This window comes from Cupriavidus sp. 05L310 (assembly GCF_056398185.1).
On record NZ_JBFTOX010000014.1, the window covers coordinates 1 to 54782 of the forward strand.

At 67.0% G+C, this 54782-nt stretch carries 56 protein-coding genes (1 of these 56 running past the window's edge); 28 read left to right on the forward strand and 28 right to left on the reverse strand.

Going from position 1 to position 54782, the window contains the following annotated elements; translation table 11 throughout:
• Positions 1–298: 298 nt before the first annotated feature.
• Both AC1DS6_RS12245 and AC1DS6_RS12250 read right to left on the reverse strand, forming a co-directional pair.
• Complete coding sequence (locus AC1DS6_RS12245; protein WP_441628463.1) at positions 299–1741, reverse strand: heavy metal sensor histidine kinase; 1443 nt, start codon at positions 1739–1741, stop codon at positions 299–301.
• 25 nt (positions 1742–1766) lie between these two features.
• Positions 1767–2441 (reverse strand): heavy metal response regulator transcription factor, encoded by a 675-nt coding sequence (locus AC1DS6_RS12250; RefSeq protein ID WP_035862957.1) that lies wholly within the window; start codon positions 2439–2441, stop codon positions 1767–1769.
• 177 nt (positions 2442–2618) lie between these two features.
• Here AC1DS6_RS12250 and AC1DS6_RS12255 point away from each other — a divergent pair, with 177 nt between their 5' ends.
• From AC1DS6_RS12255 to AC1DS6_RS12280, 6 genes are all read left to right on the forward strand, one after another.
• Positions 2619–3107: a hypothetical protein gene (locus AC1DS6_RS12255; RefSeq protein ID WP_477102538.1), complete on the forward strand. Its 489-nt coding sequence runs from the start codon at positions 2619–2621 to the stop codon at positions 3105–3107.
• A gap of 87 nt (positions 3108–3194) precedes the next feature.
• On the forward strand, positions 3195–3500 hold the full coding sequence (locus AC1DS6_RS12260; RefSeq protein ID WP_441628469.1) for a hypothetical protein: 306 nt from the start codon (positions 3195–3197) through the stop codon (positions 3498–3500).
• 9 nt (positions 3501–3509) lie between these two features.
• Positions 3510–4964, forward strand: a complete 1455-nt coding sequence (locus tag AC1DS6_RS12265; RefSeq protein WP_441628471.1) for a TolC family protein — start codon at positions 3510–3512, stop codon at positions 4962–4964.
• A gap of 2 nt (positions 4965–4966) precedes the next feature.
• Entirely contained in the window at positions 4967–6280 is a 1314-nt protein-coding gene (locus tag AC1DS6_RS12270; protein ID WP_441628473.1) for a multicopper oxidase family protein, read from the forward strand.
• 29 nt (positions 6281–6309) lie between these two features.
• Positions 6310–6795 (forward strand): cupredoxin domain-containing protein, encoded by a 486-nt coding sequence (locus AC1DS6_RS12275; RefSeq protein WP_441628475.1) that lies wholly within the window; start codon positions 6310–6312, stop codon positions 6793–6795.
• Between the two features lie 42 nt (positions 6796–6837).
• Positions 6838–7224, forward strand: a complete 387-nt coding sequence (locus AC1DS6_RS12280; protein ID WP_441628477.1) for a copper-binding protein — start codon at positions 6838–6840, stop codon at positions 7222–7224.
• Positions 7225–7267: 43 nt separating this feature from the next.
• On the opposite strand, the gene AC1DS6_RS12285 is transcribed toward AC1DS6_RS12280, so the two are convergent.
• The 12 genes from AC1DS6_RS12285 to AC1DS6_RS12340 form a co-directional block, all read right to left on the reverse strand.
• Positions 7268–7585 carry an H-NS family nucleoid-associated regulatory protein gene (locus AC1DS6_RS12285; RefSeq protein WP_441628479.1) on the reverse strand — a complete coding sequence of 106 codons (318 nt, stop codon included), beginning with the start codon at positions 7583–7585 and terminating at the stop codon, positions 7268–7270.
• Between the two features lie 162 nt (positions 7586–7747).
• Positions 7748–8146 carry a DUF350 domain-containing protein gene (locus AC1DS6_RS12290; RefSeq protein ID WP_045241058.1) on the reverse strand — a complete coding sequence of 133 codons (399 nt, stop codon included), beginning with the start codon at positions 8144–8146 and terminating at the stop codon, positions 7748–7750.
• 104 nt (positions 8147–8250) lie between these two features.
• On the reverse strand, positions 8251–9015 hold the full coding sequence (locus AC1DS6_RS12295) for a hypothetical protein (protein WP_441628481.1): 765 nt from the start codon (positions 9013–9015) through the stop codon (positions 8251–8253).
• Between the two features lie 20 nt (positions 9016–9035).
• Positions 9036–10208: a glutathionylspermidine synthase family protein gene (locus tag AC1DS6_RS12300; protein WP_441628483.1), complete on the reverse strand. Its 1173-nt coding sequence runs from the start codon at positions 10206–10208 to the stop codon at positions 9036–9038.
• The gene (locus AC1DS6_RS12305) at positions 10205–11611 is read right to left on the reverse strand and encodes a saccharopine dehydrogenase C-terminal domain-containing protein (RefSeq protein ID WP_441628485.1); all 1407 of its coding nucleotides are present in this window, start codon (positions 11609–11611) and stop codon (positions 10205–10207) included. The genes AC1DS6_RS12300 and AC1DS6_RS12305 overlap by 4 nt, the downstream gene beginning before the upstream one ends.
• A 147-nt stretch (positions 11612–11758) precedes the next feature.
• Positions 11759–12721 (reverse strand): phosphatidate cytidylyltransferase, encoded by a 963-nt coding sequence (locus tag AC1DS6_RS12310; RefSeq protein WP_441628487.1) that lies wholly within the window; start codon positions 12719–12721, stop codon positions 11759–11761.
• A gap of 6 nt (positions 12722–12727) precedes the next feature.
• Positions 12728–13354, reverse strand: a complete 627-nt coding sequence (locus AC1DS6_RS12315; protein ID WP_477102539.1) for a lysophospholipid acyltransferase family protein — start codon at positions 13352–13354, stop codon at positions 12728–12730.
• Positions 13355–13360: 6 nt separating this feature from the next.
• Positions 13361–13831, reverse strand: coding sequence for a hypothetical protein (locus AC1DS6_RS12320; protein WP_441628491.1), 471 nt, complete (start codon positions 13829–13831; stop codon positions 13361–13363).
• The gene (locus tag AC1DS6_RS12325) at positions 13812–15227 is read right to left on the reverse strand and encodes a phosphatase PAP2/dual specificity phosphatase family protein (RefSeq protein WP_477102582.1); all 1416 of its coding nucleotides are present in this window, start codon (positions 15225–15227) and stop codon (positions 13812–13814) included. The genes AC1DS6_RS12320 and AC1DS6_RS12325 overlap by 20 nt, the downstream gene beginning before the upstream one ends.
• Entirely contained in the window at positions 15227–17008 is a 1782-nt protein-coding gene (locus AC1DS6_RS12330; RefSeq protein ID WP_441628493.1) for a bifunctional alpha/beta hydrolase/class I SAM-dependent methyltransferase, read from the reverse strand. Before AC1DS6_RS12330 ends, AC1DS6_RS12325 begins: the two co-directional genes overlap by 1 nt.
• Positions 17009–17038: 30 nt before the next feature.
• A complete protein-coding gene (locus AC1DS6_RS12335; protein WP_441628495.1) occupies positions 17039–17680 on the reverse strand; it encodes a CDP-alcohol phosphatidyltransferase family protein in 642 nt (213 codons plus the stop codon).
• Positions 17681–17863: 183 nt separating this feature from the next.
• Entirely contained in the window at positions 17864–18097 is a 234-nt protein-coding gene (locus AC1DS6_RS12340; RefSeq protein WP_441628497.1) for a hypothetical protein, read from the reverse strand.
• A 109-nt stretch (positions 18098–18206) separates the two neighbouring features.
• On the opposite strand from AC1DS6_RS12340, the gene AC1DS6_RS12345 reads away from it, so the two are divergent.
• Positions 18207–18473: a hypothetical protein gene (locus AC1DS6_RS12345; protein ID WP_035862830.1), complete on the forward strand. Its 267-nt coding sequence runs from the start codon at positions 18207–18209 to the stop codon at positions 18471–18473.
• Between the two features lie 23 nt (positions 18474–18496).
• On the opposite strand, the gene AC1DS6_RS12350 is transcribed toward AC1DS6_RS12345, so the two are convergent.
• On the reverse strand, positions 18497–19339 hold the full coding sequence (locus tag AC1DS6_RS12350) for a beta-keto acid cleavage family enzyme (RefSeq protein WP_441628499.1): 843 nt from the start codon (positions 19337–19339) through the stop codon (positions 18497–18499).
• Between the two features lie 62 nt (positions 19340–19401).
• Entirely contained in the window at positions 19402–20376 is a 975-nt protein-coding gene (locus AC1DS6_RS12355) for a 3-hydroxyacyl-CoA dehydrogenase family protein (protein ID WP_441628501.1), read from the reverse strand.
• Positions 20377–20575: 199 nt separating this feature from the next.
• Between AC1DS6_RS12355 and AC1DS6_RS12360 the strand changes: the two genes are divergently transcribed.
• Complete coding sequence (locus tag AC1DS6_RS12360) at positions 20576–21502, forward strand: LysR family transcriptional regulator (protein WP_477102540.1); 927 nt, start codon at positions 20576–20578, stop codon at positions 21500–21502.
• 55 nt (positions 21503–21557) lie between these two features.
• Here AC1DS6_RS12360 and AC1DS6_RS12365 read toward each other — a convergent pair whose 3' ends face one another.
• Together AC1DS6_RS12365 and AC1DS6_RS12370 are read right to left on the reverse strand one after the other, a co-directional pair.
• A complete protein-coding gene (locus AC1DS6_RS12365; RefSeq protein ID WP_477102541.1) occupies positions 21558–22283 on the reverse strand; it encodes a GntR family transcriptional regulator in 726 nt (241 codons plus the stop codon).
• 10 nt (positions 22284–22293) lie between these two features.
• Entirely contained in the window at positions 22294–24084 is a 1791-nt protein-coding gene (locus tag AC1DS6_RS12370) for an IlvD/Edd family dehydratase (RefSeq protein WP_477102542.1), read from the reverse strand.
• A 242-nt stretch (positions 24085–24326) separates the two neighbouring features.
• Here AC1DS6_RS12370 and AC1DS6_RS12375 point away from each other — a divergent pair, with 242 nt between their 5' ends.
• Entirely contained in the window at positions 24327–25361 is a 1035-nt protein-coding gene (locus tag AC1DS6_RS12375) for a Bug family tripartite tricarboxylate transporter substrate binding protein (protein ID WP_441628509.1), read from the forward strand.
• 235 nt (positions 25362–25596) lie between these two features.
• Positions 25597–26136: a hypothetical protein gene (locus AC1DS6_RS12380; RefSeq protein ID WP_441628511.1), complete on the forward strand. Its 540-nt coding sequence runs from the start codon at positions 25597–25599 to the stop codon at positions 26134–26136.
• A gap of 25 nt (positions 26137–26161) precedes the next feature.
• Here the strand turns inward: AC1DS6_RS12380 and AC1DS6_RS12385 are convergent, their stop codons facing one another.
• The 3 genes from AC1DS6_RS12385 to AC1DS6_RS12395 form a co-directional block, all read right to left on the reverse strand.
• Positions 26162–26545 (reverse strand): cupin domain-containing protein, encoded by a 384-nt coding sequence (locus AC1DS6_RS12385; protein WP_035862823.1) that lies wholly within the window; start codon positions 26543–26545, stop codon positions 26162–26164.
• 87 nt (positions 26546–26632) lie between these two features.
• Positions 26633–27109, reverse strand: a complete 477-nt coding sequence (locus tag AC1DS6_RS12390; protein WP_441628513.1) for a hypothetical protein — start codon at positions 27107–27109, stop codon at positions 26633–26635.
• 362 nt (positions 27110–27471) lie between these two features.
• The gene (locus AC1DS6_RS12395) at positions 27472–27927 is read right to left on the reverse strand and encodes a YccF domain-containing protein (protein WP_045241077.1); all 456 of its coding nucleotides are present in this window, start codon (positions 27925–27927) and stop codon (positions 27472–27474) included.
• Between the two features lie 159 nt (positions 27928–28086).
• Here AC1DS6_RS12395 and AC1DS6_RS12400 point away from each other — a divergent pair, with 159 nt between their 5' ends.
• Entirely contained in the window at positions 28087–28494 is a 408-nt protein-coding gene (locus AC1DS6_RS12400) for a GGDEF domain-containing protein (protein ID WP_441628515.1), read from the forward strand.
• Between the two features lie 72 nt (positions 28495–28566).
• Positions 28567–29319 carry a head GIN domain-containing protein gene (locus AC1DS6_RS12405; RefSeq protein WP_477102543.1) on the forward strand — a complete coding sequence of 251 codons (753 nt, stop codon included), beginning with the start codon at positions 28567–28569 and terminating at the stop codon, positions 29317–29319.
• Positions 29320–29334: 15 nt separating this feature from the next.
• Here AC1DS6_RS12405 and AC1DS6_RS12410 read toward each other — a convergent pair whose 3' ends face one another.
• Both AC1DS6_RS12410 and AC1DS6_RS12415 read right to left on the reverse strand, forming a co-directional pair.
• The gene (locus tag AC1DS6_RS12410) at positions 29335–30456 is read right to left on the reverse strand and encodes a M14 family metallopeptidase (RefSeq protein WP_477102583.1); all 1122 of its coding nucleotides are present in this window, start codon (positions 30454–30456) and stop codon (positions 29335–29337) included.
• Positions 30453–31301, reverse strand: a complete 849-nt coding sequence (locus AC1DS6_RS12415) for a VOC family protein (protein ID WP_441628519.1) — start codon at positions 31299–31301, stop codon at positions 30453–30455. Before AC1DS6_RS12415 ends, AC1DS6_RS12410 begins: the two co-directional genes overlap by 4 nt.
• Before the next feature lie 287 nt (positions 31302–31588).
• Here AC1DS6_RS12415 and AC1DS6_RS12420 point away from each other — a divergent pair, with 287 nt between their 5' ends.
• From AC1DS6_RS12420 to AC1DS6_RS12460, 9 genes are all read left to right on the forward strand, one after another.
• On the forward strand, positions 31589–33190 hold the full coding sequence (locus AC1DS6_RS12420) for an ABC transporter substrate-binding protein (protein ID WP_441628521.1): 1602 nt from the start codon (positions 31589–31591) through the stop codon (positions 33188–33190).
• A 7-nt stretch (positions 33191–33197) separates the two neighbouring features.
• Positions 33198–34181 (forward strand): ABC transporter permease, encoded by a 984-nt coding sequence (locus tag AC1DS6_RS12425; protein ID WP_045241082.1) that lies wholly within the window; start codon positions 33198–33200, stop codon positions 34179–34181.
• Positions 34178–35008, forward strand: coding sequence for an ABC transporter permease (locus AC1DS6_RS12430; RefSeq protein WP_441628525.1), 831 nt, complete (start codon positions 34178–34180; stop codon positions 35006–35008). Before AC1DS6_RS12425 ends, AC1DS6_RS12430 begins: the two co-directional genes overlap by 4 nt.
• Complete coding sequence (locus tag AC1DS6_RS12435; protein WP_477102544.1) at positions 35005–36687, forward strand: ABC transporter ATP-binding protein; 1683 nt, start codon at positions 35005–35007, stop codon at positions 36685–36687. Before AC1DS6_RS12430 ends, AC1DS6_RS12435 begins: the two co-directional genes overlap by 4 nt.
• 172 nt (positions 36688–36859) lie before the next feature.
• Complete coding sequence (locus AC1DS6_RS12440) at positions 36860–37888, forward strand: NAD(P)-dependent oxidoreductase (RefSeq protein ID WP_477102545.1); 1029 nt, start codon at positions 36860–36862, stop codon at positions 37886–37888.
• Between the two features lie 120 nt (positions 37889–38008).
• Positions 38009–38320 (forward strand): hypothetical protein, encoded by a 312-nt coding sequence (locus tag AC1DS6_RS12445; protein ID WP_045241085.1) that lies wholly within the window; start codon positions 38009–38011, stop codon positions 38318–38320.
• 98 nt (positions 38321–38418) lie between these two features.
• Positions 38419–39279 (forward strand): NAD(P)-dependent oxidoreductase, encoded by an 861-nt coding sequence (locus tag AC1DS6_RS12450; RefSeq protein ID WP_035862799.1) that lies wholly within the window; start codon positions 38419–38421, stop codon positions 39277–39279.
• A gap of 201 nt (positions 39280–39480) precedes the next feature.
• Entirely contained in the window at positions 39481–39663 is a 183-nt protein-coding gene (locus AC1DS6_RS12455; protein ID WP_441628532.1) for a glycine zipper 2TM domain-containing protein, read from the forward strand.
• Positions 39664–39772: 109 nt separating this feature from the next.
• On the forward strand, positions 39773–39931 hold the full coding sequence (locus tag AC1DS6_RS12460; RefSeq protein WP_441628533.1) for a DUF3309 family protein: 159 nt from the start codon (positions 39773–39775) through the stop codon (positions 39929–39931).
• Positions 39932–40064: 133 nt separating this feature from the next.
• Here AC1DS6_RS12460 and AC1DS6_RS12465 read toward each other — a convergent pair whose 3' ends face one another.
• The 4 genes from AC1DS6_RS12465 to AC1DS6_RS12480 form a co-directional block, all read right to left on the reverse strand.
• Positions 40065–41237 (reverse strand): acyl-CoA dehydrogenase family protein, encoded by a 1173-nt coding sequence (locus AC1DS6_RS12465; protein WP_441628535.1) that lies wholly within the window; start codon positions 41235–41237, stop codon positions 40065–40067.
• Positions 41238–41244: 7 nt separating this feature from the next.
• Positions 41245–42219, reverse strand: a complete 975-nt coding sequence (locus tag AC1DS6_RS12470; protein ID WP_441628537.1) for a Bug family tripartite tricarboxylate transporter substrate binding protein — start codon at positions 42217–42219, stop codon at positions 41245–41247.
• Between the two features lie 113 nt (positions 42220–42332).
• Positions 42333–43310 (reverse strand): Bug family tripartite tricarboxylate transporter substrate binding protein, encoded by a 978-nt coding sequence (locus tag AC1DS6_RS12475; RefSeq protein WP_477102546.1) that lies wholly within the window; start codon positions 43308–43310, stop codon positions 42333–42335.
• 69 nt (positions 43311–43379) lie between these two features.
• Entirely contained in the window at positions 43380–43778 is a 399-nt protein-coding gene (locus AC1DS6_RS12480; RefSeq protein ID WP_441628538.1) for a cupin domain-containing protein, read from the reverse strand.
• Positions 43779–44211: 433 nt separating this feature from the next.
• Here AC1DS6_RS12480 and AC1DS6_RS12485 point away from each other — a divergent pair, with 433 nt between their 5' ends.
• A complete protein-coding gene (locus AC1DS6_RS12485) occupies positions 44212–44676 on the forward strand; it encodes a ProQ/FinO family protein (RefSeq protein ID WP_477102547.1) in 465 nt (154 codons plus the stop codon).
• A 73-nt stretch (positions 44677–44749) separates the two neighbouring features.
• On the opposite strand, the gene AC1DS6_RS12490 is transcribed toward AC1DS6_RS12485, so the two are convergent.
• On the reverse strand, positions 44750–46162 hold the full coding sequence (locus AC1DS6_RS12490) for a DUF2252 domain-containing protein (protein WP_477102548.1): 1413 nt from the start codon (positions 46160–46162) through the stop codon (positions 44750–44752).
• A gap of 381 nt (positions 46163–46543) precedes the next feature.
• On the opposite strand from AC1DS6_RS12490, the gene AC1DS6_RS12495 reads away from it, so the two are divergent.
• From AC1DS6_RS12495 to AC1DS6_RS12520, 6 genes are all read left to right on the forward strand, one after another.
• Complete coding sequence (locus tag AC1DS6_RS12495) at positions 46544–49024, forward strand: heavy metal translocating P-type ATPase (protein WP_441628543.1); 2481 nt, start codon at positions 46544–46546, stop codon at positions 49022–49024.
• Positions 49025–49676: 652 nt separating this feature from the next.
• On the forward strand, positions 49677–49973 hold the full coding sequence (locus AC1DS6_RS12500; protein WP_477102549.1) for a DUF3649 domain-containing protein: 297 nt from the start codon (positions 49677–49679) through the stop codon (positions 49971–49973).
• Positions 49970–51598 carry a PepSY-associated TM helix domain-containing protein gene (locus tag AC1DS6_RS12505; protein ID WP_441628547.1) on the forward strand — a complete coding sequence of 543 codons (1629 nt, stop codon included), beginning with the start codon at positions 49970–49972 and terminating at the stop codon, positions 51596–51598. Before AC1DS6_RS12500 ends, AC1DS6_RS12505 begins: the two co-directional genes overlap by 4 nt.
• The gene (locus tag AC1DS6_RS12510) at positions 51595–51957 is read left to right on the forward strand and encodes a DUF3325 domain-containing protein (protein ID WP_477102550.1); all 363 of its coding nucleotides are present in this window, start codon (positions 51595–51597) and stop codon (positions 51955–51957) included. The genes AC1DS6_RS12505 and AC1DS6_RS12510 overlap by 4 nt, the downstream gene beginning before the upstream one ends.
• Before the next feature lie 94 nt (positions 51958–52051).
• Entirely contained in the window at positions 52052–53233 is a 1182-nt protein-coding gene (locus tag AC1DS6_RS12515) for an efflux RND transporter periplasmic adaptor subunit (protein WP_441628551.1), read from the forward strand.
• Positions 53230–54782 carry the 5' portion of a MacB family efflux pump subunit gene (locus AC1DS6_RS12520; protein ID WP_477102551.1) on the forward strand. The gene runs 457 nt beyond the window's last position, so 1553 of the gene's 2010 nt are visible here — the first part of the coding sequence; it begins with the start codon at positions 53230–53232; the stop codon falls past the right edge of the window. Before AC1DS6_RS12515 ends, AC1DS6_RS12520 begins: the two co-directional genes overlap by 4 nt.

The window sequence follows — 54782 nt, forward strand, 5'->3', positions numbered from 1 at the left end:
TTGTTCGCTAACAGCATCCGTCCAGCGCGAACCCGCTTTCTGGTCGCTTCGTCCATCTTCCCAGCCATGCAATCGACTCCCGATCAACGCCTTGGTCAGATAACGCGTCAGACTCAAATCGGTTGTCATGATTTATACAAGTCTCAATAAGACCTGGGGAAGTTCACGCGGGCCCCTTCAAACGGGCCTGCGTGGACGAGGTCCGATGACCCCGCCTTGGGCGCGGCCTGGCCTGCCAGGGAAGAGCCGTCGACATGGCTCCGCACAATCGGCTCCCCTGCGCTTCGTCCCTTAACCTTCAAACCTTGGCCGGCCGCGCGCCGGTCGCCTGAGGCATCAGCGGAAACGTCAGCTCCGCCACCGTCTCGCCAGGCAAGCTGCGCAGGCTGACGCTGCCGCCATGCAGGCGCATGATGGTGTCGACGATGGCCAGCCCGAGCCCGGTGGAGGCCGCCGAATTGCTGCGCGCAGGATCTCCCCGGTAGAAGCGCCCGAATACATGCGGCAGCGCCTCCGGTGCGATCCCGCCACCGCCGTTGCCCACCCGGATCCTGGTGGCATGGGCGTCCGCCACCACCCGGATGTCCACGGCGCTGCCGGCGGGCGCATGGCGCAGGGCGTTGTCGACGAGGTTGGTCACCGCGCGGCGCAGCAAGGTCTGGTCGGCATGCACGCTGCCCTGCCCCGCCAGCTGCACCTTGATATCGCGGTCCGCGGCAACGGCCTCGTAATACTCTGCCACCTTGTCCAGCTCCGCCCTCGCGTCCAGCTCGCGCACCTTCATGGCCACCTGCGCATGGTCGGCACGCGCGAGAAACAGCATGTTCTCGATCATGCGGGCCAGGCGCTCGTATTCCTCCAGGTTGGACTCCAGCAGGTTTTCGTACTCCTGCACCGGCCGGCTCTGGCCGAGCGTGACCTGGGTCTGGCCGATCAGGTTGCTGATGGGGGTGCGGAAATCATGCGCGAGGTCGGCCGAGAATTCGGAGAGCCGGCGAAAGCCATCCTCCAGGCGCGCCAGCATGTCGTTAAGCGCAGCCACCAGCGCGCGCAGTTCGGTGGGCGCCTGCCCGGCATCGAGGCGCGTGGCAAGCCGGCTCATGGTGACGGCCGAGGCATCCTCGGCCATGCGCCTGAGCGGACGCAAGCCGCGCCTGGCCAACAGATAGCCCAACCCGGCCGCCACCGCCGCGCCGCACAGCGTGGCCCAGAGCATCTGGGTCTGGTATGCCTTCATCAGCGCGACGCGGTACCCTGCGTCGCGCAGCACCACGATCTCGACCGCGCGATCGGAATCTCCCAGTTGCCCAAGCGCGGAGATGCCGCGTGAAGCAACGCCGTTGCGCGGGTACCAGGTGTGCAGCCGCGATTTATCGGGGTGCGTCTCGGCAGGCAGCACGGGCAACACCGGCACCGGTTCATGGCGCGGATTGAGGCTCACCAGCGGCGCGCCCTCGCTGCCGCGTACCAGCAGGATCAGGCCTTCATGGCCCAGCGCGAGATCGGCAAAGCGATGTGTGTCGGCCCGGATCTCCTCCTCCGAACTGACTTCGCGCAGCAGGTGCCGCACCAGCAGGACTTCGCTGACCAGTTCGCTCTCGTCGCGATCCTGCAGCTGGGCGGCAAGCGCGCTCGCCAGGTAAGTGCCTACGGCCACCAGGATGGCCACGGTGGCGGCGCCATAGGCCAACGCAAGCCGTGCCGTGAGCGATGCCGGCAGACGCAGTACGGCGCGGATCAAGAGGCGGCCCCTGACATCGCCCGGCTCACAGGGCCTCCTCTTCCAGTACGTAGCCCATGCCCCTGCGGGTGTGGATCAGCTTGCGGGGGAAGGGATCGTCCACCTTGGCGCGCAGCCGGCGGATGGAAACATCGACCACATTGGTATTGCTGTCGAAATTCATGTCCCATACGTGCGAGGCGATCAGCGAACGCGACAGCACTTCGCCGCTGCGGCGCGCCAGCAGTTGCAGCAGCGCGAACTCCTTGGAGGTCAGCTCGAGCTTCTGCCCGTCGCGGGTGACACGCCGCTTGACTGTGTCGATCTGCAGGTCCGCCACTTCGATCAGCTCGCTTTCACGCAAGGGGCCGCGCCGCAAGATGGTACGGATGCGCATGACCAGTTCGGCAAAAGCGAAGGGCTTGACCATATAGTCGTCAGCGCCCAGCTCCAGGCCCTTGAGCCGGTCCGAGAGCTCGTCGCGCGCGGTCAGGAACAAGACCGGCGTATCGCGCTCGCGCCGCAGTTCCTGGAGCACCTGCCAGCCATCCATGCCCGGCAACATCACATCCAGCACGATCAGGTCGTACTCCTGGCCGCGCGCATGGGCAAGCCCGTCCACGCCGTCGCGTGCCAGGTCCACCACGAAACCGGATTCAGTCAGGCCCTTGCGCAGGTAGTCGCCTGCCTTGGGTTCGTCTTCAACAATCAATATGCGCATTTCCATTCACTCCGAGCCATCTGCCGGCCATCCGCCGGTTATTGCGCGGCCCGGCAAGACCGACACGCTATACGAGGAAAACCCCCCGCGGCAAAAGATGACAGGTTTGTCATGTTCGCGTCACGCTTCCGCACCTTTCAATGCAGGTACAATGACGGCTGCCATTCTCCTGCCCCGATGAAACGTTTCCTGAGCTCCTTCCTGCTATGTCTCGCCATGATCGCGCTGCCCGCACAGGGTGTCGCGGCGGCAGTCATGATGGTCTGCAGCGCGGCGCAGTCGGTGCAGGGATCCCACGGGCTGCCGACCGATTCGCCTGCCATGACATCGATGATGTTACGTCATGCGGCAATGAAATCGCAGGCGGAGGATGCGCTTGGCGGCCATGCCAGCGCGCACTGCCATGACGCCGCGGACCCGGCGCATGACCAGGCCGACGTGACAGACATCGCCGACCAATCCAGCCTGCAGGATCACCACGCCAGCCATGGCGCCGGTGGTGCCTGCAGCGCCTGTGCCGCCTGTGCGCTCGGGGCGGTCATGCCCACGATCCTGCCTGAACTCGCCCTGGCCAGCCACGGCCATGCCGCACCGGCAGCCGCCCTGGCCGCCTATACCGGTTTCCTTCCCTCGCCCTCGTACCGCCCGCCCGCCGCACGCTGCTGACACCCGAGGTGCGCCCAGCGCACGCTCATCCCCCGTTCGTTTTGCCCCGCGCCGCTAACCGCGCCACCCACGAACACTGAGGTTGTCATGCATTTCGTCCGCATTTTCGCGGCGGCTTGCCTGCTGCTCGGACCGGCCTTGTCGCCGGCCCAGTCCAGCGCACCTGCCGCCAATCCGCTCGACCCCGGCGCATCCGTGCCGCCCTTGCCGGCACTGAACGTGCTCGCCGGCTACGTGCCGTTCCAGGCCCAGCCGATCGCCCCATGGCGGGAGTCCAATGCCCAGGTCGCGCCCCCGGCAAGCAAGGACGCGCCGAGCGCCGGCGCGCCGATACCCGCTTGCAAGCCTGCCACGCCTGGGCAGGCGAGCGCCAGCCACGGCCACCACCACTAAGGGCGCCGCATGTCTCTCCGATTGCCATTCCGGCCCGGGCTGGCGGCAGCGGCTTGCGCCCTGCTGCTGGCCGGCTGCGCCGGATTTTCCCCTGATGGCGGCTTCGGCACCGCGGCCACCGCCGCGCGCGAACGCCTCGGCAAGGACGCCCTCTGGGTGCGCTCCGATGAGGATCGCGCCGCCGTCTTCGAGCGCACCCAGGCCTTGCTGGCGCAGCCGCTCGATGCCGACAGCGCGGTACAGATCGCGCTACTCAACAACGCCGGCTTGCAGGCGGCCTTTGCCGAACTCGGTATCTCCGAGGCCGAATACGTGCAGGCCACGCGCCTGCCCAACCCTGGTTTTTCCTTCAGCCGCAAGCGCCAGGGCGACGACCTGAAGATCGACCGCGCCATCTCGGTCGGCCTGATGAACCTGCTGGTGCTGCCGCTGGCGGCCCGCATCGAACAGGACCGCTTTGCCCAAACCCGGCTGGCCGTGGCCGACACCTTGCTGCGGCAAGCGCTGGAGACGCGCAAAGCCTTCGTCAATGCGGTCGCCGCGGAACAATCGGCACGCTATGCCGAGCAGGTGAAGAATGCCGCCGAGACGGGCGCGCTGTTCGCTCGCGACCTCGCGCGGGCGGGTAACGTCAGCGCGCTGGATCACGCGCGCGAGCAAGCCTTCTATGCCGACGCCGCCACCCAACTCGCGCGTGCGCGCCAGCAGGCCCTGGCAGCGCGCGAGCAGCTGACGCGCCGCCTCGGCCTGTGGGGTACCGGCGCGCAATACCGGCTTCCCGAGCGCTTGCCCGACCTGCCTAAAGCCAGGCCCGCGCTGGCCGACCTGGAGGGCTATGCCATTGCCAGCCGGCTTGACCTGCAAGCCGGCCGGTTGCAGCTGGACAGCCTGGCACGCTCGCTAGGCCTGACCAGGGCGACGCGCTTTATCAGCGTGCTCGATGTGAGCTACCTGAGCAACTCGGAGACCGCCAAGCCGCGCGAAACGGGTTACAGCATCGATATCGAGATCCCGCTGTTCGACTGGGGCGGCGCCCGCGTGGCCCGCGCCGAAGCGGTCTATATGCAAGCCGCCAGCCGGCTGGCGGAGAGCGCCATCAATGCCCGCTCGGAAGTCCGCGAGAGCTATGCCGGCTACCAGGCGCGCTACGACATCGCGCGGCACTACCGCGACGAAGTGGTGCCGCTGCGCAAGCGCATCTCCGACGAGGGCTTGCTGCGCTACAACGGCATGCTGGTCAGCGTATTCGAACTGCTGGCCGATGCACGCGAGCAGGTGGGCGCGGTGAATGGCTATCTCGACGCGCTGCGCGAGTACTGGGTGGCCGAAACCGAGCTCCAGGGCGCGCTCGGCGGACGGCTGCCGGAAGCCGGCGTCTCGCCGCCGCCCGCATCGCCCTCTTCCTCCAATGCGCCCCCGGCCCCCGCAAGCCCGGCATTTCCGGCCTCGCCCAAAGGACAATGACCATGGTTACCCGTAGACAATTCCTGCATGGCTCCGGCGCCACCATGCTCGGCGCGGCGCTGGTGACGCGCGCCGGCGCCGCGGTGCTGCCCGAAGCCGCGCTGCAAGCCAGCGCCGCCACCCAGCCGCCGCTGGCGCCCGCCACCGGCCGTCCGTACAACCCGGTGGCCACGCTCAATGGCTGGACCCTGCCGTGGCGGATGCGCCAAGGCTGGAAAGAGTTCCACCTGGTAGCGGAACCCGTCGAGCGCGAATTCGCGCCCGGCATGAAAGCCCACCTGTGGGGCTACAACGGCCAGAGCCCCGGCCCCACCATCGAGTGCGTCGAAGGCGACAAGGTGCGCATCTTCGTCACCAACAAGCTGCCTGAACACACGACCGTGCACTGGCACGGGATCATCCTGCCCGCCGGCATGGACGGCGTGGGCGGCTTGTCTCAGCCGCATATCCCACCCGGCAAGACCTTTGTCTACGAGTTCGAGATGAAGCACGCCGGCACCTTCATGTACCACCCGCATTCGGATGAAATGGTGCAGATGGCGATGGGCATGATGGGCTTCCTGGTGGTGCACCCGAAGGATCCCGCGCAGATGCGGGTCGACCGGGACTTCGTCTTCCTGATCTCGGCCTACGACATCGATCCCGGATCCTATACACCGCGCGTGGCCGAGATGACGGACTTCAATATGTGGACCTGGAACAGCCGCGTGTTCCCCGGCATCGACAGCCTGCCGGTGCGCCTGGGCGATCGCGTGCGCATCCGCTTTGGCAATCTCACCATGACCAACCACCCGATCCACCTGCACGGGCACCGCTTCGAGGTGAGCGGCACCGACGGCGGCTGGGTGCCGCCGTCCGCGCGCTGGCCGGAAGTCACCACCGACGTGGCGGTGGGGCAGATGCGCGCGATCGAGTTCGTCGCCGACAACCCGGGCGACTGGGCATTCCACTGCCACAAGTCGCACCACACCATGAACGCCATGGGCCACCAGATGCCGACCATGATCGGCGTCAAGCAGAAGGACCTGGCCAAGCGCATGAATGCGCTGGTGCCCGACTACATGGCGATGGGCGAGGCCGGCATGGCGGATATGGGCGGCATGGAAATGCCGCTGCCCGACAACACGCTGCCGATGATGACCGGGCAGGGACCATTCGGGCCGATCGAGATGGGCGGCATGTTCAGCGTGCTCAAGGTGCGCGCCGGCCTTGGCCGCAACGACTACCGGGACCCCGGCTGGTACCGCCACCCGAAAGGCACGGTTGCCTTCGAGTACGCCGGCACGCCCGGCGCAAGCCATTCATCGCACCAATGAGCATGTCAACACGATCAAGGAAAGAAAAGATGCGCAAAATGCAATCCCGTGCCGCGGCCGCCGCCAGCGCCCTGTCCCTCGCGCTTGTGTGCGCCAGCGCCCTCGCCGCGGGCAACCACGGCAGCCATCATGGCGATGGCCCCAGCGCCATCGGCGAGCCTGGCGATCCGGCCAGCGTGAGCCGCACCATCAAGGTCGACATGACCGACAACATGCGCTTCAGCCCGTCGGACATCACCGTGCAGGCCGGCGAAACCATCCGCTTCGTCGTCCGCAACGCCGGCAAGCTACGGCACGAGATGGTGCTCGGCAGCGAGGCCGACCTGCAAGCCCACTATGCCGACATGCTGAAAATGCCCGGGATGGAACACGCCGACCCCAATGCCGTCACGCTGGAAGCCGGACAGAGCGGAGAAATGCTGTGGCGTTTCACGCGCGGCGGCCACGTCGCCTTTGGCTGCCTGCTGCCCGGCCACTATGACGCCGGCATGCGGGGACAGGTCAGCGTGCGCTAAACATCCATGTATCGAATACCAAGCAATGAGGAAGGCATCCCCATGAAAATCCGCAAGATCCTGCTTGCGCTGCTGCCCCTGCTGGCGGCGGCCACCATCCTGCCGGCCCGCGCCGCCGCCGACACTGGCAATAGCGTCAATCCCGCGGACACCGGGAATGCCGCCGGGGCGCCCGGCGCGGTCCAGGCGGAGGCAGCGCCCATGACCGATGGCGAAATCCGCAAGGTGGATGCCGCTGCCGGCAAGCTCACCATCCGGCATGGCCCTATCGCCAACCTGGATATGGGCGCCATGACCATGATCTTCCGTGTGCAAGACCCCGCCCTGCTGGAGCAGGTCAAGGAAGGCGACCGGGTGAAGTTCATCGTGGTCCGCGCCAACGGCGTGCTGACGATAACGACGCTTGCGGTGCAGCCTCCGGCGCAGTGAGGCGCACCCGGCGGGCTTGGCGCCCGGGGGATGCCCGGAAGTGTTATCCGACGCGGAAAAAGTCGATCGTCTGTCCGGCATTGACCGCGCGCTGCAGCCATTCCGGGCGCTCGCCGGTTCCGTCCCAGCTCTGCCCCATGGCATTGCGGTACAGCGGCCGCGCGGGTTTTTCCGCCTCTGCTGCCGGCGCGGGAGCCGGTGCGGGAACGGCAAGTGTCGCCGCCGGCATCACCGGGGCAGGCGCCGGGGGTGCAGCAAAACAGCCCGCTTCAAGTAAATCGTCGAGCGTGAGGCCGTGGAGGTCCATCTGCTCACGGACCCACGTCGCCGCGGCTATTTTGGCTTCATCAGACTCTGACATGACTTTCGTAATTGACTTTCCCGGCGGCGGATGGCCAGCAAAGCGGAGGAAGGGGGATCGCCAGGCGGATCGAGCCGCCTGTATAGGGCACGATTTTACAGGGTCTTGCGCCCATGCTGGCACAGACATTTCCCAAGCGGTATCCCCATCGCCGCCATGCGCCTATGCCAGGCAGGCGGCATTGACGATGCCCGCGGAAAGCGACACTACGCCCATCAGCGCGCCCATGCCGCGGTTGTCCGCAGTAATTTGTTCGCTGACGCCGTGCAGCGCCCGCGCCACAAGCACATAGGCCAGCACCTGCACCACGAAGGCACCGAACCCCCAAAGCACAAACATCGAGAAGGCGGCATTGTGCTGGATGCTGGCCGACAACGTCAGAGAAAACCCCAATACCGCGCCGCCCAGCGATAAGGCGGCCGCCACATTCCCCTGGCGGATCAACTCGAACTCACGGTGCGGCGTAATGCGCGTATACACCAACAGGAATAATCCCAGCATGGCGAAACTGGCGAGAATATAAATCAGGTAGGCGTAAACCGGCTGCAGCGGGAATGTCATTTGGACTCCTGGTTATTTCGTACCGGCCGCCTGGATCGGATACAGCATGCCGGATAGGTCAAATCGTGTGCCAAGCAAGAAATGGAATCGCGCGGTGCGCCGCCTCAACCGCCACCTGAGCGGCCGGACCCGCCAAAGCGGCTGGTAAAGCCGCCGCGCGAGGATACCGGCGCCCGGCTGACCGCGGCCGATCGCATCGAGATACCGCCGGTCACACCGCGCCCGAGGCTGCTCCGGCGCAGCGTGGCCTCCTCCACCATGGTCGCATGCGGCGTGCCAGGCGCCTCGGCGATACGGGAGAGGCTGCCGTTACTGTCGTACACGCCCATCGGACGCGCGGCGCCGCCCGACATATCGCGCCGGGTCTGCGTGCCGTCGGGATGGTAGACCGTACCCGACTGGGTGTAGTACGGCCCGTACCAGCGGGCCACGGTGCCGCCGTAATACCCACCATGATAGCCACCGCCATGGCCGCCGCCGCTGCTCCCGCTGCCATTGCCACTGCCGGCATTGCTGCCGGCTGTATCCGCGAGGCTGGAGGCGTAGATATCGTCAACCGGCACGCTCTCGCAATCCTCGGGTGCATTCCAGTCGGCTTCGCAGTCGGCCTGCGATGCGTAGCTGGCGCGCCGCACGGTCACGGCTTCATCGTCCCCGTCGTCGCTGCATGAGCCGATGGCCGCGACGCCGGCAGCCAGCGCGCAGGCGCCGATCAGCCACAGGGCCGGCGAGCGGGATTTGCGCTGGCCGCGCGGGACGGACGCAGCCTGGCCGGGCCATGCCGACCGGCTGGAGCCGCTTGCCCGCGGCTGGTACGGGCTGCCGTATTTTGACGGCTGGCCGCCCTTCTTGCCTTTCTTCCTGGCCATTGCTCTGTCTTTCTCCGGGCTTACGATTGCTGAAAATAATGCGGGACGAAGAAGCTGGTGTTCTTCGCGATCGGACCCAGTTCCTCACGCACGCACAGGCCGGCGGGCACGTCATCCACAAGCCATACGCCGAGCGTGGTGAACCGTTCGTCAAAGCGCTGCGCGGGCGCGTAGGCCTGGTAGATGAAGCCTTCCTCGCCGTACTCGCCGGGATTCTCGAAGCGGCCCTGCGGCGTCACCAGCGACACGCTTTCGCCCTCACGCGACAGGAAGGGCTTCCTCGCGTATGAGCGCCCCGCAAAGGTGCCCTCGCTGAACGAAGCCTCCAGCAAATTGGGATGGCCGGGGAACAAGTCCCACAGGATCGGCAGGATGGCCTTGTTGGACAGCACGGCCTTCCATGGCGGCTCGACCCAGCGCACCGCGCTGCCCGCCAGTTCGGCACGGTAATCGGAAGTGGCCATCCATTCCCACGGATAAAGCTTGAACACCAGTTCCATCGGCCGGTCGTCGCCGTCGAAGAACCCGCCGCGTCCATCGGAGCCAACCTCCGCCAGTTCGGTCATCTTGACCGACCAGCCCGCCTGCAGCGCCGTATCCATCAGGTACTCCACATTGCAGACATCTTCCTGGCTGTCATACATGCAGGCGAAGTGCAATACCGTGGCGTCGCGGTAATGGCGGCGCAGCCATTGCCAGCGCGACACGAGCGCTTCGTGCAGGCTGTTGAACTGGTCGGCATCCGGCCGCACGGCCTCCTTCCAGAACCACTGCGCCAGGCTCGACTCGATCAGCGAGGTGGGCGTATCGGCGTTGAACTCGTACATCTTGGGCACGCCAAGCGCATCCATGGTCATGTCGAAGCGGCCAAACAGCGTCGGCTCGTCGCGATCCCAGGAGGTGCGGATCAGCTCCGCGAAATCCGGGGCAATGGCGAGCCGCGCAAACAGGTCGTGGTCGATCACGTGCTGCACGGCCTCCAGGCAGCGCTGGTTCAGGTCCAGCGCCGCGGCATACAGCGCCTCGATCTCCTGTGCCTCAAACTCATAGGCAACATCCTCGCGCCAGTAGAAGAAGGTATTGCGGTCTACCTGGCGCGGCAGGTTCTGTTCGTCGAGCGAGTGGAAATGAAAGCCGATGCGCTCAAGCTGCTGCGGCCAGTCGGCGCGCGGGGTCTGTGGAACACGTTTCATGGCAGGGCAATTTCCGCGGCCAGGGGCGCGGGAGCGGCAAGGAGGAATTCGTCGAAGGCCAGCGTGCGGCGGCCCGGCATGGGCGTCCAGTCGGTAAAGCGGGTAACCAGCGGCGCCCACCACCCGGCGGCGTGCTCAAGCACCGCCTGGTGATCCATGGCATCGGACTCGGTGACACCACGCGCCGGATTGGCCTGCGCCCAGCGCATCGCGGCGACGATGCTGGAAGCCACCTGCAGGCTGGTGGCGGAGTTGTGCGGCGCCAGTGCGCGAGCCCGCTGTATGTCGAGTTGCGAACCGTGCCACACCGCGCCGTAACGTCCGCTCATCAGCAGCACGCCGAGTTCGTCCACGCCATCCGTGATCTCTGCCTTGAGGATACGGTGGCTGGCAATACGGCCTGCGTCGCGCTCGCCCAGCCACTGCATCGAAGCCAGCGTGGCCCGGGTGGGCCGATAGGCGTAGTAGGCGGTGGGCCGGTACGGCGGCTGCCCATGCGCGGTACAACTGAGGTACTCGGCAATCGAGATCGACTCGTTGTGCGTGATCAGGTAGGCATCGAACGGCCCATGCAGCGCGGACCAGGAACGCACGCGCGTGCGATGGCCGGGCCGGTCCAGCACGATGGCCGCGCCGCTGCCGTAGCTGTGGCGCCTGCCCTCCGGGGGCAGCGCCGGCTCATGGCTGCCCCACCCGAGTTCGGCGTCCTGCAGGCATTCGGTGATGAAGCCGTCGGCCGACCAGGTGTTGGCGAACTCGCCGTGCGCGGGATAGCCCGGCGCGGACTGGCTGTCGTACTCGGCCACCTGGATCACGCGCACATCGAGCCGGCGCGCGAGCGCGGCCCAGCCGGCCCGATCCGCTGGCTGCGCGTCGGGCAAGCCGGGGATGCCCGCGTGCCGCGCCAGTTTCAGCAAGGCGGCCTTGACCAGCAGGGAAACCAGGCCGGGGTTGGCGCCGTGCGCGACCAGCGCGGTGGACATCCGCTCGCGGCCGTGGGCAAACGCCAGCATTTCGCTGCGCAAGGCGTAATTGCCGAGCGGGGAAGCGTCCGCAGCGTCCTCGTAGTCCCAGGGCTCGATGCCGCTATCGAGGTAAAGCGACTGGTGCGCCTGCGCGAGCGCGATCAGGTCGCGGCTGCATACTGCAGGCGCCAGGTTGAGCAGGAAGGTTTGCGGCCCGAGCAACGGGCCCAGCAGCCGGGTGTGGCTCCCGGGTGTGACGGTGGCATGCACTGGCGCCGCGCGGTATTGCGACGCGAGTGACAGCCGGTGCGCGTCCATCGCCCGGTCCACCACCGTGACGGCGGCCTCCGGGTAGGCATGGGCCAGCAATGGCAGGATGGCCTGGCCGATGCAGCCGAACCCGACAATAACGATTTGCTCGATGCGCTTGCTTGACATGGTGATATGGCTGCCGGCCGGGCACCTCGGGTGCCGTACCGGTAAAGAGTCCGTACGCCTTCAAGACGACTCAAGGTGACAGACTGAATGGCGAAGTGAATGGATGAGACCAATGGGCGAGAACGGGGCGGCGCGCGGACGCTCCGCTCAGGGCACCCACCAGTAACGGGTGATGTGGAAGAAGATCGGCGCGGCGAACACTACGGAATCCAGCCGGTCCAGCATGCCGCCGTGGCCCTGGATCATGTGGCCCCAGTCCTTGATGTTGCGGTCGCGCTTGATGGCCGACATCACCAGTCCGCCAAGGAAACCCATCAAGGCAATCACCAGCGCGATCAGGCCCGCTTTCCAGGGAGAGCCGTAGGGCGTGATCCACCACAGCGAGGCACCCAGCGCGGTGGCGCTGGCCACGCCGCCGATAAAGCCTTCCACCGTCTTCGACGGCGACAGCAGCGGCGCGATCTTGGTCTTGCCGAGCAGCTTGCCCCACACGTACTGCAACACGTCGCTGCCCTGCACCACGATCACCAGGAAGGCGATCAGCAACAGGTTGCGATCCTCGAAGCCGGGAATCGGCAAGGTCAGCAACGCAGGCACGTGCGAGATGCAGAACACGCAGATCATCACTGCCCACTGCACTCCCGCGCAGCGTTCGAGGAAGCGCGTGGTCTCCGCCGACAGCGCCGAGAGGATGGGCAGGATCAGGAAGGCGTAGACCGGGATAAAAATCGAAAACAGCCCATACCAGCCGATATGCACCAGCACATACTGCAGCGGCAGGAAGACGAAGAAGGCGGCGACGATGGCGCGGTGATCGCCGCGCCGGGTGGTGGTGATGGTGATGAACTCGCGCAAGGCGAAGAACGACAACAGATAAAACAGCACGACAATGGCGGTCCGCCCCGCGGCGAACGCCACCCCGAGCACGCCGATCATCCACCACCACGCCGATACCCGCGCGGCCAGATTATCGATCACCGCATGCGGGCCGCCCCGGGCAATGCGCCAGCGCAGCAGCGCGGTCACGATGGAGGCCAGCACAAGCACGCCCAGCACCCCGCCGAACAGCAGCCAGGTCTCGTGCATCATGGTCAGGTGAGGAAGGTTCATAGGTTCTCAGTCCAGCGCAGGCGCCAGCGACAACAGGCCTGCGCGGCAGCGCGCCAGGAAATCGTCCTTGGCTTCTTCCGCGCCAAGGGTCAGCGGCTTGCCGAAGGTAACGGTGCACAGCAGCGGCACCGGCACGAACTCGCCCTTGGGCATCACGCGGTTGAGGTTATCGATCCACACGGGGACGAACTCCACGTCCCGGCAAACGCACGCCAGGTGGTAGATGCCGCTCTTGAAGGGCAGGAGCCGCTCGTCGGTGGTATTGCGCGTGCCTTCGGGAAACAGGATCAGCGAGTCGCCGCGGCGCACGGCATGCTCCATCAGTGCCACCGGGTCGCTGCCCGGGTCGCTGCGTGTGCGGTCGATCAGCAGCGCGTTGAACACATCCTTGCCGATGAAACGGCGCAAGCCCGATTTGTTCCAGTAGTCCGCGCCCGCCACCGGCCGCGTCAGCGGCCGCAGGTCCGGCGGCAGGCAGCCCCAGATCAGCACGAAATCGCCGTGGCTGCTGTGGTTGGCAAAGTAGATGCGCTGCACCGCGGCGGGCAGGCAGCCGTTCCAGCGGGCCTGCATGCCGGTCAGCAGGCGCGCGAACAGGATGATGGCGCGTGCCACCAGTTTGGAAAGCCACATCTTCCGTTATCTCAGCAGCAGTAGCAGCAAGGCCACCAGTAATTGGAGGGCAGCCAGCGCCCCCGCCCAGTGAAGGAAGCGCAATGCGCCGCGAGCGCGTTGCGCCAGGGAGCGCCCGCCGGACCCGGGCCTGGCCCAGCCCAGCCGCACGAGCGCCTGGTCCAGCGAGCCCAGCATCTCGTCCGTGCCGGCGCTTTGCGAAATATCGGCAAGCGCCGCGAACAGCCGGTGATCGATTGCCACCCGCGCCAGCAGCCACAACTGCACGGCGCCGGACAGGGCCGCCACGATGCCCAGCACCAGGTAGACCTGGCCCGCCGGCGACAAGGTGCCGGCCAGCAGCAGGTTGATCAGCGCCAGCACCAGCCCGGCCCAGAGCAGCCGTGCCGCGCCGTCGAGGCCACCCACCGCGGCGTGCGCCACCCAGCGCTGCGCGGCAACGCCGAGGGGCTCGTCATCATGCATCGGGACCGACATAGCCTGCTCCCCCTGAAGACTGTGCAGCCGCCTGCCGGCGGCCGACGAATTGCGACAGCGCGTCCACGCTGTCCGGGCCCAGCACCACGGCCGGCCGGCCCTTGCGCAGCAGCGCCAGCGCCTGTCCGGCATCGTGCGCGCCGGCACGGCCTGCCAGCCAGGCGGCTGCCACCAGCGCGCTGCGCGAGTAGCCAAGCGCGCAGCATACAAGCACTTTGCGGCCGTCGCGATGCCATGTGTCGAGCACGGCCACCGCTTCATCCAGTTGCGCCTGCGTCGGCACGGTCAGGTCCAGCACCGGCACGCAACGATACAGCGTAGCGCTTGCCAGCCGCGGCAGCTCGGCGGTCAGGTCCAGCACGGCATCCGCCCCGAGCCGGCGCAGTTCGCCGCCGCCGGGAAAACGGCCGACCCAAAGCCCGGGCACGATCTCGCTGGCGCCGGACTGGCTGCGGGTCCACCAGCGCGAATTGGCGAGCGCCCCTAGCAGATAAGGCGCCAGCACCCAGTGCGCGGCCATCGGCATCGTGCCGTCGTGTCCCTTCTGGAACAGGCCAGGCACGCCTTGCCGGTATATCGCCGCGACACAAGCCAGGGACAGGGCCAGCCAGCCCAGCAGCAGCGCCGCGAGCGCCGACACCGGCAACAGCGCCAAGGCAACCGCGCCTACGGCCACGGCACCGGCGGCGTAGCGCCCGGCAAGCTGCCGCGTGCGGGCGCGGGCAGCGGGCCCGCCAATCCACCGCCCCTGCCCGAAGGGAAACAGGAAGACGCAGAACCAGCCCACCAGCCAGCCGGTAGGCACGTCGATGGCATGGTGCTGGTATGTGGTCAGCACCGACACGCCAATCAGGACGAACCAGCCGTGCAGCAGCCAGCGCCATCCGCCTCGCGCGTGGATGGCGTAAGCCACCCACAGGATCACCAGCAAGCTGATATGCAGCGAGGGCGCCTGGTTGAACGGCTTGTCGAAGCCACCCAGCAACGTGAACAGGTGACCGGGCAAGCCGTCAGCCTGCGGGCGGTCGAAGGCAAAGCGCAAGGGGAAGGCGATGAAACACGCCACCGAGATCACTTGCGCCGCCAGCAGGCGCCTGGCGTGCACGAGCAGTTCGGCACGCGTGCGCCACAGGAAGAACGACAAGCCGTAGAGCAGGTCGATCGACCAGTACGGCACGATGCTCCAGGGCACGAAGGGTATGCGCCGCTCCCATTCAAAGTAAAAGAACGGGACTTCGGCGCGCTGGCTCGCCAGCCAGTTGGCCAGACCATACGAGGAAAAGAACAAGGCCCCAATGCCGGCCAGCAGGACCAGCGCCAGGCCCCATGGACGAGCCTCGGCGGGCGCCACGGCAGCTCCCCTTCCCGCCCTGTCCTCGCCCTGCTCGCGCAGCATCATGCCGTCCTGCGCGCCAGGCTGACCGTGAAGATGCCCCACGGATCGATACGCTGCGCAACCTTCTCGAAACCAGCCTGCCGGACCAGTTCGTCCATCTCCGCCTGCGAGCGGCGCCGCATCACCCACGCCGAGCCGGCACGGTGGCTGGTGAGCGCGCGCGCGATGAATTCCAGCTGCGGGTGCCAGGGCTGGCCGGTATAGACCAGATAGCCGCCGGGGGGCACCGCGCGCGACAGTCCGCCCAGCGAACGCGCCACCATGGCGTTGTCGCCGAACAGTTCATAGAGGCCGGAGACAATGGCCAGCGTGGGAGCCGGGTCGAGCGCCGCGAGATCGTCGCCGTCGAAGGCGTCGCCCTTCTCGAAGCGGGCGATATCGGAAAGCCCCTTGCTGCGGATCAGCGCGCGCCCCTGCATGACGTTGATATCGCTGTAGTCGCGCAGCAGAATGCTTTGCACCTGTTGCGCGGCAGTGCCATTGAAGCCCTTGGCGGCCAGCGCCTCCAGGACGTAGCGGCCGTGGCCCGCGGCGATATCGACGATGCGCACCGGCGCGCCGGCAGCGCGCAGGCTGCCGATGGCCATGCCCAGCAGTTCCTCGATATTCACCTTGCGCTGGCGAATCCCCCGCCAGCCGATGGCGTCCAGGTAGTTGCGGTCGACCACCGGACCGACGCCAAACCGCCCTTGCGCCTGATTACAGTAAACGTAATCCAACGTGGAGCCCGAATCGAATCCGGTCTGGTGCCCGAGCCGCACGCCGTCGGACAGCAGGCCGCCGAATTTCAGGCCAGCCCGCGTCAAGGCCCAGTAGATGCCGGCCGGGCTGGCCGCGGACAGCGGACGCGCCAGCCGGTCTGACTCTTCCTTGAAAGCGCCGCTGCGGTCGGCGTCGAGCAGCGTGACAGGCGGCGATGGCGATTCGAACTCGCGCACGATAAAGCGCCGCGCCGCCGCCACAGCCTGCGCCCGATCGCGCTCGCCGAGGGTGTCGTGGTAGAAGCCGTCCAGCACGATGCGCTCCTTGACGCTGGAACCCAGGCGCTCGTAAAACGCGTCCTGCGGCGCGCGGTGCACCACCCAGTCGGCGCCAGAGATCAGCAATTGCGTGGGCACAGTGATGGCGGCCGCATCGGCCACGATGCGATCGGCCGTCTCGTAGAGATCCAGCAGGATATTGACCGCGATCGGACGCGTAATCAGCGGATCTTGCTGATAACTGGCAATGCGTTCCAGGTCGTGCGTCAGGAACTTCGCCTTGACGTAGCTGTCGACGAAGAACTTGCCACGCAGCTTGTGCATGAGCTTCAGGCCTGGCCGCGCGAACGGCACGTAAAGCTTGACCTTGAACGCTGGCGAGGCAAGCACCAGGCAGCGAATCCGCGGTGCATAGTCATGCACCCAGGTGGAAGCCAGTACCGCGCCCACGCTCTGGGCTACCACCGCGATGCGTTCCACCGGGATGCCATGGACCGCCGCGATATGGTCGACAAAGGTCTGGATATCGCGCACGGACGTGGCCAGGCTGGGGCTATAGCCGCGCTCGCCGGGCGAACGTCCATGGCCGCGCGCGTCCCAGGCGAAGAATGCGTGGCCGGGCAAGCCCAGTTCGTCCACCAGGTGGGCGATACGGCCCGAGTGCTCATGCCCGCGGTGGAACAGCACGACGGCGCCCTGCGGTGCGTTGTCCGCGGTTGGCCAATGCCGGTAGAACAGCGACTGGCCATCGTGGGTTTCGAACTGCGCCTCGACGGGGGTACGGCTGGTTTGACTATCCACGTAGTATCACTCCACGGGTTGGGAAGAGGATCAGGCGCGCGGTGCCGCCTGTGCACGTGCCTGGCGTAGCTGTTCCGCCTCGGCCACGCCGCGGCGCACCCGGTTGGCGATGGTAAGCAGCGACAGCAGCGACAACAGTACCCACAACCAGTGCGCGGCATATGCGAGGCTCAGGCCGAGCCCGACCCACAAGCCCAGCGCGCCCAGCACCAGGGCCCGGTCGCTCTTGCCAAGCGGGCCGTCATAGCGCCGGCTGGCGCCGGCCAGCGGCCCGATCAGGCCGGCGCACTCGACGATCACGGCCAGGACGGCGAAGACCATGACCTCCCCCGCGCCGAAAGGCGAAACCAGGGCAAATGGCAGGATCAGCGCAAGATCGGAGACGATGTCGCCCAGTTCGTTGAGATAGGCGCCCAGCACGCTTTGCTGGCCATGTTCGCGCGCCAGCATGCCGTCGACGGCGTTAAGGGCCATGCGCATGAACAGCCAGACTGGCATCAGCAGGAAGACTGCGGGCAGCCAGGCCAGCGCGGCCACCAGGGCGCCAATGACCAATGAGCCCGCGGCGGCGGCGAGCGTCACCTGGTTGGCGGTCACGCCGCGCGCGGCGAGGTGCTTCACCAACGGTCGCAGAAGTGCCTGGAATTTCGGTTTGATCTGGTAAAGCGTCATGTTCCATGGCCGTTGAGGCCTTATGTTATTGGCGGCCATGGTGCCTGTACGCACGGCAACCGGCCATGTCAGTTCCCTGCCCCGGCCTCCCGGCCGCCTCCTTGGCGCCCGTCCGGTGTGCTGCGTTCCCGACAATCGGCAAGCATAGCCGGATATTGCACGCTTACGTCATTTTTTAAGAATTTATGAGATTTTCGACACATTCAAGACACGTTTGACAGGCTGCGGCAGCGCGCTGCGTTGCTTTACATGATTGGAGATGCGGCGCGATTTCGCAATATTTTGGATGTCCTGACGGGCATTGCGCGAAATTGCAAGAATTTGGAGAAATCGAAAGGCCGGGCCAGCAACCGCACGGCATAGCGCGGGCAGTGGTTGAGTACCTGGCTGCCCGGCCTGGCGGTCGGGGACATGCATGACAGCATTGTCATGTGCCAGTCATGTTGCCGTGGGCGCGTGCTTTTTAGACTGTCAGCACGGTCGATCCATGCCGGTCGCCGCCCCCTTGAATCCTCGGAGAAAAAGAATGCGTACTCTCAAGCAAGCCCTGCTGGCCACTGCCATTGCCACCACGCTGGCCGGTGCCGCCGGCCTCGCCAGCGCCGCCTCGCGCAGTGTCGACCCGTACCTTGACGGTGCCGCCACCGGCCAGGCCCGGGATATCTATACGCAGGGCGCCAGCAAGCTCGGTGCGCGCGACCCGTTCACCGATGGCGCGCACAACGGCGCGCGCGACCCCTTCACCGACGGCGCCCGCAACGGCACGCGCGACAAGTTCAGCGACGGCGCATGAGCCTCCTCGCTGATCGCCGGGATTCAGCGGATCTCGCTGTAGATATGCCTGGCCTGCTCGGCCGTGGCTAGCGGGCGGCCCAGCGTCCGCGCTCCCTCCGCCGCCTGCCCGACAAGCGCCGCGTTGCCTGGCGCGGTGCTGCCATCGCGCAGCTTCAGGTTGTTCTCGAAGCCCACCCGCACATGCCCGCCAAAGGCGGCGGCCGTGGTCACGCAGGCATTCTCCTCGCGCCCGAAGGCGCAGATCGCCCACGGCAGCGTGCCGTCGAAGGCCTGCAGGAACGGCAGCAGGTCGCGTGGTGACGAAACCTGCCCCGCCGAATACCGGCCCAGCACAAACAGCACCGACCATGCCCCCGGCGGCACCAGGCCGCGCGCGCGCAGCGCTTGCCAGCGCGCTACATCGGCCGCGTCGTACAGGATCATCTGCGCCATCACCCGCTCCCGCGCCAGCCAGCCCAGGAAATCGCCCAGTTCCGCCTCGGGGATATCCGGCACCGCGATTTCGCGCAAGCCGATGGAAACCGCCTCGGGACGGAGTTCGCGCACCATCGCGATCTGTTCCGCGGCGCGGTAGATGCCGGCGGCTTCGCTGGTCACCTGCACCAGCAGTTGATCGCCGACCTCCCGCTTCACGGCGGCAAGCGCTTCGCGATAGATCTGCGCATCCAGGGAGTGGCGCCCGTCGGGCTGGCGCACGTGCATGTGCATCATGGCCGCGCCGGCTTCGAGGCAAGCCCGCGCCTCGGCCGCCAGCGCCGCCGCGGTCGTCGGCACGGCCTGGTGGTCGGCGGCGGTCTTGTAGGCGCCATTGGGCGCCACGGTAATGATCAGCGGCGAATCCGCCAGCAAAATTTGTTCACTCATATTGCACTCGGTGTCGGTGTGGCCGGGGTCGCCCGGCAGGCCTCAGTCGGATACTGAAAGGTTCAGGGTTGGATCTTGGGCAGCTCCGGCGCGATCAGGTCTAGCCCCGCGCGCAGCAAGCGATCGTAACGCTCACGTTCGGCCGCGATGGTCTCGGGCGTCCACTGGTAAAACCCTTCGCCGCTCTTCATGCCGTGGCGGCCGTCCGCCGCGCGCTCGGTCAGGCACCGGGCCGGCACCGCCGAGTTGTTGAAGGTGGGATACATGGTAGCGCCGGCCGCCGCGTGCACGTCGATGCCGGCATGGTCGCGCTGCATGACCGGCCCTGCGGCCAGGAAGCGGAAGCCAAAGCCGAAGCGCACCGCCGCGTCCACATCCTCGGGCGAAGCGATGCCGCGGTCGATCAGATCGAAAGCTTCGCGCGACAAGGCGTGCTGCAGGCGATTGGCGAGGAAACCGGGCAAGTCTTTCTTCACCTTGACCGGCACCATGCCGCAACGGCGCATGAAGGCGATCAGGGCGTCCGCGCCAGCCTCGGCACTGCCCTCTCCCAACACCACCTCCACCAGCGGAACCAGGTGCGCAGGCATGAAGAAATGCAAGCCGAACATGCGCTCGCGGGTGGGCAGGCCTTCGCCGATGGCGCTGATCGGAAAGCTGGAACTATTGCTGGCAAGCATGGCGTCGGGGCGCGCGCGCTGCACCAGGTCGGCGAACAGGGCGCGCTTGATGTCGAGCCGCTCGGGAATGCATTCGATCACCAGGTCCACGGTGCTCCAGTCGACGGCTTCGAGCGATGGGGCCACGGTCAGCCCGGCCAGGCCGGCTTCGGCTGCCGGCCCGATCGCCGCAAGATTGGCGGCGACCTTTGCCGCCACCGCGGCGGCGCGCTGCGCCTCGGTCTCCACCACCGTGGTGCGGCAGTGCGCGCGGGCGAGCACCACGGCCACGTCGGCGCCCATGGTGCCGCCGCCCACCACCACGGCATGGGTGGCGCCGGGAGCGGCTAGAGAAAAGGTTACGGGGGCTTCGGCCATGGTGTTCCTTTGTACTGTCTGTCGGGCGTTGTCGTTGGGGCAGCGTGACCACGCTTGCCATGCAAATATGGCTAACGCAGCGCTTTGCCATTGGTCATGGCGCCCCGGTCTGGCGGGATCGAGCGCCAGTGTAGACAAGCCGCTTTGATTGATGAATCAGATTTTTTGGATAAAATGATCGGCAGATGAGATCAATCCCATGAAAATCAACCTGTCGATGCGCGATGTCGAGACCACGTTGGTGCTTGGCCGGACCCTTAACTTCCGCCAGGCCGCGGGGCAGTTGCACTTGTCGCAGTCGGCGCTTTCGACCCAGATCCTGCGCATCGAGGATTCCCTGGGCGTGCGGCTGTTCGACCGCACCACGCGCACGGTGCGGCTGACCGCGGCGGGCGAGGTCTTCATGCAGCAGGCGGCGATCCTGCAGGCGGCCTTCCGCGATGCCATCGATGCGGTCAGCGGCATTGCCAGCGCCGAACGCGGCCAGGTTGCCGTGGCCGCCCTGCCGTCGCTGGCCGCCCGTTTGCTGCCGCGCGTGCTGATGGCCTATCGCCGGGACCACCCCAAGGTTACGCTGAAGGTCTACGACACGCTCTCCGGCCCCGCTTTCGACCTGGTGCGCGCCGGCGAGGTGGATTTCGCGCTGACAGCAGCCGACCCGCAGCAGGCCGACCTGCACTATGACCCCATGATGTCGGACCGCTTCGTGCTGCTGATTCCCGGCGAGCACCCGCTGGCGCAGGGCAAGGGGCCGCTGCGGTGGGCCGACACTGTCAGCGCCGAACACGTTTCGATGACGCACCCCAGCAGCGTGCGCCAGTATGCCGAATGGGCTTTCCTGCAGAACCGGATCCGCTTCCAGCCGGTGTTCGAGGCCGAGCACCTTGCCACCATCGCGGCGATGGTGGAATGCGGCTTCGGCGTTGCCGCGCTGCCGGAGATCGCGGCCGGCACCGTGCGCCAGTCCGGCATCGTCGAGCGCCTGCTCACCGCGCCGGTGACGGAGCGCTCCATCGGGCTGGTGACAGCGCGCAACCGCAGCCTGTCGCCGGCGGCGGCGGCTCTGGTCGGCGTGTTGCGCGCCCACCTGGCCCAGGCCGGCGGCGGCGTGCCCGCAGCCGTATGAGAGGCGTGACGGCCACCTCGCCCGGCGCGCCGGCCTGGTGGCACGCGAATCAATACTATGCCGGCCCGCCGGCGCGTTCACGCTCCGCCGCAAGGTAAGCATCGCGCGAAGGCAGCAGGTGATTGCGGCACAGCGCAATCAATGCCTCGCGCCGCCCTTCGCGCAATGCTTCGATCATGGCCCAGTGCTCCTGCCTGGCGCGTTCGCGATAGCCCGCCGCCGCCAGCGAGCCAAAGCGGATCGGATGGGCGCGCCGCGCGTATTCCTCGATGGCTTGCCGCAGCACCGCGTTATCGACCAGCGCGAACAGCTCGCGATGAAAGCGCTGGTTGATGCGGAACACGGCGCGCGCATCGCCGGCGGCTACGGCGACGTCGTGTTCCTGCTGCACCGACACCAGCGCCTGCAGGCGCACCGGCGGCACCGGCAGCGCGATCAGGCTGGCGGCGTGCGCTTCCAGCACCTCCCGCAAGGCATACAGCTCCATCACCTCGCGCGCCGGAAAGGCCCGCACCACGGCACCGACATTGCGCTTGCGCTCGACCACGCCCATGCCTTCCAGCGTGACAAGCAACTGGCGCACCACATGGCGCTTCAGGCCAAAGCGCGCCATCAGGTCGTCCTCGACCAGCCGCTCGCGCGGACTCAGCAAGCCGAAGACGATGTCTTCCTCGAGGATGGCGGCGGCGGCCAGCAGCGCATCCGCACCGCTGCCGGGCGCATCGTCCTGGTTGCCCTGCGCCGCCTGCGCATGCGTACCTGCACGGGTTGGTCGATCCATGACAAGGCCCTCAGGACTGGCGCGGCACGGTTTCGTTGGTCTGCGCGGCGCGGAGGAAATCGAAGTCCACGCCCTGGTCGGCCTGCGTCACCGTGGCCAGGAACAGCTTGCGATAGCCGCGCTCGGCGGTGGGCCGCACCACCTCATGCTCGGCCGCACGGCGCGCCAGTTCGGCGTCGTCGACCAGCAGGGATATCTCGCGCCGGGCTACCGACAAGCGGATGCGGTCACCGCTGCGCACGTGGGCAAGCGGGCCGCCGATGGCGGCTTCCGGCGTAACGTGCAGCACGATGGTGCCGGCCGCGGTTCCGCTCATGCGGCCGTCCGAGATGCGCACCATGTCCTTGACGCCGGCGCGTGCAAGCTTCCTGGGAATCGGCATATAGCCGGCCTCGGGCATGCCGGGGGCGCCGGTTGGCCCGATGCGCTTGAGCACCAGGATGTCGTTGGCCCTCACGTCGAGAGTCTCGTCGTCGATGCGCAGGGCCATGTCCTCGGCATTCTCGAACACCACCGCGCGCCCTTCATGCTCCATCAGCACCGGATCGGCGGCGGACTGCTTGATGATGGCGCCACCCGGAGCGAGGTTGCCGCGCAGCACGGCAAGGCCCCCCACCGGGTAGATCGGCGCATCGAAGGGACGGATCACATCCTGCGCGAACGGCGCGGGCGCGGCGTCCAGTTCCTCGCCCAGCGTGCGGCCGGATACGGTGAGCGTGTCGAGATGCAGCAGCGGGCGCAGCTCGCGCAGCAGCGCCGGCATGCCGCCCGCCGCGTGGAAGTCTTCCATGTAGTGCTGGCCGGAGGGTTTCAGGTCAACCAGTACCGGCGTCTCGCGGCTCATGCGGTCCAGCCCCGCCAGGTCGATGTCGATGCCCAGCCGGCCGGCGATGGCGGTCAGGTGCACGATGCCGTTGGTGGACCCGCCGATGGCCAGCAGCACGCGGATGGCGTTCTCGATGGCCTTGCCGGTAAGGATACGGTCCGGCGTCAGGCCGGAGCGGGCCATGGCCACGGCGGTGGTGCCGGTGCGCTCGGCCACCCGCACGCGGTCGGCTGTGACCGCTGGCGCCGAGGCGCCGCCCGCCACCATCATGCCGAGCGCCTCGGTCAGGCAGGCCATGGTGCTGGCCGTGCCCATCACCGAGCAGGTGCCCACGCTGGCAACGAGCTGGTTGTTCACGTCGGCAATCTCGGCCGCGTCGATCTCCTCGGCGCGGTAGCGGCCCCAATAGCGGCGGCAGTCCGTGCAGGCACCCACGCGCTCGCCGCGATGCGAGCCGGTCAGCATCGAACCCGTGACCAGCTGGATCGCCGGCACGCCGGCCGAGGCCGCGCCCATCAGTTGCGCGGGCACCGTCTTGTCGCAACCGCCGATCAGTACCACCGCATCCATCGGCTGGGCGCGGATCATTTCCTCGGTGTCCATCGACATGAGGTTGCGCAGGTACATGCTGGTCGGCGCGGAGAAGCTCTCATGCACCGAGATGGTGGGAAAGTCCACCGGCAGCCCGCCCGCCAGCATGACGCCGCGCTTCACGGCTTCCACCAGCTGCGGTGCGTTGCCATGGCAAGGGTTGTAGCTGCTGTTGGTGTTGACGATGCCGATCACCGGGCGCGAAAGCGCGTCGTCGGTATAGCCCGCGCCCTTGATGAAGGCCTTGCGCAGAAACAGCGAAAAGCCCTTGTCACCGTAGTTGGTCAGCCCCTTGCCCAGCCCGCTCTCGGCGTCATGCGCGGGCTCGAAGGGGTCCTGCGCCGCAGTAGAGGGGTTCTTGGGGGAGTCTTGGGAGCCGGCCATTCTTATCTCCAATAATATTATTGATAATCCAGGAGGGCATGATAGCTGGCACGGCAATACCGACGCAATGGGAAATTGGATCCGCTGGCTTTAATTGAAAATTCAGATCAGTCGATAGAAAACTTCTGATTCTTCAATCAAGAGACGCCCCCTACACTCTGCCGTAGCGACGAGCCGGGCGTCCCGCGCTGCACTGCAGCGCAAGTTTTCCCATTCATACCAACCCGGCGCAGGAGATCCTCATGACCGGCATTCGACGCCCCGCTCGCCACAGCGTTTCCGCGCCCCGGCGCCAACTGTTGCTTTCCGTCCTGGCCACTGCCGGCGCGTTGCTGGCAGGCGCCATCGCCTTCCCCGGCCTGGCCGCCGCGGCCGACTATCCTTCCAAGCCGATCCGGCTGGTTGTGCCCTATCCCCCTGGTGGCGCCACCGACGTCATTGGCCGCACGCTGGCCCAGCACCTGTCCAGCGCGCTAGGCCAACAGGTCGTGGTCGACAACCGTGCCGGCGCCGCCGGCAATATCGGCGCGGAACTGGTGGCCAAGGCTCCGGCCGACGGCTACACCTTGCTGATGGGCGCGCTGACCAGCCATGCGATCAACGCTGCGCTGTACAAGAGCCGCGTTTCCTATGACATCGAGAAAAGCTTTGCCCCGGTGGCAATCGTCGGCACCGTGCCGCTGGTGTTCGTGGTCAATCCCAGCGTCAAGGCCAGCAGCCTGCCGCAACTGATCGCGCTGGCCAAATCCACCCCCGGCACGATTACCTTCGCCTCCGCCGGCAACGGTTCGCCGCAGCACCTGGCCGGCGAGATGTTCAAGCGCATGGCGGGCGTGGACATGCTGCACGTGCCGTACAAAGGCAGCGGCCCCGCCATGACCGATCTGATCGGCGGCCAGGTGCTCAGCATGGTCGAGACCGTGCCGGCGGCGCAGGCCTACGTCAAAGGCGGCAAGATCCGCGCGCTGGCCGTCACCACCAGCGAGCGCGTGACGGCGCTGCCTGATGTCCCGACCGCCAGCGAAGCGGGCCTGAAGGACTTCGAGGTCAACTCCATGTTCGGCATCGTGGCGCCGGCCGGCACCCCGGCCCCAGTGGTGGACCGGCTCAACGCGGAACTGAAGAAGATCCTCGCCGAACCCGACGTGAAGGCCTCGCTGCTCAAGCAAGGTGCCATCGCCACCTGGACCACGCCGGCGCAAACGCAGGCCCGCATCAAGTCCGAGCTGGCGAAATGGACGGCGGTGATCCGGGAAGCCGGTGTCAAGCCTGAGTAAACGCGGCGGAACTAAGCGCGGCGGAACGCCCGAGGGCTGGCCATGCGAGCCCTCGCATCCGGCATGGCGTTGCCCGCCCCGTCGCGCAAGTGACGCGGCGGGCGCAGTTCGCTCCGGCTCTTGACACCCCGATGATTGCGCCTATCATGACAAGCGCAATGCTGCGCCGCAGCAAGCAATGATTGCCACCGGCGAAATCCCTTCGCACGCGTTGCATCGTCCATCGGAGACGCTTATGGCCACCCCCTCTCACTCCGAAGTCATCGAAGTGCCCGCGCCCTATCCGGGCATGGCTTTTGGCCTGGTTGGCGCGTGGGCGCAAGTGGCCCAGAAGATCGGCGCGCTGAACCTGGAAACCGCCAGGGCCGCGGTCGCCGAGAGCAGCGAGTACTTTCGCGAAGCGGTAACGCAGCCGCTGGGCTTCGCCTTGTTCCGGCCGGAACTGGCCGACGTGATTACCGAGCACTTTGCCGCGTATGCCAACAGCCTGCAAGAAATCCTGTTCGGCGCGAACGGGGAATTTACCGGCGAACTGCAACGCCAGCTCGCCGCGATGACCGGTCAGGATCCGTTTCAGTGGTGCCTGATGGGACGGGATTTCCTGCCGGACTATGGCAGCACCCTGCCCAACATGAGCGTGGCGATGACGGGGTGGGTCGCGGCCTGCCTGCCGGGCGCCAAGCCGCTGCCTGTAGCAACAGCCGAACCCGCGCAGCGCAAAACGCCGCTGCTGGCAGCACCGGCCGACGCCAGGCCGGGCGCGGCAGCGGAATAAGCCGGAGCGCGGTTGCCCAGGTCAACTAGACCTCGACCACCAGCATGGAGGCCGCCGCATTGCCCGTCACCCGGCTCAGATGGCCCTTGCCGGTAACGTCTTCCAGCAGCAATGCGCTTCCCGCGCCGAGGGACCGGCGCTGCCCGTCCGAAGCTTCGAACTCCATCTCACTACTGAGCAGGACAATCCACATGCGGATTGGGGAAGGATGGAGTTCGCCGCGCCACCCGCAAGGCAGCAGCAGGAAACCGTAGCGGGATGCCTGCCCGAACGCCGAAACGTTGAACGCCGGCGCGGGCGGAGCGAACTGGCGGGGGACGGTCTCGATCGCAACCGGCCCGAAGTGGGATTCTCCGGCTGCGTCGGCATGGATTCGCTCATAGGCTAGTACCGGCGTCAGCGATGCCATCTCAACCCTCCCGTACACACGAAAAGCGCTGATCAGGAAAGTCCGTATCAGCGCTCGCCAGGCCGCCCCGCTTTCCGGCATGGGCCGTCACTGGCAGGCGGTACCGGGCACAGGCTTGCCCGAGTGGGTCACGCCCTGGCACGCGTCGCCGACATTGGTATCGGCATCGAAGGCCGCGCTGTTGTACGGCTTGAGCCGGCCGGCTACCGTGCAGCAAAAACGCGGCTCCGACGGGGCCTGCGCAGCCGGAGCAGCCGACGTGGGCGGCGGCGGCGGCGGGGGCGGCGCGTTCTTCACCATGCGGGCGGAGGTGGGCGCTTGCGCCGGGCTTGCGGTGGGCGCCGGAGCGGGGGCGGGGGCAGGAGCGGGAGCAGCGCGAGAAGCTGGCTGCCTGGAGGCCTGGGCGGCGGCATCCTGCTCATCGTCATCGGGGGAAACGCACTGGCCCTTCTGGCAGATTCGCTCCCCTTTGCACTGCATGTCATATTGGCAACCCGCTGCATTCGCATGCAGCGGTAGCGCTATCGCCATCGACGTGGCGAACAGCAAGCCCAGCGTTCTCATATGCCCTCCTACGCGACCGCCATCGATAAACGCTCACGCAGCGTCCCCACTCAGCGCTAGCGCCATCTTCAGCCTCCGGCATCTGCGGCCCGGCGGCCCTGGCCTCCTGGCTGAACACCGGGTTGGCCGGAGCGTTCAACCACCATCTTTAGAATAGCCAGCGATAGGGCACATCGGAGCACCGCGCGGAAAATTTTGTGAGCGCCGCCCCACCAACGATCGCGGTGGCTTGCAAAGCGGCATCCGGTTTCCAGCGCGGTCCCGACCAACCATGCCGTGACAGCGCGGGCGCCGAAACTTGCCGCGACGCGCCCTTGCACAAAGCGAACTTCCTGTTCAGCGCACCAGGAGCACTCGCAGCGTCAACGGCGCAGCCCGTCCACGTGCGCGCGTGCCTGGTCCCGCCGCGCGGCCTCGGCGACTTCGTTTGTCACCACCGTCTGGCCGATCGGCGCCAGCGCGATGCCGGCCAGCTTGAGATGCTGGATGGCAAAAGGAATGCCGATGATGGTGACAAAACAGGCAATGGCGGATGCCACATGGCCAAGCGCGAGCCAGACGCCGGCGAAGACGAACCAGATCACGTTACCGGCCAGGCCAAGGGCACCGGTGCCGATGTCATCCCGCTGGTGCAGTTCGCGGCGGCTGATAGCCTGCTTGCCGAACGGGAAGAAGGTGAATTTACCGATCACGAAGCAGGCCTTGCCCCATGGGATCCCGACGATGGAAACGAAGGCGAGCAGCCCGGCCAGCCACCAGGCCAGGCCCATGAATACACCGCCGAGGATGAACCAGAGAAAATTTAAGATGGCACGCATGAATCTCCCTCAGACAATTGAAGTCACGGCAGATGATACGCGAAGGTAACTTGCTTGCCCGCGGGCACAAGGCATGGCGTGCGCCAGACAGGATCGAGACCTTGTAAGATCATCGTCGAACGCCATCCCGGAACGCTTCCCCGCACACGAAAAGGCAGGGTGATCGACGACTTCAAGAAGGTCAACGACCGCTATGGCCACGATATCGGCGACGACGTGCTCAAGCGCGTTGCCGCGGAGATCAGGGAGGTGATGGCCGGTTGCCAGTTCGCGCGCCTGGGCGGCGAGGAGTTCGGCATCTACCTGAGCGAGATGTCGCGCGCCGAGGCGGAGGTACGTATCGACCTGCTGTGCCGCAGCGTCCGGGATCTGCCTTCGGCCCATCCGGTAACCATCAGCATTGGCGTCGCCCACCTGGACGGTGACACGCTCACCAAAGCCCTCATCAAAGCCGACGAGGCGCTCTATGATTCAAAGAGGACCGGCAAGGATAAATACACGTTCCACCGGGAAGCCAGTGCGCCGGGCGCCAAAGCCGGCCTGACCGGCCAGAACGCTGTTGGCTAGGGCGTTACTGGCGGGCCCGCTGGCCGGGCATCTCCCGGAACATCCGGCGCCACCCGGCGCAAGAGGATCGCCATGACCCGCTTCAGCACGCTACGCGCCACCTGGCTGGCATCCGCCTGCCTGACCGGCGCGGCACTGGCCCAGCAAAGCACCGTTGTCATCAACCAAAGCGGCGTCTCGGCCTCGGGAGCCTCCGGCAGCAGTGTCGTCGTCATCAATGGCCAGGTGCAGTCTTCCGTCGACGCCACCAAGGGAACGGGTCCCGAAAGGACCGAACGGCGCACGGTCGGGGCGTTTTCAAGCGTGCAGCTCAATGCCCCTGTCGAAGCGGTATTTTCGGCGTCGCCCACCGCGTCCGTTTCCATCACTGGCCCCGCGGACATCCTGCCGCTGATCGTGACCACCGTTGCAGACGGCAAGCTGTCGATCGGTCTCACGGCGCCGGTCGTGCTGGCCGCGCCGCTCAGGGTAGCCATTACCGGGCCATCGCTCCAGGCGGTCAGCATTCCCGGCGCCGGCACCTTGCGGGCGTCCGGGCTGCATGAGGCTTCCATCGACCTGCGCTTGTCCGGTTCCGGTTCGATCGTGGCCGAGGGGCAGGTCGGCAGCGTGCGCGCCGCCATCTCCGGCTCGGGCGAGGTGGACGCCAGCGCGCTGCGCGCGCAAAGGCTGGATGCGCAACTGAGCGGCTCGGGACGTATCCTCGGATACGCTTCGGATGCCGCCAGCGTGGCACTGACGGGATCGGGCGATATCGTGGTCGCCGGCAGGCCGCCCCAGCGCGCGGTCAGCCGGACCGGCTCGGGCCAGGTGTATTTCGAGTAGCCGCGCGCCGGATTGCTACCATGCGGCCAGCCCGTCCACGGCCTGTTGGGTGATGGCGACGCCATGCCGCACCGTGGCATCGCGCCAAGGCTGGGCCACCGGGATGAAGGCATCGAGCATGTCCGCCCGCAACTGCGCATAACGCCCGGTGCCGCGCTCCGCCCTGAAGCGCAGCCATTGGTCCAGACGCAGTGCATGCCCCATATTGCTGCCCCGCGTACCAAACTCGACCACCGCGCCCACCAGCGGCCGCTCCCCGAGGAAACGTTCGACGCCATGGAATACCAGCCCGCTATAGGCCGGCCGTGCCAGGCCGTGCGGGCGGACACCGAGCACGCGCTGCTCACCCCACCAGCTGGCGGCACGCGCCTGCTGGCCGCTGCCATCCGGGTTGAAGCACAGGAAGAAGGGTTCGCCGTACTCGCCGATGCCGGTATGCCAGTCGATCAGGCCGACCCGCCCGGCATGCGCCAGGTGCTCCCGCACGATGGTCTCCAGCGTCAGGTTTGACCACTCCCGGTGGTGGCCGCCGAACACCAGACCATCGGGGTGGCTGTACTGGCCGCGGGCGCGCGTGTCGAACAGGGCGTCGGCGCCATGCCTGGCCCCGTAGGCTTGCGCCGCGGCTTCCGCGTCGGCAACGCTGTCCCAGCTCCACTCCGCCGGAATCAGGCTGGCATGCAGTTCCGCATAGCCGGGATTGGCGGGAACCGGCTGCGCCGCGTCGAAGAGATGCGCGGCGAAGTTGCGATTCAGGTCGACATTGTTTTCGGTGGTGCGGGTGCCGTGCGCGAAGCCATAGGGATTGAGGCCGTGCACCAGCAGCACGCCCAGCCCCGCGGGCAATTGCCGGGCCGGCGCGCTGCGCAGCCATGCGACCTGCGCGGCCGAGCCGGCGTAGCCTTCCTGGCCATGGGTGCCACTGATCAGGACCAGCTGGCGCGGCGCGCGCGCGTCGCCGAGATGCGCCACGTCGATGGCCAGCGGCTCGCCGGCCGGCCCGCTGGCGTGCGGATGCGGGTAGACGCTGAGCGCCGCGCCGGCCGCATCGGCAGCCGCGCGGAACTTGTTGCGGGCGCCGGTGTAGTCCGGCGCGTAGAAGTCCGTGAAATCCATCGGGATATCGTCCGCGCTTATTCGGTGAAGGCGACGGTGACACCCGCCGCTTCGGCCGGCGGCACCACCAACAGGCCGTCGATTTCCGCGATACCGCGCACCTCGCCCGCCGCCAGTGCGGCACGCGCCGTTTCCAGCGCCGTCGTGCGCAGTACCAGCGCGACCATGCGGTCGCGCCCGTCGATCAGCGGCGGCACGCTGGCGCCAAAGCGGCGCACTGCCGCTTCCGGGCTTAGCACCACCACGGAGGCGCCCCCGGCGCGCAGCCGTTGCCCGTGCTGCCCCTGGCTCACGTGCTCGCTGCCAAACAGCCGCGCCAGCAGGCCAATGGTGCGCGCCGGGTCGGCTGCCGCGATCACGTATTCCGCGACGCCGGTCACGCCATTGGGATGCGCCTGCCAGTGGCCGCGCCAGACCAGCTCGGGCGTGAAGTGGTGGCAGAAGTAGATGCGGCCGTTGGGCACCTGGTGGGCCGCCAGCCGCACCGTGCGAAAGCGCGCGTCGGCGGTGGCGCCGGGCAGCTCAACCGGGCGCGTGAACTCGCGCGGGGGCCCTTCCACCTCCAGCCCGCGCGCCAGTATCTCGCGGTGCAGCCCGGTCGAGTCGGCGCTCTTGAAGACCAGCCCGGTCAGGCCCGGGGGCTCGGCCAGCAGGTCGCCGCGGCCCGTGGTGGCCTTGCCGGCTTCGAAGCCCAGCAACTCCAGGTAGTCCGTGTCGAAGATCGCCAGGTGGTTGCTCGACCCGAGGGAATGGTGGCCGCGCGGCGTGAGCTGGAAGCCAAGCCTGCGATAGCGGCTGGCCGCGTCATCCAGGCGTTCGTGGACATTGACGACCACGTGGTCGAGCAGCGGGATCAGGTTCGGCATTTCAGGGTTCCGTTTGAACGGGCGCGGGCTGGGATGGGATGGGAAGGCTATGTCCGCGGCCGGAGCGCATGGAGATTACGTGAGCCTGGCCCGTTACCCAACTGCGCGTTTCGTCTTTGCTTATGCGTGCCGATGCCATGCCGGGGCGGCAGCGCAGCGAGCGCCGCCACCAGCCAACTACCGTCTTTGCTTAGACGAAAAGCGCGTTTCCCTCGCGCGGCGGCGCCCCCTACACTCGCTGGCTGTCCAGCCTTAGTGCTTTTCTCGATCCTTGTGGAACCCCAGCCATGTCCCTGACCCGACGCGACTTCCTGATCCAATCCGGCGCCCTTGCCGCTGGCGCCGCCCTGCCCGGCACGCTGCTGGCACAGTCCGCCGAAGCGCCGCGCAAGGGCGGCGTGCTGACGGTCCTGCTGGGCGGCGAGCAGCGCATCCTCAACCCTGCGCTGCGCGCATCCACCGGCGTCTACGTGGTCTCCAGCAAGATCATCGAATCGCTGGTGGACCTGGACGCCAGCGGCAGGCCGGCACCCGTGCTAGCCACCAGCTGGAGCAGCTCGCCGGACGGCAAGACCATTACCTTCAAGCTGCGCGAGGGTGTCACCTGGCATGACGGCAAGCCCTTCACCTCGGCCGACGTGCAGTACAACGCGCTGGAACTGTGGAAGAAGCACCTGAACTACGGCACCGCGCTGCACCTGTACCTGGAAGCCGTCGACACGCCCAATGCGCAGACCGCGGTGTTCCGCTATTCCCGCCCGATGCCGATCGAGCTGCTGCTGCGCGCGCTGTGCGACCTGGGCTACGTGGTGCCACGCCATAAGTTCGAAGGCACCAGCGTATTGGAAAATCCGGCCAATACCGCGCCCATCGGCACGGGTCCCTTCCGCTTCGTCCAGTATGAGCGCGGTCAGTTCGTGATCGCCGAGCGCAATGCCGCTTACTGGCGCAAGAACACGCCTTACCTGGACCGCGTGGTGTGGCGCATCGTCACCGACAAATCCGCCGCTGCCGCCGCGATCGAAACCGGCGAGGCACAGCTGACCACCTATTCGCACGTGGGGCTGGCCGACCTCGAGCGCTTCAAGAAGGACGGTCGCTTCAAGGTGTCCACCAAGGGCCTGGAGGCAAATTCGTACAACAACACGCTGGAGTTCAACGTGCGCCGCAAGGAGCTGTCGGACGTGCGGGTGCGCCGCGCCATCGCGCACGCCATTGACGTGGAGTTCTTCATCAAGAATTTCCTGTACGGCACCGCCAAGCCGGCCACCGGCCCGATCCCCTCGACGTCGTCCTTCTATCCGGGTGGCAAGCAGCCCTACCCGTTCGACCGCAAGCGCGCCGAGGCCCTGCTCGACGAAGCCGGCTTCAAGCGCGGCGCCGACGGCAACCGCTTCACGCTCAAGCTGGTGCCGATCCAGAACGGCGAGGACGTGCCGCTGTTCGCCACCTTCGTGCAGCAGTCGCTGGCCCAGGTGGGCATCAAGGTCACGGTGCAGCAGCTCGACATCGCCGGCGCGCTGTCGACCGTCTACCGCGACTGGAATTTCGACCTGGCCACGGGCTGGCACCAGTACCGCGGCGATCCGGCGGTCTCGACCACCGTCTGGTACCGCTCCGGCAGCCCCAAGGGCGCGCCCTGGACCAACCAGTACGGCTGGCAATCGGCCAAGGTCGACAAGCTGATCGACGATGCCGCTTCGGAAATCAACCCGGCCAGGCGCAAGGCGCTCTATGCCGAATGGGTCAAGGAGGTCAACGACGAGCTGCCGGTCTGGATGGTGACGGAGCGCGAGTTCTACTCGATCACCAGCAAGCGCGTGCACAACGACCACAACACGCCGCGCTGGCCCTCCAGCAGCTGGTATGACACCTGGCTTTCGGCCTGAGCCGGCCATGCGTGTGTTGTTGCTCGCGCTGCGCAGGCTGGCCGCCAGCCTGCCGTCCCTGCTGCTGATCCTGTGCGGCCTGTTCCTGCTGCTGCAATTCGCCCCCGGCGACACCGTCGACGCGCTGGTGGCGGAGATGGGTGGCGCCGATGCGGCGGTCATTGGCCAGTTGCGGCAGTTCTACGGACTGGACGCCTCCACCACGGTGCAGCTCGGCCGCTACCTGTGGCGTCTCGTGCATCTGGACCTGGGCTACTCCGCCATCTATGGCAAGCCGGTGGCAGCGGTGATCCTGGAGCGCCTGCCAGTCACGCTGCTGCTGATGGGCTGTGCCCAGGTGCTGGCCGCCGTGTGCGGCGTCGCGCTTGGCGTCGCCGCGGCGCGCCGGGCCGGCCGCTGGCCGGATACGCTGGTGTCCATGCTCGGCCTGGTGTTCTATGCCACGCCGTCGTTCTGGTTCGGCCTGATGGGCATCGTGGTGTTCGCCATCCACCTCGGGTGGCTGCCGCCGGGCGGCTACCTGGATGTGGCCGCAGGATACAAGGGGCTGGAGCGCATCGCCGACATCGCGTGGCACCTGGTACTGCCCACCGTGACGCTGGCGCTGATCTACCTGGCCATCTACCTGCGCATCATGCGCGCGTCGATGCTCGAAGTGCTGAGCCTGGATTTCGTGCGCAGCGCACGTGCCAAGGGGCTGGCGGAATACGCGGTGCTGGTGCGGCATGTCTTGCGCAACGCGCTGCTGCCGCTGCTGACGCTGGCGGGGCTGCAGTTCGGCACCATGCTGGGCGGCTCGGTGGTGATCGAGAGCGTGTTCGCACTGCCCGGCCTGGGCCGGCTTGCCTATGACTCGGTGGTGCAGCGCGACCTGAACACCCTGCTGGGCATTGTCTTTATCAGCGCGCTGCTGGTGATCGCGATCAATTTCATTGTCGACATGCTGTATGCGCTGCTCGACCCCCGCATCCTTCACGAACGCAAGGCATGAAGCTGCTCCAACGCTATCTGCGCAACCCGGCCGCCTTCGTCGGCCTGCTGGTGTTGCTGGCGGTCATCGCCATGGCGGCCTCCGCCCCGCTCTTGTTCCCGGCCGACCCGCTTTCGCTGGCCGGGCGCCCGTTGCAATGGCCGCTGGAGGACCCGCGCTTCTGGCTCGGCACCGACCAGACCGGCCGCGACATTGCCGCCCAGATTTTCCATGGCGCGCGCGTATCGCTGCTGATCGGCTTCGTGGCCACGCTAATCGCCGTCTGCATCGGCATCCTGATCGGGGCGTTCGCCGGTTATTACGGCGGCTGGGCCGACAACCTGCTGATGCGGCTGACCGAAGGCTTCCAGACGTTGCCCAGCTTCCTGTTGCTGCTGGTGCTGGTTTCGGTATTCGGCTCCGGCATCGCCACCGTGACGCTGGCGATCGGGGCCGTATCCTGGCCCGCCACGGCACGGCTGACCCGTGCCGAGTTCCTGACGTTGCGCAACCGCGACTTCGTCCACTCGTGCCGCGCGCTGGGCATGCGCGACCTGCAGATCATCTTCCGCGAGATCCTGCCGAATGCGCTGCCGCCGGTGGTGGTGTACGCCAGCGTGGTGATGGCGCTGGCCATCCTGCTGGAAAGCGCGCTGGCCTTCCTCAACCTGTCCGACCCGAACGTGGCCTCCTGGGGCAACCTGATCGGCGGCGGGCGCGGCGTGCTGCGTTCGCAATGGTATGTGTCGGCCATCCCCGGCATCGCCATCCTGCTGACCGTGCTGGCGGTGTCGCTGGTCGGACAAGGCCTGAACGATGCACTCAACCCCAGGCTGAAGCGCCCATGAGCGGACCCTTGCCCTTTCTTCTCAGTATCGACGCGCTGAGCGTCGCCTTGCCTGCCGGCGCCGATCGCGGGCTGGCGTTGAACAACGTCTCGCTGGCGCTGGCGCCTGGCGAAGTCCTGTGCGTGGTCGGCGAGAGCGGCTCCGGCAAGTCGATGACCGCCGGCGCCGTGCTTGGCTTGCTGCCCGACGGGGTGCGGCGCAGCGCCGGCCACATCCTGTTCGAAGGCCGCGAGCTCATGGCCCTGTCCGAAGCCGGGTTGCGGCGCATACGCGGCGCCCGCATCGGCATGATCTTCCAGGAGCCGATGACGGCGCTCAACCCGCTGCGCACCATCGGTGACCAGATTGGCGAGGTGTTCCGCACCCACACCCGGCTGGGCAAGGCGGAAATCGCGCGCAAGGTGCTGAGTCTGCTGGAAGACGTACAGATCCCGCAGCCACATGCTGCCGCCGGCGCCTACCCGCACGAGTTGTCGGGCGGGCAGCGCCAGCGCGCCATGATCGCCATGGCGCTGGCGCTCGAACCCAGCCTGCTGATTGCCGACGAGCCCACCACCGCGCTCGACGTCACTACCCAGGCCCAGATCCTGCGGCTGATCCGCGAACTGCAGAAGCGCAAAGGCACGGCGGTGCTATTCATCACGCATGACTTCGGCGTGGTGGCGGAGATCGCCGACCGCATCGCGGTCATGCGCCAGGGGGAAGTGGTGGAAACCGGGCCCGCCGCCGAGATCCTGGCGCGGCCCCGGCACCCCTATACCCAGGCGCTGCTGGCCGCCGTGCCCGCGCTGGAGCCGCCGGCGCCACGCGTGGTGGCGGGTGACACGCTGCTCGCCATCGACGGTATCGGCAAGACTTATCGCAGCGGCAGCTGGCTCGGCCGGGGCCAGCGCCAGGTCCATGCACTCGACCAGGTCTGCCTGACGCTGCCGCGCGGCGGCGCGCTGGGCATCGTGGGCGAGAGCGGCTCCGGCAAGAGCACACTGGCACGTTGTCTGGTGGGACTGCTAGACCCGGACCGCGGCAGCCTGCGGCTCGATGGCGAAGATCTTCTCGCCGGCGGCGCGGCGCGGCGCCGGCAACGCGCCCGCCGTATCCAGATGGTGTTCCAGGACCCGTTCGGTTCGCTCAACCCGCGCCGGCGCGTGGGGGAACTCGTTGCGCAGGGACCGCTGATTCACGGGGAGCACCCGCTGCGGGCACGCCAGCGAGCGGCTGAGCTGTTCGAGCTGGTGGGACTGGACCCCAGCGCGCTCGACCGCTATCCGCATGAATTCTCCGGCGGCCAGCGCCAGCGTATCGGCCTGGCCAGGGCGCTGGCGCTCGAGCCTGACGTGCTGGTGGCCGACGAGCCGGTCTCGGCGCTGGACGTCTCCGTGCAAGCCCAGGTCCTGGCGCTGCTCGACGACCTGCGCTCGCGCACCGGCTTGTCGCTGATCCTGATCACGCACGACCTGCGCGTGGCCGCCCAGGTCTGCGACCGCGTCGCCGTCATGAAGGACGGGCGCGTGGTGGAGCAAGCGGCTACCGCAGCGCTGTTTGGCTCGCCCCGCCATCCGTACACGCAGGCCTTGCTGGCAGCGGTGCCGGGCAGGCAGGCGGTGGCGGGCCGGGCAAGGGCCGCTGGGGTCTCGCCTGCCTGCGCCGAACCCGATGCGGTGCAGGCAGGCCTCTGGTGATCCCCTGGCTGAACGCCACAAAGCCCGTCGTCCTGGCCCGTTCCGGTACCCACTTGCATTTGCCAGGCATTCGCCTATGATCTTGTAAACCGATTTACTAAATCGTTTTACTAAAGTGTTGATTAAGACGGCGAGGACGCGGAATGTATCGAAGCCATGCAAGACGGCTGTCATGCGCACGATCTGCCTGACGCACGGGCCCAGCGCGCGTGCGCTGTACTTCAGCGGCCGCGCGCTCGCCAGGCTCGGTGCGGTGGCCACTCTCAGGCTTAATGACAGCGAGGCCGGGCTCGCGCCGGACGAACTGGCAAGCGCCGCGGCCGGCTGCGACATCATTGTCGCCTCGCGCGAGTTGGCGGTGCCCGCCGCGGTGTTCCAGGCACTGCCGGACCTGGTGGCGGTGTGCCGGGTTGCCGTGGACATACGGGAGATCGACGTCCAGGCGGCGAGCCGTCACGGCGTCCTGGTAACGCGAGCCTCGCCCGGCTTCGCCGCCTCGGTGTCCGAATGGGTGGTGGGAGTGATGATCGACCTGGGCCGCGGCATCAGCCGGGCCAGCGCCAGCTATCACAACTGGGGCCACGCGACGCCCGCGATGGGCTGCGAGCTGCGGGGCGCCAGCCTCGGCATCGTGGGCTACGGCACCATCGGCCGCTATCTCGCCTCGCTCGGCCGCGCACTCGGCATGAAGTTGCTGGTCAGCGATCCCTATGCGGACGTCGATGACCTCGCGCTGGAGCGCCTGGACTTGCCCACCCTGCTGTCGCGCGCCGACTTCGTGGTCTGCCTTGCGGCGGTCATGCCGGGCACCCTCAATCTGTTCGATCGCGGCGCCTTCAGCGCCATGAAGCGCGGCGCCTGCTTCATCAACGCCTCACGTGGTGATCTGGTGGATGAGCCGGCACTGCTGCACGCGCTGAACCGGGGGCATCTCGGCGGGTGCGCGCTGGATGTCGGGCGGGGGCACGATCAGACACCCTCCCTCGCCCTGGCCCGCCACCCGCTCGTCATCGCTACGCCGCATATCGGCGGGCTGACGCCGCAGTCCGCCGAACACCAGGCCATGGATGCCGTGCGCCAGGTGGAAGACCTGCTGCGCGGACGCATACCCGATGGCGCCGTCAACGCCGAACATGCCAGCAGGTTGCCGCGCCTGCGCGGTGTGCCCGCTGGCGGACATGCGCAGGATGCCGGCAAATAGCCCGGCGCCTGCAAGGAAGTCATGGCCCGTGGCAATGACCGCGGACCAGGAAGCGGGAGTCATGGCATCGGGACGGCCCGGTGCGCGGGGATTCTCGCCAGAAAAGCGCGGAGGAACGACATGGTGACTGACAAAGCGGAACGGCGGCTCGCGGGGCCCGCCTGGACCTGCACGGAGGGAGAATATGCGATTGACGTGGATATCTTGCCGGTGGAGGACGGCCGCTGGGGCGCACTCGTCCGCTTATGCAAGCCGGGCAACGGCATGGAGCTCTCCTCACAATTCATGCTCAACCGGACTTTCGACAATCGGATCATGGCGCTGGCCTACACGCTGGCGCTGACGCGCGAGTGCGTGCAACAATTTGCTCCCGCCACAGCCGCGTCGATCGCCCGCATGCTGACAACCGGGAGCACCGGCAAGGCTTGTTGACGCTGCATTGCAAGAATGGCAGCATTCCCGGCTTCGGGGGGGCTGCCCACTTTGTCACATTCACCCGCGCTCACCGCGGGTCCTGGAGTTTCCTAGTCATGCGTGTTGCATTTATCGGCCTGGGTGTCATGGGCTATCACATGGCGGCCCATCTCGCCGCCAAGGGCCATCAGGTCACCGTGTACAACCGCACGGCAAGCAAGGCCGAGCAGTGGGTCGCGGCCTTCGGCGGCAAATCGGCGGCCACCCCGGCGCTGGCCGCCCGGGACGCCGAAGTGGTCTGCTCCTGCGTGGGCAATGACGATGACTTGCGCGCGGTGCTCACCGGCGCCAATGGTGCTTTCGGCACGGCGCCGGCAGGCTGTGTGTTCGTGGATCACACCACCGCCAGCGCCAATGTCGCGCGCGAGTTGTACGCCGCCGCCGGCGAGCGCGGGCTGCACTTTGTCGATGCGCCGGTGTCGGGCGGCGAAGTCGGCGCGCAAAAGGGCATCCTGACCATCATGTGCGGCGCCGACGAGGCCGTGTTCACCCAGATCGAGCCGGTGCTGGGCGCCTATGCGCGCGCGGTCACCCGGATCGGCGGCGCGGGCGCCGGCCAGCTGGCCAAGATGGTCAACCAGATCTGCATTGCCGGCCTGCTGCAGGGCCTGTCGGAAGCCATCGCCTTCGGCGAGCGCGCCGGGCTGGACATGAAGGTCGTGCTCGACGTGATCAGCAAGGGCGCCGCGGGCTCGTGGCAACTGGAAAACCGCGGCCCCACCATGATCGAAGGCAAGTTCGACTTCGGCTTCGCGGTGGACTGGATGCGCAAGGATCTCGGCCTCTGCCTGGACGAAGCACGCCGCAACGGCGCCAGCCTGCCCGTCACGGCTGTGGTCGACCAGTTCTACGCGGACCTGCAGCAAGACGGCTGCGGCCGCGCCGACACCTCCGCGCTGATCAAGCGCTTGCGCTAACAGTTGGCGGGCAGCCCTTGCCCGCTGACTTCCCCTTCCGCCTGGACCGCCTCCCTCCCTGACGCCGCGCTCGCGGCGTCGTCCAATTCCTACATCCTTATCAGAGGCAGCCCCGCTGGTGCCGCCAACCTGCCCGGCTATCTTGTAGGCATGGCTGGTGTACCTGTCACGCAACCGGAACCACGCATCAAGGAGACCAACATGCTGAGACTGGCAAGCGCGCTCATCGCGGGCGCGGTACTTCTGATCGGGCTGAACGGCTGTACCGCTACCGGCGCCGTGGCCGGCGGTGTTGCAGGCCATGAACTGTCGCACGGCAATACGGCGGCAACCATCGGCGGCGCGGTGGCTGGCGGCGTCATCGGCCACGAACTGGGCAAGTAACGCTGGCCCCGGTCCGCACCGCATTGCATAGCCCGCACAGAACAACCATAAGCACCCCATAGGCATCCCATAAGCACCTCACGCTTATCCATTCGTCAAGGAGCCCGTCATGGCCATCGGTACGATCTTGCTTATCCTCCTCGTTCTGCTGCTCGTCGGCGCATTGCCAACCTGGCCGTACAGCACCGGGTGGGGCTACTACCCAAGCGGCGGCCTCGGACTGGTCCTGCTGATCATTGTGGTCCTGGTCGTGATGGGTCGGCTATAGAGACAGAGACCTGTGGAAATCCGTATTCGCTCAGGGAAACAAGGGCGCCCCGCTGGCATCGGCGGGGCGCCCTTTATTATTTTCATCGCTGAAAGAATGCGGGTTCCCCGCGCGGGATTGTCCCGCCGCCTCGTCAATAGGACTTCGGCAAACCCAGCACGCGCTCGGCGATATGGCACATGATCAGTTGCGCGCTGACCGGTGCGATGCGCGGGATATACGATTCGCGCAGGTAGCGCTCCACCTGGTACTCGCGCGCATAGCCCATGCCGCCCAGCGTCAGGACCGCGGTCTGGCAAGCCTGGTGGGCGGCTTCCGCCGCCAGGTACTTGGCGGTATTGGCTTCTGCGCCGCAGGGCTTGCCCTGGTCATACAGCCACGCTGCTTTCCAGACCATCATGTCGGCCGCTTCCAGCGCCATCCAGGCCTGCGCCAGCGGATGCTGGATGCCCTGGTTCTGGCCGATCGGGCGGCCGAACACGGTGCGCTCCCTGGCATAGCGCGTCGCCGCTTCCAGCGCGACGCGGCCGAGGCCGACGGCTTCGGCCGCAATCAGGATGCGCTCAGGGTTCAGGCCATGCAGGATGTATTCGAAACCGCGCCCCTCTTCTCCGATGCGGTCTTCCACCGGCACCGTCAGGCCGTCGATAAAGAGCATGTTCGAGTCCACGGCGGCACGTCCCATCTTGTGGATCTCGCGCACCTCGATGTGCTTGCGGTCCAGCGCGGTGTAGAACAGGCTCAGGCCCTGGGTCGGCTTGGCCACCTGCTCCAGCGGCGTGGTGCGCGCCAGCAGCAGCATGCGGTCGGCCACCTGGGCGGTGGAGATCCAGATCTTGCGGCCGTCCACGCGATAGCTGCCACCATCGGCCGACAGCACGGCCTGGGTCTTGAGATGGGTGGTGTCGAGCCCGGCATCGGGTTCGGTCACGGCGAAGCAGGCTTTCTCCTGCCCGGCGATCAGCGGCGGCAGCGCCGCCTCCTTCTGGCGCTCGTTGCCGAACACCACCACCGGGTTGAGGCCGAACACATTCATATGGATGGCCGACGCGCCGGAAAAACCGGCGCCGGACGCCGACACCGTCTGCATGATCAGCGCCGCCTCGGTAATCCCGAGCCCGGCGCCGCCATAGGCCTCCGGCATCGCGATGCCGAGCCAGCCCGCCTTCGCCATGGCCTGGTGGAATGCATGGGGGAACTTGCCTTCGTCGTCGAGCCCCGACCAGTAGTCGGCGCCAAAGTCGCTGCAAATCTGCGTCACCGCCTCGACGATGGCGCGCTGTTCGGGGGTTCTTTCAAAGTTCATGCTTGCCTCATTCCGGCTGGATGCCGGCGTCCTTGACCAGCTTGGTCCACTTGACCAGTTCGCCGGCGACGAAGCCGGCAAACTGCTTGGGCGTTTGCCCGAATGCTTCAAACCCCAGCGCCTCGAAACGCGGCGCCACTTCCTTGCTGGCGGCGATGCGGGACAGCTCGCGGTTGAGCCGCTCGACCACGTCCGCCGGCGTCTTCGCTGGCGCGAACACGCCGTTCCAGGAGGTAATGTCAAACCCCTTCAGCTCAGACGTGTCTCCCAGCGGCGGCAGGTCCGGCAGCAGGCGGCTGCGCTGCGCCGTGGTCACCGCCAGCGCGCGCAGCTTGCCTGCCTTGACGTTGGCAATGCCGGCCGCCACGTCGACGAACATCATCGGCACCTGCCCGGCAATCACATCCGTCATGGCCGGCGGCGTGCTCTTGTACGGCACGTGCAGCAGGTCCAGCCCGGCCATGCGGCCCAGGGTGGCGCCCGACACGATGCCGGTGCTGTTGCCGCTGGCGTACGACATGCCGGGATGAGCGCGCGCGTAGGCGATCAGTTCCGGCACCGTCTTGACGGGCAACTTGGGATTGACCACCAGGATGAAGGGCAGGTTGCCCATGCGCGCCACCGGCGTGAAATCGCGGATCGGGTCATACGGCAGCTTCTTCATCAGCGAAGGGTTGGCCGAATGCGTGGTGTTGGTGGTCATGAACAGCGTGTAGCCGTCAGGCGCGGCCTGCGCGACGATTTCAGCGGCGATGGCGCCGTTGGCCCCGGGACGGTTGTCCACCACCACGTTGGCCTTGAGCGCATCGCCCAGTTCCTTGGCCGTGATGCGGGCTACCGCGTCGGTGCCGCTGCCGGCGGCGAAGGGCACCACCATGCGGATCGGCTTGCTGGGATAGGCATCGGCCGCCGCCGCGTACGGCGCCGCGGCGAGTGTCAGCAATGGCAGCGCCGCGCGCAGCAGCGTGGTAAATCTTGGCATCGTGTTGTCTCCTGCTTCTTTCTGGTTAGCGATCCCTCTGCGATGGATCCGCTTTGTGGTGGTGGCTTGGAACCGACGGCCGGACTAACACCCGGACCGGCAGCCCCGCCGCTTCATGGCGCGGTCTTTTCTTTATAGTTCGTGTCCTTCACCAGCTTGGCCCAGCGCGCGGCGTCGTCGGCAATGATGGTGGCGAACTGCTCGGGCGTACTGCCGACGGCTTCATAGTCGATGGCGGCGAGGCGCGCCTTGATCTCCGGCATGGCCACGATCCGGACGATTTCCTGGTTCAGCCGCGTAACGATTTCCTTTGGCGTGCCCGCCGGCGCCAGCAAGCCAGCCCAGGAATTGAAGTTCATGCCCTGGATGCCGGCTTCCTGCATGGTCGGGACATCCGGCAGCGCCGGCGAGCGCCTGGACGACAGCACCGCCAGCGGGCGCAGCCGGCCCGCGCGGATCATTGCCATCCCGTTAAAGGGGTCGATGGTCATGTCGACCTCGCCCGCCACCACCGCCTGCATCTGCGGGCCGGTACCCCGATAGGAGACGCTGACGACATCCGGCGTGCCGGCGGTTGTCTTGAAGGTTTCCCCGATCAGCTCGATCATGCTGCTGCCGGCCGACAAGCTCAGCGGACGGCTCTTGGAGCGCGCCAGCCCGACTAACTCCTGCACGGTCTTGGCCGGTACCGACGGGTGGACCACCATGACGAAGCCGATGCTGCTGATCAGGCTGATTGGCGCGAAGCTTTTGAGCGGCTCGTAGCCGGCCTTGTAGAGGACAGGGCTCAGCGTCTGCGCGCCGGCGGTGTTCAGCAGCAAGGTGTAGCCATCCGGCGCGGCACGCGCGACCTGGTCGGTGCCGATGATGCCGTTGGCGCCCGGCCGGTTCTCCACCACCACCGGCTGCTTCAGGGCCTCAGACAGCTTCTGCGAGACCAGCCGGGCCACCACATCGGAGGCTCCGCCCGGCGCGTAAGGCACCACCATGCGGATCGGCTTGCTGGGATAGGCGCTGCTCCAGGCCAGGGCCGGCGCAGCACTCCAGATCGCGGCGCACAGCATCAGGCGGCGTCGGGAAGACAGTTTCATCGGGATCCTCCAGGCTTCAACTACGAACGTCCGTTCGGCTGCGGGCAACCGCCCGGGACGGGGCAATGCTCAGGCGGGACGGATCACGCGATCCGGGGATTCCTCATAAGGCGGGGCGTAGATCACCAGCAGCTTGACGGGCTCGTCGCTGATGACGGTGAACACGTGCATGGATCCGGCGGGGAAGAAGCAGCAGTCGCCGGGCCCAAGCTCGCGCGACTGGCCGTTCACCTCGGCGAGCGCCCTGCCCTCCAGCACGTAGCAAACCTGCTCGATACCGGGATGGGCGTGCGGCAAGGCGCCCTTGCCGCGCTCGATGGTGCCGTGGATCACCTCAAGCTGGGTGGCACCGACATTCTCGCGGCCAATGATGCGGCGGTTCAGCGTACCCACATGGTTGGCCGGGTGGTAGCCGGGCACGTCTTCGGCACGGACGAAGCAGGTCGGCGAGGACGAGGGGGATGTCATTGCAGTCTCCTTGCCAGTTTCGCCCCACCCAGGGAGGGCGACAGGCAAACCGATCATTTTTTCATGTTTGTGAATTTTATTTTATACCCATGAAAACAAACACGTCCAGCAAAGGTACGCCCAGCAAGCGCCTGATGGAAGTGGATGGCAGTTCTACCGCCAAAATTACCGTCCACAGATAGAAATATCCGGTTTAGCATTCTGTAGATGTAACAAAATTTGGCGGATATGGGTTCCGCCAGGGAGGGCGCGGAGCGCTGTTGGCATGAAGCCACGCAGGAACGGCACCGAATTGGGGGGACGCGCGAAGTGTGACGGGCGCCCGTCCTGGCCACGATGCCTGATTTGGCCGATTCCCGCCGCGGCGGGGGCGGCAAGGTGAATCGCGTAGGGCTGCTACAATCGCACCAAGTTTTTTTACTGGCTGGACACGATGGGCTTCGAACAACTGGCGGCACTGAAGGAACAACTGGCAAGGCAAGCGAAGGCCGCGCCACAGGCTAAGACGCGGCGCGCGCGTCCGGTGGCTCCGGTCAGCCCGGCGAAGCCCGTGGATCCGGTGCTGCAGGCCATCGCGAAGCTGCAAAAGCGCTTCCCGCAAACTTTTCCGAAGAATCCTGCGCCGAAGGTAGCGCTCAAGATCGGCATCTTCGAAGATCTCGTCCAGCACGCGCAGGAACTTGGCCTGACGGAGTCGGTGCTGCGCGACGCGATCCGGACCTGGTGCCGCGGCACCCGCTACTGGACCTGCCTGGTGGAAGGTGCCCCGCGTGTCGATCTGGCGGGTCAGGAAGCGGGACACGTCGCACAGGCCGATGCGAACCGGGCGCTGCAACTCCATGCCCACCGCGCGGCGCGTGCGTCATCTCGAACCGCGACTGCGCCCAAGCCTAGCTGATCAGCGACATAGACACCCTCCGGACTCGAATCGGCCCGGTGGTGTTCCTCGATCCGCGGATTTCGGCGAGCGCCTAGATTTGAAAATCCGCGGCGATGTCTTCATCCGTGCGCGCCTCCAGCCGGCCAGAGCGGCAGGCACCGACAAACACGTCGTAGTCGCGCTCGACCTGATCCGCATACGCGTTCGAATACCCCAACAGCGCATCGGCCATCGCATCGCTATTGCCAAGGTAGCCGCTGATCTCCAGCGCCATCCCGCTGGCCTTGGCATGGGCCCGCGCCAGCACCCAGCCGCACAGCGCCGCGAACCTGCCCAGCAATTCATGATCCATCAGCTCGATCGCGGGCGACAGCTTCATGTCGCGCAGTTGCCGCATGTAGAAATGCCGGCCGGACGGCCCGTTGTTCCAGCCAAGGAACACGTCGCTGGCCGCCTGCATCAGCCGCTGGCCCTCCACCACACGCCGGCCTTCATGCATCACCGGCGGCGACTTGAAATAGCACGCCACTACTGACTGTGTGGCCTGCTTGCTTTGCAGGAACAGCGGCTTGCCGTGCTTGTCGATCATCAGGATGATCAGGCAGCGCGTGCCGACGCTGCCCACCCCCACCACCTTGAAGGCGGCATCGTGGCGCGTGAAATGGCTGAGCAACTGGCGCCGGTCGGGCGACAGGGTGCCCAGGTACGCCTCGAAAGACTTGTCGAGCGCCTTTCCGGCGTCGTCGATCTTCATCCAGTCGTCGTCGGGGGAGAACAGCGTGTTCTGGCCGTGTAGATGGAAGATGGCCGGCGGTGCGTCGCGGATAACCCAGCGCTCGCCAACCCGCTCCGACAGCTTCGGCAACAGCGCCTCGCTGGCGCGCTTGGTCGCGCGCGCTATCCCGCGCTCCAGGCGCTGGCGGATCTGCGGTGAAGGCGTCTCGGCCATCAGGCGCTCGAAGGTAATGCAGTCGTACCAGGTGTCGAGGATGCCCATCCCGGCATAGGTGGCCATCCGCTCCTGATAGCTACGCACGACCCGATAGACCAGGTCGTCGATCACGCCCCGCTTGTGGCGCAGATGCCGGCCCGCCACCACGAAGCTGGCGGTAAGCCGCTTCAGGTCCCATTCCCAGGGCCCGAGGCTGGTCTCGTCGAAATCGTTGAGGTCGAACAGCAGCGAGCGTTCAGGGCTGGCAAACCCGCCGAAGTTGGCCAGGTGGCAGTCGCCGCAGATCTGGATGGGGAGATCGGAATTCGGCGTACCGGCGAGGTCATGCGCCTGGATGATGGCGCTGCCACGGTAGAAGGTGAAAGGCGATTCGATCATGCGGCCATAGCGCAGCGGCACCAGCCGTTCGACACGGCCGGCGCTGTTGATCTCCAGCAACTCGACGGGATCTCGTTCGACGTTGCCGACCGCGACATGCGCGCTGCGGGGAACGTGTTTGCGCGTGCCCTTGCCGCGTTCGCGGCGGGATTCGATGTCTACAGGGGTGTCCACAAGCGCTCCTTGAATTTCGGCTCTGTCTCTGTGCTTTTCTGTGTTATTGCCGGTAGGGATTGCAACGCTCGCCTATCTCCGTAGCATAGGCCACCCCCGCCCCATAAGGGATCTGGTTGCGGGTGCCGCGCTGCGTCACGACGGGACTGTCGCCGCCATCGCCCGTGAGTGGAAAGAACGGGCACGCCAGAAAGCGAAGCGGTAGATCCAAGAAGAGATCGAGAATCAACCAGGGCAGACCAATTTATGCCGCATCGCGCGGAGACGCTTTTTCGGCAGATTCGGCTAAATACTCCGTCCGGATGCTTGACCTTGACATAATCGGAAGCTCTAAAGTGGCCACCGTTATGAAGGAGCTTCCCAATTTTTCAAGGAGCAGTGATGAGTTCCAGCCCGACAGGCAGTGTTGCGATCAGCATCCCGGTCGAAGGCATGACTTGCGCTTCGTGCGTGGGCCGCGTCGAAAAGGCCCTGAGGGCCGTGCCAGGCGTGAACAAGGCCAGCGTCAACCTCGCGACCGAGCGCGCCGACATCACTTTTGACGGGGTACCGAATGTCGAGGCCGCTGTGCAGGCGGTGCAGAAGTCCGGCTATAACGTGGCTTCGAGCACCATTGAGTTATCGGTAACGGGCATGACCTGCGCCTCGTGCGTGGGCCGCGTCGAAAAGGCCCTGAAAGCCGTACCGGGCGTCAACAATGCAACCGTCAACCTCGCGACTGAGCGCGCGCGGATCAGCGCCGCTGGCGGCACCTCGCCCGAAGCCCTGATCCAGGCCGTTGCCAGGGCAGGCTACGAGGCGCAGGTCATCTCGGGCGACACCAGCAACACCGATGCCGTGGCCGAGCGCCAGGCTGTCGAACTGAAGTCGCTAAGGCGCGCCCTGACGATTGCCACGCTTTTCGCCCTCCCCGTTTTCATCATGGAGATGGGCGCGCACCTGGTTCCGGCGTTTCACCACGTGATTGCAAAAAGCATCGGCACGCAGAACAGCTGGTATATCCAGTTCGTGCTCTCGAGCATCGTGCTGTTCGGGCCGGGGCTGCGTTTCTTCAAGAAGGGCATCCCGGCGCTGCTGCGGGGTGCGCCGGATATGAATTCGCTGGTGGCGGTAGGTACCTCCGCCGCCTATGCCTACTCGGCCGTGGCTACGTTTGCGTCGGGCCTGCTTCCCGCCGGCACGGTCAATGTCTACTACGAAGCCGCCGCTGTCATCGTGGCGCTGATCCTGCTTGGCCGCTATATGGAAGCCCGCGCCAAGGGCAACACCTCGGAAGCGATCAAGCGGCTGCTCGGTTTGCAGGCCAAGACCGCGCGTGTGGTGCGTGATGCCGCGACGCTTGAGGTTCCTATCGAAGAAGTGGTCGCGGGCGAGCTGATCGAAGTTCGTCCCGGCGAGCGCATTCCTGTGGACGGCGAAGTCGTGGCCGGCAATAGCTTCATCGACGAATCCATGATCAGTGGCGAACCGGTACCCGTGGAAAAGAAGCCCGGCTCGGAAGTGGTGGGGGGCACTGTCAACCAGAACGGCGCGCTGACATTCCGCGCCACCAAAGTCGGCAACGACACCGTGCTGGCGCAGATCATCCGCATGGTCGAGCAGGCGCAAGGCTCCAAGCTGCCGATCCAGGCGATGGTTGATCGCATCACCATGTGGTTCGTGCCGGCAGTCATGGCCGCCGCCGCGCTGACGTTCGTTATCTGGCTGAGTTTCGGACCGGACCCCGCCCTGACATTCGCGCTTGTCAACGCGGTTGCCGTGCTGATTATTGCCTGCCCGTGCGCGATGGGCCTGGCGACGCCGACGTCGATCATGGTGGGCACCGGGCGCGCGGCGCAAATGGGCGTGTTGTTCCGCAAGGGCGAGGCACTGCAATCCCTGAAGGACGCCAGGGTGGTGGCCGTTGACAAGACCGGAACGCTGACCAAAGGGCGTCCCGAACTGACGGATCTGATCGTTGCCCCGGGACTCGAACGGTCAGTGGTGCTGGGCAAGGTAGCCACTGTCGAAGCGAAGTCCGAACACCCGATTGCACAGGCCATCGTCGACGCCGCCAAGGCGCAAAAGATCGCCCTGGGCACCATCGGGCAGTTCGATTCGATTACGGGCTTTGGGGTCAGCGCCCGGGTGGATGGCGATCTGGTCGAGATTGGCGCCGATCGCTTCATGCGGAAGCTGGGCTTGGATGTCGAAGCGTTCAGCGCGGATGCGGCGCGTCTGGGCGACGAAGGCAAGACACCGTTGTACGCAGCTATCAATGGCCGGCTTGCAGCCATGATTGCCGTCGCCGACCCGATCAAGGAAACAACGGCGGCCGCCATCCAGGCCTTGCACGGCCTTGGCCTGAAGGTTGCCATGATCACCGGCGACAACCGTCGCACCGGCGAGGCAATCGCCCGCCAGTTGGGCATTGATGAGGTGGTTGCCGAAGTGCTGCCCGACGGCAAGGTCGAGGCGGTACAGCGGCTTAAGAAGCAGTACGGTCCTATCGCGTATGTGGGCGATGGCATCAATGACGCGCCGGCGCTGGCCGAGGCCGATGTGGGACTTGCTATCGGTACAGGCACGGACATTGCCATCGAGGCGGCGGACGTGGTGCTGATGTCCGGCGACCTGGGTGGCGTGCCCAACGCGATTGCATTGTCGAAGGCCACGATCCGCAACATCAAGCAGAACCTGTTCTGGGCGTTTGCCTACAACGCTGCCCTGATTCCGGTCGCGGCTGGCCTGCTGTACCCGGTCAACGGCAACTTGCTTTCGCCGGTGTTTGCTGCAGGCGCCATGGCCTTGTCCAGCGTGTTTGTCCTTACCAACGCGCTGCGGCTGCGCGGCTTCGTTGCCCCCTTCGCGGTCAAGGCTTGAGGCGAGACTGGTCCGGCCGGGAGGTCATAGCCGTGTAGGCGGGCTTTTTGGTTAAGCATCGCCATGGTATGAATCTCGAAGGACAGCCCAACTGGCGTGAGCGGCTACCAAGCGGCCGGCTCCCGGCGTCGCCCGGTTTGCCGCGGCGAACCCTGGCATTCCCCCGGACAACGCCAGCCTGGCAAGCAGCAATTCACCGTAGGAATTCAATGTCAGATCAGGGAGTACCGGCCCGGCAATCATCCAGTAGTCGAGGGCTCCCGTGTGACGTCTCCCATCGCGTCTGCCCATACAAGCCGGCGATGCGAAAATGAGAGGATCGGCGAGCTTCGCCGGCCGCCCCGCCGCTTCCCCTTTCCGCATTCCCCTTGCCCCATAACGGTTCCTGACCACCTGATCCGCCAAGCCCGGTCAGGGGCCGGTGGCGCTCGCCACGGCAGGCGGCAAAAATTTCTCCGGCGGCCCGGCAGATTCTCCGATCTCGCGCGTCAGGGATACAGAGACGCTGCGAGCTTATGCCCGGCGTCGCGTGAACCACCCGGCCACCACCCTGTCTCCACCCCCTTTTCGGAAAGGAAAACCGCACCTTGGCTCCCCGCCTGCCCCCGGACACCGGCCGCTCTTGCGCGCCGCCCCTTGCGAGCGCTGCCGCATGAAGCATCCCGCCCCCTCCCAAGCCATGCGGATTGCATCGCGCGCGGCCGCGGCGATCCTGGGCGGCTACCTGCTCGCCTCCGCCAGCATCCTGGCCTGCGCCGCGGTGCTGCCTGGCCTGCGGGCCGAAGCCGTCATGACCACCAGCCTGCTCAGCTACGCCATCTACACCGGCGCGGCGCTCTGGGCCTTCGCGGCCCGCTCGGCCCGCCGCGCCTGGCTGGGGCTGCTGGCGCCATCCACCGTCCTGCTTGCAACCGCCGCGGCCGGGCACTGGACGCGAGGCCTGCCATGAAAGGGACGTTCCGCCAATCGATGGCATGGCTGCACACCTGGTGTGGCCTGTGGCTGGGCTGGCTGCTGTTCGCCGTGTTCCTGACTGGCAGCCTTAGCGTGTTCGACGGCGCCATCACGCGCTGGATGCAGCCGGAGCGGCTGGAAGTCAGCGCCGGAATGCCCGACCCGGCGCAGGCGCTGGCCCACGCCCAGCGCTACCTGGAGCGCCATGCGCCGCAATCCGGCCACTGGGAAATCGAGTTTCCCTCGCCCGAAGACGCCGCCATGCATGTGCACTGGGACGGGCAGGCCGGTGGCGAGATCCGCCTCGACCCCAACACCGGCGCCGTGCTGCCGGCACCGCGAGACACGCTGGGCGGCCATCACTTCGTGCTCTTCCACTATGAACTGCACGGCGGCATGCTGGGCGTATGGATCGTCGCCTTCGCCACCATGGCCATGCTGGTAGCGCTGGTATCGGGCATCGTCACCCATAAGCGCTTCTTCAAGGATTTCTTCACCTTCCGGCCGGGCAAGGGCCAGCGCTCCTGGCTCGATGCGCACAATGCGCTGGGCGTGCTGACGCTGCCCTTCCTGTTCATGATCTCGTACACGGGACTCATCATCTGGTGGCCCGATACCATGCCGGCGGGGATCCGGACGTACTACGAAGGCAGCGAAGCCAAGCTGTTCGGCGTGCTCGGGCGGGCCGGCTGGCTCGAGCCCAAGGTCCTGCCTCCTCCCGGCGCGCCCGCCACGCTGGTGGCATTGCCCACGCTGCTGGCCGATGCACGCGCACGGCTGGCTGCGGCGGACGACGCCGGCGCAAACGCGATCGCCTCGGTGGCGGTGGCGCGGCCCGGCCGCGGCAACGCCACTGTCAGCATTGCCGGCCTCTATCGCTACGATGGCCTCGCCTTTTCGTCGCAGCGCGAGTTCCGCTACGACGGCGTCACCGGCGCCTACTTGTCGGCCCACGCCGAGGACGAGATGCTGGGCACCGGCGGCGCGGCGCCGCTGGTCGCCGGCTCGGTCATGCGCACGCTGCATATGGCGCGCTTCGGCGGCAATGCGGTGAGGTGGCTCTACCTTGCCTGCGGCCTGGCGGGCTCCGCCATGATCGCCACCGGCCTGCTGCTGTTCTCCACCAAGCGCGGCAACCGCAAGGCGCGCGAGTTCGGCGCCGCCAGCGCGCGCGTCTACGGCACCATCGACCGCCTCAACGTGGCAGCCGTCGCCGGCCTGGCGATTGCCTGCGCTGCCTACCTTTGGGGCAACCGCCTGCTCCCGGTGGCGCTGGAGGCGCGCCACGAGTGGGAAATCGCCGTGTTCTTCTCCATCTGGCTGGCAGCCACGGTGCACGCTTTGGCCAGCCAGCCGGCCAAAGCGTGGCCGCGCCAACTGGCGCTGGCCGGCCTGCTTTGCCTGATCCTGCCGCTGCTCAATGCGCTGACCACGGGCTGGCACCTGCTGCGCTATGCCTCGCTCGGGGACTGGCAAAGCGCCGGCCTGGAACTCGGCGCCCTCACCCTTGGCACCCTGCTGCTGTGGGCCGCCGCCAGGGTGCGCCGGGCCGGCCGCCAGGCCATGCCCCGTTCGCCAGGCAGGCGTGCCGGCGCGGCGGCCACGCCGGGAGAAGCATGATGGCCCTGATATCGATGCCCCCGGCGCTGGCCGCCTCGGCAACCCTGGCCTTGTGTTACGCCGGCATGGCCAGCCTCAGCCTGGCCATGGACCGGCACCACGGACAAATCTGGCGGCGCGATCCCGCCCCTCCGGCACGCTGGCTGCTGCGCGGCTGCGGCTGGCTGCTGCTCGCCCTGGCGGCCTGGCCCTGCCTGCGCGGCTGGGGCGCCAGCATCGGCGCCGTGGTCTGGGCCGGCTCGCTCTGCGCCGGCGCCCTGGCTTACGTGCTGATGCTGGCTTATCACCCCCGAACGGCAGCGGCGCTGGCCTTGCCGGCGACGGTCTTTGCCGCCGCCAGGCTGGCGGTGCCGGCGTAGGGCTTGCCAGCGTGCCTCACATGCCAGTTCAACTTCCGCGGCGCGGCCACCCCGGACCGCGCCCTCACCTGGTCAACCGGAAAACCCTTAACGCATGGCGCAGCCTCACCGACTCCTTCCCATCACCGGCATCGCCGTCCTGGCCCTCGCCGCGCTAGGCGCCGTGGCCTGGTGGAGCACGGACGCCGCACCGCGCTACGACACCGTCACCATCGCGCGCGGCGACATCGAAACCAGCGTCACCGCGCTCGGCACCCTGCATCCACGCAGCTATGTCGACGTGGGGGCGCAGGTCTCCGGGCAGATCACCCGCTTGCTCGTGCAGGTGGGCGACACCGTGGAACAAGGCCAGTTGCTGGCCGAGATCGATGCCAGCGTGCCGCGTGCCACGGTGGATGCCGGCCGCGCCGAACTGGCCGGCCTCAAGGCACAACTTGCCGAACAGGAAGCGCTGCACATGCTGGCGCAACAGCAGGATGCGCGCCAGCGCCACCTGGCTGGCCAGGAGGCCACCCGCGACGAAGACGTGCAAACCGCCGCGGCCGCGCTCAAGACCGCCGCTGCGCGCATGGCCCGCCTGCGGGCGCAGATCGAGCAAACGCAGTCCACCCTGAACGGCGACGTCGCCAAGCTGGGCTACACGCGCATCTACGCGCCCATGGCCGGCACGGTGGTCACGCTGGAAGCACGCCAGGGGCAAACCCTGAACGCCACCTACCAGACGCCCGCGCTGCTGCGCATTGCCGACCTCGCCACCATGACGGTGTGGACCGAGGTGTCGGAGGCAGACGTGCGCCGCGTGCGCCCGGGCATGCAGGTCAGCTTCACCACGCTGGGCGGCGAGCAGCGCCGCTGGCGCAGCAAGGTGCGCCAGGTGCTGCCGGCGCCGCCGACCCCGGGCAGCCAGGCCCAGCAGACGCAGGGCAACCAGCAGGCCACGCCGGCGAGCAAGGTCGTGCTGTACACCGTGCTGTTCGACGTCGGGAACAGCGATGGCGAACTGATGCCGCAGATGACCGCCCAGGTCTCCTTTGTCTCCGCCGAAGCGCGCGGCGTGGTGGTCGCCCCGCTGGCCGCGCTGCAGGCCGTGGACGGCAGGCCCGACCGCTTCCGCGCCCGTGTGCTGGACACTGCCGGCAAGGCGCAGGCGCGTGAGATCCGCGTTGGCGTGCAAGACCGCTTGCGCGCGCACATCGTCGATGGGCTGCGCGAAGGCGACCGGCTGATCACCGGCGAGCGCAAGCCTGCAGACGACATGCCGAGGTTCCGCCTGTGAACCTGCCCTTGAACCCACCGGCACTGCTGGAGCTGCGCGGCATCCGCAAGCGCTATGGCGGCGGCAGCGACGGCGCCAGCCCTGCCACCGAAGTGCTGCGCGGTATCTCGCTGCGCATCGAGGCGGGCGAGTTCGTCGCCATCGTCGGCAGTTCCGGCTCGGGCAAATCGACGCTGATGCACCTGCTGGGTTGCCTGGACCGTCCCAGCGAAGGCAGCTACCTGATCTGTGGACAGGACGTGGCGGGATTCGACGCCGACCAGTTGGCATGGCTGCGGCGCGAAGCCTTCGGCTTCGTGTTCCAGGGCTACCACCTGATCGCCACCGAAACGGCGCGCGAGAACGTGGAAGTGCCGGCCATCTATGCCGGCCAGCCCACCGCCGCCCGGCAGGCCCGCGCGGAGGCGCTGCTCACGCAGCTCGGCCTTGCCGGACGCGCCGGCCATCGCCCCGGCCAGCTCTCCGGCGGCCAGCAGCAGCGCGTGTCGATCGCGCGGGCGCTGATGAACGGCGGACGCATCATCCTGGCAGACGAACCCACCGGCGCGCTCGATTCGCGCAGCGGCGCCGAGGTCATGGCGCTGTTGTCGGGGCTGGCGGCTGCCGGGCACACGGTGATCCTGATCACGCACGATCGCGGCATCGCGGCGCAGGCCCGCCGCGTGATCGAGATCCGCGACGGGCTGGTGATATCGGACTCCGCCAGCGCTCGCCATGCGGCGCCCGAGGCCGCCGATGCCAACCCGCCCGCCCAAGGCGCCAACGACGCCGCCCAACTGCTTGCCCGCATGCGCGCGGGCAAGGACCGCCATGCCTCGCTCGCGGCCGACGTGGCCGAGGCCGCGCGCGCCGCGTGGCGCGTGATGTGGAGCAACCGTTTCCGCACCGGGCTGACCCTGCTCGGCATCGTTATCGGCGTCGCCTCGGTGATCGTCATGATGGCGATCGGCAGCGGCTCGCAGTACCAGGTGATGAAGAAGATGGCGGTGTTCGGCGCCAACAAGATGTATGTGGGCGTGCTGCCCCCAACCACCCGCGACCGGAGCGGGCCGCTCACGCTGGCCGATGTGGAGGCCATCCGCGGCGTGCCGAATGTGGAACTCGCCATGCCGTATATCGAAGGCTTCGTGATGGCGCGGCGCGGCAATGTCGACCACCGCACCGAAGGCGGCGGCGCCACCACGGATTTTGCCGCGGCGCTGGACTGGGGGCTGGCCGAGGGCGTGTACTTCGACGCCCGCGACGAACGCGATCTCGGCAAGGTTGCGGTAATTGGCAAGCGCGTGCGCGATGCCTTGTTCGAGGACGGCAGTGACCCCATCGGCCAGACCATCCTGCTGGACAGCGTGCCGTTCCAGGTCATCGGCGTGCTCGCCGAGAAGGGTGCCCTGGCCGGCAACGCCGACGAGGACGAGCGCGTGGTGGTGCCTTTCTCCACGGCCAGCGCGCGGCTCTACGGCAATCCCTATCCCACCTGGGTCGCGGTTTCAATCCGCGACATGCAGCAAGCCAGACAGACCGAGCAGGCCATCCTGGCCGCCCTCGCCGC

Excerpts from the sequence above, each read along its gene's own strand:
- AC1DS6_RS12435 (WP_477102544.1), top strand. The coding sequence starts at position 35,005 with ATGAGCGGACCCTTGCCCTTTCTTCTCAGTATCGACGCGCTGAGCGTC.
- AC1DS6_RS12495 (WP_441628543.1), top strand. The coding sequence starts at position 46,544 with ATGAGTTCCAGCCCGACAGGCAGTGTTGCGATCAGCATCCCGGTCGAA.
- AC1DS6_RS12390 (WP_441628513.1), bottom strand. The coding sequence starts at position 27,109 with ATGAGAACGCTGGGCTTGCTGTTCGCCACGTCGATGGCGATAGCGCTA.
- AC1DS6_RS12360 (WP_477102540.1), top strand. The coding sequence starts at position 20,576 with ATGAAAATCAACCTGTCGATGCGCGATGTCGAGACCACGTTGGTGCTT.
- AC1DS6_RS12265 (WP_441628471.1), top strand. The coding sequence starts at position 3,510 with ATGTCTCTCCGATTGCCATTCCGGCCCGGGCTGGCGGCAGCGGCTTGC.
- AC1DS6_RS12455 (WP_441628532.1), top strand. The coding sequence starts at position 39,481 with ATGCTGAGACTGGCAAGCGCGCTCATCGCGGGCGCGGTACTTCTGATC.
- AC1DS6_RS12510 (WP_477102550.1), top strand. The coding sequence starts at position 51,595 with ATGATGGCCCTGATATCGATGCCCCCGGCGCTGGCCGCCTCGGCAACC.
- AC1DS6_RS12315 (WP_477102539.1), bottom strand. The coding sequence starts at position 13,354 with ATGTGGCTTTCCAAACTGGTGGCACGCGCCATCATCCTGTTCGCGCGC.
- AC1DS6_RS12415 (WP_441628519.1), bottom strand. The coding sequence starts at position 31,301 with ATGCCGAACCTGATCCCGCTGCTCGACCACGTGGTCGTCAATGTCCAC.
- AC1DS6_RS12365 (WP_477102541.1), bottom strand. The coding sequence starts at position 22,283 with ATGGATCGACCAACCCGTGCAGGTACGCATGCGCAGGCGGCGCAGGGC.
- AC1DS6_RS12305 (WP_441628485.1), bottom strand. The coding sequence starts at position 11,611 with ATGTCAAGCAAGCGCATCGAGCAAATCGTTATTGTCGGGTTCGGCTGC.
- AC1DS6_RS12505 (WP_441628547.1), top strand. The coding sequence starts at position 49,970 with ATGAAAGGGACGTTCCGCCAATCGATGGCATGGCTGCACACCTGGTGT.
- AC1DS6_RS12475 (WP_477102546.1), bottom strand. The coding sequence starts at position 43,310 with ATGAAACTGTCTTCCCGACGCCGCCTGATGCTGTGCGCCGCGATCTGG.
- AC1DS6_RS12285 (WP_441628479.1), bottom strand. The coding sequence starts at position 7,585 with ATGTCAGAGTCTGATGAAGCCAAAATAGCCGCGGCGACGTGGGTCCGT.
- AC1DS6_RS12500 (WP_477102549.1), top strand. The coding sequence starts at position 49,677 with ATGAAGCATCCCGCCCCCTCCCAAGCCATGCGGATTGCATCGCGCGCG.
- AC1DS6_RS12420 (WP_441628521.1), top strand. The coding sequence starts at position 31,589 with ATGTCCCTGACCCGACGCGACTTCCTGATCCAATCCGGCGCCCTTGCC.
- AC1DS6_RS12450 (WP_035862799.1), top strand. The coding sequence starts at position 38,419 with ATGCGTGTTGCATTTATCGGCCTGGGTGTCATGGGCTATCACATGGCG.
- AC1DS6_RS12280 (WP_441628477.1), top strand. The coding sequence starts at position 6,838 with ATGAAAATCCGCAAGATCCTGCTTGCGCTGCTGCCCCTGCTGGCGGCG.
- AC1DS6_RS12345 (WP_035862830.1), top strand. The coding sequence starts at position 18,207 with ATGCGTACTCTCAAGCAAGCCCTGCTGGCCACTGCCATTGCCACCACG.
- AC1DS6_RS12320 (WP_441628491.1), bottom strand. The coding sequence starts at position 13,831 with ATGTCGGTCCCGATGCATGATGACGAGCCCCTCGGCGTTGCCGCGCAG.
- AC1DS6_RS12485 (WP_477102547.1), top strand. The coding sequence starts at position 44,212 with ATGGGCTTCGAACAACTGGCGGCACTGAAGGAACAACTGGCAAGGCAA.
- AC1DS6_RS12270 (WP_441628473.1), top strand. The coding sequence starts at position 4,967 with ATGGTTACCCGTAGACAATTCCTGCATGGCTCCGGCGCCACCATGCTC.
- AC1DS6_RS12370 (WP_477102542.1), bottom strand. The coding sequence starts at position 24,084 with ATGGCCGGCTCCCAAGACTCCCCCAAGAACCCCTCTACTGCGGCGCAG.
- AC1DS6_RS12480 (WP_441628538.1), bottom strand. The coding sequence starts at position 43,778 with ATGACATCCCCCTCGTCCTCGCCGACCTGCTTCGTCCGTGCCGAAGAC.
- AC1DS6_RS12425 (WP_045241082.1), top strand. The coding sequence starts at position 33,198 with ATGCGTGTGTTGTTGCTCGCGCTGCGCAGGCTGGCCGCCAGCCTGCCG.
- AC1DS6_RS12445 (WP_045241085.1), top strand. The coding sequence starts at position 38,009 with ATGGTGACTGACAAAGCGGAACGGCGGCTCGCGGGGCCCGCCTGGACC.
- AC1DS6_RS12310 (WP_441628487.1), bottom strand. The coding sequence starts at position 12,721 with ATGAACCTTCCTCACCTGACCATGATGCACGAGACCTGGCTGCTGTTC.
- AC1DS6_RS12355 (WP_441628501.1), bottom strand. The coding sequence starts at position 20,376 with ATGGCCGAAGCCCCCGTAACCTTTTCTCTAGCCGCTCCCGGCGCCACC.
- AC1DS6_RS12375 (WP_441628509.1), top strand. The coding sequence starts at position 24,327 with ATGACCGGCATTCGACGCCCCGCTCGCCACAGCGTTTCCGCGCCCCGG.
- AC1DS6_RS12440 (WP_477102545.1), top strand. The coding sequence starts at position 36,860 with ATGCGCACGATCTGCCTGACGCACGGGCCCAGCGCGCGTGCGCTGTAC.
- AC1DS6_RS12515 (WP_441628551.1), top strand. The coding sequence starts at position 52,052 with ATGGCGCAGCCTCACCGACTCCTTCCCATCACCGGCATCGCCGTCCTG.
- AC1DS6_RS12255 (WP_477102538.1), top strand. The coding sequence starts at position 2,619 with ATGAAACGTTTCCTGAGCTCCTTCCTGCTATGTCTCGCCATGATCGCG.
- AC1DS6_RS12260 (WP_441628469.1), top strand. The coding sequence starts at position 3,195 with ATGCATTTCGTCCGCATTTTCGCGGCGGCTTGCCTGCTGCTCGGACCG.
- AC1DS6_RS12430 (WP_441628525.1), top strand. The coding sequence starts at position 34,178 with ATGAAGCTGCTCCAACGCTATCTGCGCAACCCGGCCGCCTTCGTCGGC.
- AC1DS6_RS12350 (WP_441628499.1), bottom strand. The coding sequence starts at position 19,339 with ATGAGTGAACAAATTTTGCTGGCGGATTCGCCGCTGATCATTACCGTG.
- AC1DS6_RS12380 (WP_441628511.1), top strand. The coding sequence starts at position 25,597 with ATGGCCACCCCCTCTCACTCCGAAGTCATCGAAGTGCCCGCGCCCTAT.
- AC1DS6_RS12325 (WP_477102582.1), bottom strand. The coding sequence starts at position 15,227 with ATGCTGCGCGAGCAGGGCGAGGACAGGGCGGGAAGGGGAGCTGCCGTG.
- AC1DS6_RS12300 (WP_441628483.1), bottom strand. The coding sequence starts at position 10,208 with ATGAAACGTGTTCCACAGACCCCGCGCGCCGACTGGCCGCAGCAGCTT.
- AC1DS6_RS12290 (WP_045241058.1), bottom strand. The coding sequence starts at position 8,146 with ATGACATTCCCGCTGCAGCCGGTTTACGCCTACCTGATTTATATTCTC.
- AC1DS6_RS12395 (WP_045241077.1), bottom strand. The coding sequence starts at position 27,927 with ATGCGTGCCATCTTAAATTTTCTCTGGTTCATCCTCGGCGGTGTATTC.
- AC1DS6_RS12340 (WP_441628497.1), bottom strand. The coding sequence starts at position 18,097 with ATGCATGTCCCCGACCGCCAGGCCGGGCAGCCAGGTACTCAACCACTG.
- AC1DS6_RS12385 (WP_035862823.1), bottom strand. The coding sequence starts at position 26,545 with ATGGCATCGCTGACGCCGGTACTAGCCTATGAGCGAATCCATGCCGAC.
- AC1DS6_RS12275 (WP_441628475.1), top strand. The coding sequence starts at position 6,310 with ATGCGCAAAATGCAATCCCGTGCCGCGGCCGCCGCCAGCGCCCTGTCC.
- AC1DS6_RS12465 (WP_441628535.1), bottom strand. The coding sequence starts at position 41,237 with ATGAACTTTGAAAGAACCCCCGAACAGCGCGCCATCGTCGAGGCGGTG.
- AC1DS6_RS12295 (WP_441628481.1), bottom strand. The coding sequence starts at position 9,015 with ATGGCCAGGAAGAAAGGCAAGAAGGGCGGCCAGCCGTCAAAATACGGC.
- AC1DS6_RS12405 (WP_477102543.1), top strand. The coding sequence starts at position 28,567 with ATGACCCGCTTCAGCACGCTACGCGCCACCTGGCTGGCATCCGCCTGC.
- AC1DS6_RS12250 (WP_035862957.1), bottom strand. The coding sequence starts at position 2,441 with ATGCGCATATTGATTGTTGAAGACGAACCCAAGGCAGGCGACTACCTG.
- AC1DS6_RS12470 (WP_441628537.1), bottom strand. The coding sequence starts at position 42,219 with ATGCCAAGATTTACCACGCTGCTGCGCGCGGCGCTGCCATTGCTGACA.
- AC1DS6_RS12460 (WP_441628533.1), top strand. The coding sequence starts at position 39,773 with ATGGCCATCGGTACGATCTTGCTTATCCTCCTCGTTCTGCTGCTCGTC.
- AC1DS6_RS12335 (WP_441628495.1), bottom strand. The coding sequence starts at position 17,680 with ATGACGCTTTACCAGATCAAACCGAAATTCCAGGCACTTCTGCGACCG.